This is a genomic window from Rhodococcus sp. KRD162 (genome assembly GCF_017168335.1).
GTDB lineage: Bacteria > Actinomycetota > Actinomycetes > Mycobacteriales > Mycobacteriaceae > Rhodococcoides.
Window position 1 is genome coordinate 64,458 of the sequence record NZ_JABFAU010000009.1, and the last position, 56,873, is coordinate 121,330.

Sequence of the window (56,873 nt, forward strand, 5' to 3'; positions counted from 1 at the left end):
CAACACTCGTACGATGATTCTTCACTGGGGCCTCCCACATCTGTGGCTCTACCGGCCAGGACCCACTCCTGTCGGCAACCCACGCTTACATGCGGAGGGGCCCCAGCCAAGACCTCCATACCGTCTATGATTCGACTCGATTCAATACTTTTGACCGTTTCATTACTTGCGCTAGCGTAATCGGCAACTTTGCCGCTAGGGTAGGTAAAACCGGCCGGTCTGCAACCGAGGCGGATTGCTGCAGACCTGTTGGTAGAGAACGCATTCGGTGCATTCTGCATTGATTCCGTTCGCGCTCGAATATGTCGACCAATGACAAGTCAGGAACAACGCCGGAGTTCCCAAAGCGTCGACGCGTGTTTACACGGCCTTCGGAAGCACTGTGCCGCAGGGTGTTATCGGCTCCAAAGCCCGCCTCTTCCGGGAGGGTGCGTTGTGCTCGGCGACGGACTACCAGTTCAACCTGTTCAACACGAGTTCTCAGACCGCTACGTCCACTCGAGACTGCGGACCCGGCTTCTACAACAGTCATGGATTCGTGGCGGTGTGGCCGTCCGGTGGAAACATGTCGGAGTACGTCACCTTCCCGTCCGACCCCCTCCAGTACCCTGCCCCCGCTGCCCTGGCTGCACCTCGCGCAGACGGCGACGCTGCGCGCGCACAAGGAACAAATCCGGACGGTGAGAGCTACGGAACCGGCGAGGCCGCGCAGGCAGATGCTGAACTCCCTGACCTGGTCAGCGCCATCGGTACCGATGGTGAGCTGGGGTACGTCAGGTCGGACGATTTGGTTGGTTCGGTAGTCGACGCTGCCGCGACGCCAGCTCCCCGGACGATTCCCCTGCTGTCACAGACCGGGGACCCCATCGGGTCGTTCCAGATCGGTTAGCATCTTGATCGTCGCCTCTGGCCTCGGCGCTTCGGCGGCCGAGGCCAGAGTTCGTTTCAGCCTAAAGGAGACGGTATGGCTCAATACTGGGGCGATTACCCGGTCGCGGATGACGAGGGTGAAATACCTGAAGGTCTGCCCACGGGTCGATACGTACCGCTCGTCGCCAACGGTCATGGGGCGTTGACTGCCTGGGCTGCGGGTCCGGGCCGATGCTTTCGGACGTCGTATCCAGCGGCGCTGCATCCGCCCGTGAAAGTGTCACGCGGTCACCAGGCAACCGGTGACCCGCAGGAAGTTTGGTTCGAGGCCTTCACTGAAGAAGATTTGCGTGCACAGAACGAGGACATCAATGCATACTTGGCCTCGGCAGGAGTTCGTCCACAACCGCGGGGTTACAAGTGGCACGTGCTGGTCCCCGACAACATCGTGAACGAAGATGCCCTCGAAGACGCGTTACGAGACAAGAACAATTATGTGGATCCCGTAGAAGTCTTCGAATCCATTGCACAGCTGTACGGAAATTTGTTCCGGTCCTGACCTTGCGAGCCGCCAATTTTCCTTGGCAGAGACAGAGGACGTGCGACCCCTCCTGTCGCCGTTTTGGTGTACCCGGTGGAAGTGTCTCGCCAAAGGAACCCGGGGCCGGACGTACACCGTGATGGGAGCTAATCGCTTAACCCGCAGGCGAACTGAGGTGCCGGTAGAGGGTGGCGCGGCCGATTCCGAGTACTGATGCGATTTCGGTTTTGGGTGTGCCGTCGTCGAGCATTCTGCGGATGTGACGAGCTTTGTCGGCGTCGATCTTGGCTGGTTGGCCACCGATGCGGCCGCGGGCTCGTGCGGCTGCGAGGCCGGCCATGGTGCGTTCTTTGACGAGGTCTCGTTCGAATTCGGCGAGGGAGCCGAAGATGTTGTAGGTCAGGCGTCCTCCGACTGTCGAGGTGTCGATGCCTTCGGTGATGCTGCGCAGTGTTGCACCTTTGGTTTCGATGAGGTTGACGGTTTCGATGAGGTGGCTCAGTGAGCGGCCGAGTCGATCGAGTCGCCATACTGCGACGACGTCGCCGGCGCGCACGCTCTCGAGGAGCAGCTGCAACTGAGGTCGGTCTTTGTCTGCTCCGGATGCGACCTCTTCCCAGATGCGGAAGCAGCCGGCGGCTGTCAGTGCGTCTCTCTGTAGATCCAGCGACTGATCGGTGGTCGAGACCCTCATGTATCCCAAAACGGCGCTCACGAGGATGACTGTCTCAGAAACGGCCGACAAGGCACAGGCGGCGCGTCAGAGCTTGAGACAGGTTTCTGAGACACATCACGATTGAGTCTCGATATCGATCCTGTCAGTTTCAGGAGTCGCGTTCACTGTGTCAGAAGTCGAATGCACTGAGCGCCAGCAATTGATGTGGGTTCGGCTCCTACTCCGGCTCGTCGGCGTTAGTGTTGCCTATGGGCATGTCGAAAGTGGTACCTGCGCTGCCGGTACGAGACATCGACACCGCTGTAGAGATATACGTCCGCGCGTTCGGCTTCACGACCCGGTACACCGACCCGACTTTCGCGAGACTTACCCGCGACGACGTCGAGATCCACTTGTGGGCCGCCGACGACGACAGCTGGAATACCCGTTCAGACCCTGCGGCATGGCCGGTATGCAGCGGAGCCGAGACGTTCCTTGCCGGCACAGCCAGCTGCCGCATCGCCGTGGACGAGATCAACGACCTTTACGCCGAGATGTCCCGCGCGGGAGTGCTCCATCCCGCAGACGCGGGTCGTCCCGTCTCGACGGACTGGGGAACGACGGAGTTCGCAGCTGTCGACACCGACGGCAATCTGATCACTTTCCATACCGATGAAAAAAGCCAACACGAGCCCACCACGGCAGGCAACGGCGCACCCTGACCGCACCCTCGAGCAGAAACTCGATGACCCGGACGTCCGTCGACGCGCTACGCGTGGTCATCGTCCTGAAATAAGCGCATGCTGGACTTGTCCACCCGCGCGCAGTCAGGCGACGGTCAGATAGATCAACGCGACATTGAGTGCGACGACGATTCCCGCGATGAGCCATGCCGCGTATGCCGTGATCCGGTGATTGACATCGCCGCCCATCAGGATGCGGTCCGAGGTGAACCGCACCAAGGGAATGAGCGCGAACGGAATACCGAAGGACAGGACGACTTGTGAGACGACCAGTGCCCGACTGGGGTCGACCCCCGCGGCCAGAATTGCCAGTGCGGGAACAAGTGTCACCAGTCGTCGCACCAGAATCGGAATGCGCTGACGTAGTAGGCCGTCCATGATCATCGCGCCGGCGTATGCCCCGACCGATGTCGATGCCAGGCCCGAGGCCAGCAGGCCCACCGCGAACAGCAGCGCTACCACCGGCCCCAGAGTGTCTCCTACTGCTGTGTGAGCTCCTTCGATGGAATCGACGCCCTCTCGGCCTCCCAGCGTCGAGGCCGCCAACAGCAGCATCGACATGTTCACTGCACCGGCCAGCAGCATCGCCAACCCGACATCGATCCGGGTGATCCGCAACAACCGCTGCCGGACAGGCCCTGCCTCGGGGTGTCCGTGCCGGTCACGTGCAAGGCCGGAGTGCAGATAGACCGCGTGCGGCATGATCGTCGCACCGAGCATAGCGGCGGCTATCAATACGCTTTCCGCGCCGTCGAACCGCGGAATCAACCCGGCGGCAGCGGCGGTGAACGATGGCGGTTCCACGACGACGCTGGCAAGAAATCCGACGGCGATGACACCGAGTAGACCGAGAATCACGAACTCGAACGGGCGCTGGCCCCGGCGATCCTGGACCAGCAACAAGATCATCGATACGGCTCCGGTGATGAGGCCGCCGATCAGGAGCGGCAGGTCGAAGAGCAAGTAAAGAGCGATCGCACCGCCGACGATCTCTGCGAGGTCGGTCGCCATGGCGACCACTTCTGCTTGCCCCCAATATGCCAGTCGCACACTCTTGCTCGACTTCTCGCGGACCACTTCGGGCAGTGTCATTCCGGTGACGATGCCGAGTTTGGCGGAGAGGAACTGCACGAGGCCGGCCATCACGTTCGCGGCGACGATCACCCAGACCAGCAGGTACCCGAACTGCGCGCCGGCGCTGACGTTGGAGGCGACATTGCCGGGGTCGACGTAGGCGATCGCGGCGACGAAAGCAGGACCGAGCAGAACGAGGCCAGACCGAAACCTCGAGGGCGGCCGAGACGATCGGCGCTGCAGCACAGACATGACCACACCCTCCGGCACCAACAATATGTCAGAACCCTGAAAATATAGTTCGGCCTCCCGAACAATGCAATGCGGCGTGGCGGTTCGGCGACATCACGATCAGATGGGCAGGATCACTGCACTGACGAATTCGTTGCGGATCCAGGCGATGAACAACCCCCACACCCCGGTCAGCAGTGCGATGCCGACGGCGATCATGATGACACCGCCCGCCACCTTGATCCTCTGAGAGTTCCTCCGAAGCCACCCCACACCGCGCATCGCCGAACTCGAACCGAACGCAAGAACGACGAACGGTAGGCCGAGTCCCAGGCAGTACGCGACGATGAGAGTGACCCCGCGGGCTGCGGTTGCACCTTCGGTGCCTGCCGCCACGGACAGCACGCCGGCAAGGGTCGGACCCAGGCACGGCGTCCAGCCGAGCGCGAACACCCCACCGAGCAGCGGCGCTCCTGCAAGGGACGAGATCTGCCGGGGTGCGAATCGGGTGTCGCGTTGCAGTGCGGGTATCAACCCGATGAACGCCGCACCCATGATGATCGTGATGACCCCGCCCACGCGTTGGAGTACTTGCTCGTTGATGCGCAAGGTGCCGATGACTCCGAAGACCGAGGCTGTGGCGAGGACGAAGACGATGGTGAACCCGGCGACGAACAACGACGCTGCACCGGCCACACGCCAGCGATTCACGAGACCCGTCGACGACGTACCGGCGGTCGCGGTGCTGGGTGTCCGGGCATCGGCTGACTGAGCCTCGCAGGCCGATTGGGTGCCGCGGGCTGATTGGGCGTCGCGGGCTGATTGGGCGTCGGCGCCGGCGATGCCTGCCAGGTAGGACAGGTATCCCGGCACCAGCGGCACCACGCACGGTGAGGCGAACGAGACCAACCCGGCGAGCATGCATGCCGCGATCGCCAGCAGTAGGGGCCCACTCGATGCCGCGTTCTGGAACGTCGACCCGATGTCTTGGGCGAGAAGAGTCGTCATTCCGCGGCTATCCGTTCGACGACGGGAAGCAGGTCTTCGGTGAGCAGGGCTCGCATGAAGACCGCGGCCACCCGGTGCTGGCGATCGAGTACCAGCGTCGAGGGAATGACGCTGGTCGGATAGTTCCCGCCGAGGGCGATCAGCGTCCGCATCGAGGGGTCGTAGATCGAAGGGTAAGTGACGTTGTTGTCGACCACGAAGTCCTGCGCTTTGTCCTTCTGCGGATCTCGGACATTGATACCGAGGAACTGCACACCGCGCTCACGGGTGGCCTCGTAGACCTCTTCGAGGTCGTCGGCTTCGCCGCGGCAGGGGCCACACCATTGACCCCAGAGATTGATCACGACGACCTTTCCGTCGTAGTCCGCCAGAGCGGTCGTCTTGCCCTCCTCCATCAGATCGGGGCCGGCGAGCTCGCCTATGGTTCCGCGTGTTTCGGGAGGGTCGTAGACGATGTCGGTTCGGCCACCGGGCGCGACGAAGTCGAAGCTCCCGCCGGACGGTGCAGCGTCGGCACCAGCGGAGCATCCGGAGATCAGTAGTACGACGGCAAGAATCGATCCGATTGCCGCGGTGGGCGTGCCGCCTTGTCGTCGAGTACCGACCCACACGGGTAGGAAACGTGTCATGAGGTGAAGTCCTTTATTGCAGTGCGGATCTGGTCTGTCGTCTCGAACACTGTCGGGTCGGTGATGCGCTCGATCGTTCCGTCCGGGCGGACGAGAAAACTCAGGGGAAGGACCGGCGGTGCCGAGAGCGCGTCCTGGACGCTGCCGCCGTCGATGTAGTTCGGATAGCGGATGCCCAGTTGCGTGAGCAGCGCGGCCGCGTCCGCGGGTCGGTCCTCGACGTTGATTCCGATGACTGGGATCGCGTCGGGTTCTGCGGCGTAGGCATCGACTACGGGCATCTCGGTGCGGCACGGGCCGCACCAGGATGCCCACAGGTTGATCAGCGTCACCTCGCTGCCGAGAACGTCGACGAGATCGACATCGTCGGCACTGCCGATGCAGCGCGCCATCACTCCCGCCAGCGGCCCACCTTCGTGTGGCACCGGCTGCGGACACAGCGGTAGCGCTGTTGCTCGTGCCGCGTCATCCGGCGGGCGGGACAGTGTGGGTTCGGGTCCGACCGGCGCGACATTGTTGGCGATGACGTCGGATGGGCCGCCCTCGACGCCACCGGAGCGGGGCCACAGTGCGACGATCGATGCAACGACAACGACGAGCATGACGATCGACCAGCCGCGCGTCATCGCCGTGACCTTCTTTCTCGAGAGATCGGCAGAGGGGCGAACGGTACGTCGCGGATCATAGGAGCGTGGACCAGTACGACCAGAAACGCTGCGCGATCAGGGCGATGAGGACGAGAAACCACACGGTCAGCGCAATCGAGTGATTGCGCATCAACACTCCCGCCCACTGCCGCCGGCCCGCACTCGGAGCCCCGCGGTCGAGGTTGCGCAGCGTGACGTACCAGAAGATCGGTACGGTGACCGCCCACACCGCCATGCAGTACGGGCACAGCGCGCCGATGTCGTAGAGGCTCTGCACGATCAGCCAGTGCACGAAGACCGCAGCAGCAGTGACACCGACCTGCAGTGCACTCCAGAACCACTGCGCGAACACGGCTCCGGCGAGCAGGGCGGCACCCACTGCCGCCACGACGGCGAAGCCCGCGATCCCGAGAAGGGAATTGGGAAATCCGAACGCAGACGCCTGCGGGGTGTCCATCACCGATCCGCAGTTGAGTACCGGATTGATACTGCAGGTCGGGGCGTAGGCGGGATCGAGCGCAAGGGCGAACTTCTCTACCGTGAGTACGAACGCGGCGGCCAGTCCGATCACGCCTCCTACCAGCAGCAGCCAGGGCAGGCTTCGGGCGAACGGTCCGCTGCGTCGGGTGAGAGCGGCTGCGCGGTCAGCCGAGTGCAGCGTCGAGGGCATCGGTGAGGTCTCCGTAGGTGGTGGGTTCGATCTTGGTGCCGTTGAGGAAGAACGTCGGGGTGCCCTGGACGCCGAGCGCGATCCCGTCGGCGACGTCGGCCTCGATGCGTTCGAGCGTCGCAGGGTCGGTGTAAGCGGCATCGAAGGCGCTCATGTCGAGTCCTTGCTCGACGGCGAAGCTCCGAAACAACTCGTCCTGCGGAACCTGCTGTTCGCCCCACTGCGCCTGCGTCTCGTACATGCGCTGATACATGTCCTCGAAGCCGCCCTGCTGTGCTGCGGCTTCGACAGCGCGTGCGGCGCGTTCGGCATTGAAGTGCGAGGCGATGGGAAAGTAGCGGGCCACGAAGCTCACCCGGTCGCCGTACTCCTCACGCAATTGTTCGATCGCTGGGTAGACAGACCGGCAGGCCTCGCACTCGAAGTCGAGGAACTCCACGAACGTGACCCGGCCGTCGGGCACCGAGTTCAACCGATGACTGTTCTCGCGCACCGCGATCGAGGCAGGGTCGGCGGCGGCCTGCTCGGCGGCGGCAGCATCCGGCGTGCCCGATCGGTCCACCACCAGAAATACAGCCAACGCGGCGGCGAACACGACCACCAGGGACAGGGAAATCTTCAACGCTCGGCTCATACAACTACCTTCTCGACTCGTTCGGACTGATCAACGGGCCCGATATGGGCGTTTCGACCCGTTGTGAGACTAACAATCGTACGAACGTCGACCGAAAGGTCTTCCCTGACGATCGCATGATTGTTAGATTGTGCCCATGGCCTTGGAACCTTTGGACTCGTGCGATCTGTTGTGTATGGACCTCCCTCACGCCGAGAGGGTGCGCGCAGCCTTGCCTGCTCTCGGCGATATCGAACCGGTCGCCGACGCTGCCCGAGCTTTCGGTGACCCCACCCGACTGACCATCGCGCTCGCGTTGAACGCCGGCGGGCAGATGTGCGGCTGCGATGTTGCGTGGATCGTGGGACAGAGCCAGAAGCTGGTCTCCCACCATCTCCGCAAACTCAAAGCCGCGGACGCCGTCACATCGAACAGAGAGGGAAAGTTGGTCATGTATTCGCTCACCGATCGCGGCGCCCGACTGCTCTCGATACTGACCGAGCCACTGGCCACCGCCTCGGCCACCGCTGATCTCACCGGGGTCGATCATGGCTGACGCGTGCTGCGGACCGACCCCCGCTGCGCCGACCACCGAACCGGCCGCCGACGGTACGGGCACGGCAGGTCCGGCTCCGACCGACGTACCCCAGAGGTTGTGGCAGGTCCGCGAGCTGCAACTCGCATCGGTAGCCGCGATCATCCTCGCCGCATCGTGGTTGCTCGGTCGAACGGGTGCCGATGCGGTCGCGACCGTCGGCGGTCTGATCGCTGCCGCGATCGCGGCCGTCACCTTCGTTCCCGCGACGGTGAGAAATCTGCGACACGGCCGCATCGGTGTCGGCACGCTGATGACGATCGCGCTCCTCGGTGCCATCGCATTGGGCCAGATCCCCGAGGCCGCGATGCTCGGCATCCTGTTTTCCGTCGCCGAGGGACTCGAGGAGTACGCGGTCACCAAGACCCGCCGCGGACTACGCGCACTTCTGTCCTTGGTGCCGCCGACAGTGTCGGTCCTGCGCGGTGGAACCGAGCAGGCCCTGCCCCCCGACGATGTCGTGATCGGGGACACCATGGTGCTGCGACCGGGCGAGCGAGCTGCCACGGACGGCACCATCGCACGCGGTTCGACGAATCTGGACGTGTCCGCGATCACCGGCGAGTCCGTGCCCATCGAAGCCGGTGTCGGCGACGAGGTGCATGCCGGTGCCATCAACGGCGGCGGAGCCATCGAGATCACCGTCACCGCGCCGGCATCGGAGAGTTCGCTTGCGCGCATCGTCCGCATCGTCGAACAGGCCCAGGACCGCAAAGGGGCCGGCCAGCGGCTCGCGGACCGGATCGCACGTCCCCTCGTGCCTTCGATCATGATTCTCGCCGCCCTCGTCGCCGGCGTCGGTGCGGTGCTCGGTGACCCCATGTTGTGGCTCGAACGCGCACTGGTGGTCCTGGTCGCGGCATCACCGTGCGCGTTGGCCATCTCGGTGCCGCTGTCGGTGGTGGCGGCGATCGGGGCTGCGAGCCGCAACGGGGCATTGATCAAAGGCGGTGCAGCAGTAGAAGAGCTGGGCCGCATCCGCGTCGTCGCCGTGGACAAGACCGGCACCCTCACCGCAGGACGACCGGAGGTCGTCGACGTCGTCACCGCTGCGGGAATCGGCCGCGACGCCGCGCTGGCCGTTGCTGCTGCGCTCGAAGCGCGCAGCGAGCATCCACTCGCCCGCGCCATCCTCGCTTCCGTATCGACCGTCGCGGCAGCCGATGATGTCACTGCCATCGCCGGACACGGCCTGACCGGCACCCTCGACGGAGCCGCGATCAGGCTCGGGAAACCGAGCTGGTTCGACACCCACCCCAGCTCCGAGGAGTTCCGCGCCGACGTCGCTCGTCTCCAAAGCAGCGGTGCCACAGTCGTTCTCGTCGAACGCGCCGGAGTCCTGATCGCTGCGATCGCCGTCCGCGACGAACTGCGGCCCGAGGCCGCCGAGGCTGTCCGCCAACTCACCGCGCTCGGTATCGACACTGCGATGCTCACCGGCGACAACGCACTCACTGCGCAGGCCCTGGCGACCCAGGCGGGTATCACCGCCGTCCACGCCGAACTACTGCCCGAGGACAAAGCGGCCCTGCTCGCCGACATCGCGGCCGGACGCAAGATTGCCATGGTCGGCGACGGCATCAACGACGCTCCCGCCTTGGCGACCGCAGATGTCGGTATCGCCATGGGCGCAATGGGAACCGACGTTGCCATCGAGACCGCCGATGTTGCCCTCATGGGGGAAGACCTCCGGCATCTACCGCAGGTGCTGGCCCACGCTCGGCATGCCCGCGGCATCATGGTCCAGAACATCGCCCTGTCGATCGCGATCATCGGCGTGCTCGTCCCACTGGCTGCCACCGGCGTCCTCGGTTTGGCGACTGTGGTGCTCGTCCACGAACTCGCCGAAGTCCTGGTGATCGCCAATGCGATTCGTGCCGCCCGCACCACACCGTTGGACGGGTTCGTCCCACCGCCTACGGCATCCGGTGCCCTCAATGTCACGATCGCACCCGCAGCGGCCTTCGAGGATGCCTGCTGCGCTCCGGCCCCGACGCCGAGGAACGCTGCGCCTCTCGCATCTGGGAACCTACTGGCCGCCACCACCGCACCGTCACCCTCGGCGATCGGAGCAGACGACGGCAGCAGCTCCGGGTGCTCGGATGGATGTACCTGCTGCACATCGACTCCCGCGCGAAGCGAACTCGGTCAGGGAAGGTAGAGACCTGCGGGCGGTGATCGGACTGCATGCAGGCTCTACGGGATCGACATGACCCCAGCAGCAGCGGCATCGACAACAGAGGTGCGCTGGCACCACCTCGAACGAACACACATCCTCTCGCAGCACTATCCGTGATTGCATGCTCTCAACCACGCCGCGATGGTGAAAGCTGCGGCGGTAGAACATGATCGGCGCGAATCCTGGGGTCAGGTGATCCGGATCGTGATCGCTGCTCCAGGATCGTGGTCGGGGCGATACCCGGCCGGTAACACCGGCCGGGTCGAGGCGGGACCGATGTCGCCGATGCCCATTCCGCAGGACCGTACGGACGCGCTGAGAGGCAGATAGCGGTCATCAGTTCAGGCCTGCGTAGGAGTGCAGGCCGGAGACGACCATGTTGATGATGAACAGATTGAACAGCATCGCCACGAATCCGGCGATGTTGATCCATGCTGCGCGGGTGTTGCGCCACCCGCTGGTGGCGCGGGCGTGCAGGTAGGAGGCGTAGACGATCCAGGTGATGAAGGAGACCGTTTCTTTCGGATCCCAGCCCCAGAACCGGCCCCACGCGGCTTCGGCCCAGATAGCGCCGAGGATGACGCCGACGCCGAAGAGCGGGAAGGCGAAGATCGTGGTCTTGTAGGCCACGATGTCCAGTGTCTGCGCGGAGGGCAGGCGGGCTGCGATCCGGCTCACGCGGCTGCCCGAGTCCTCGGGATGCTTCATGCGGATCAGGAACAGTATGCTCGCAACCCCGGAGATCAGGAACACCCCGCTGCCGAGCGAGACGATGGAGACGTGCACCGGCAGCCAGTACGACTGCAGTGCCGGTACCACCGGTGCTGCGTCGGCGTACAGCACGGTGCCGGCGACGAACAGCAGGATCAACGTCGGCACCAGAACGAACAACCACAGGGTGCGTAGCTGCGTCGAGCGCAGCACCACCAGTGCAGCGACTACACCTGCTGCGCAGGTGACCGAGACGAATTCGTACATGTTGCCCCACGGCGGCCTGCCGGTGGCGATCCCGCGAAGGATGATCGACCCGATATGCAGGGTCAGTGCCACCATCACCAGCCCGAGTCCGCTACGCCCGAAACGTTCGGATGGAACTCGCCGGGGTGCGTCGGGAATGCGTCCGGGCGTCGTCGACGTGGCAGCAATGATCCGAGCACGAAGTCGCTCCGTATTGTGCAGTTCCGCGCTACGGGTCGTTGCGAGCTGTGCGAGGAATGCGATCGCGGCGAGGAGATAGACCACGAAGGCGGTCTCGAAGCTGATGTCGCTCCACCGGGCGAGGGTGTCGTCGATCGGCATGGTGCTACACCGTTTCTCTGTCGTGGTTCTCGGACGGGCTCTGCGTGTGCGGCCAGATCTTCAACCGAAGGGTCTGGAATTCCGGTCCCCAGCCGGCGTGATCGGTGCGAGCCAGGCCACCCATGTCCACTGGCGAGAGACCGCGCTCGCCGGGGTGGACCCGGAACCAGACACGGCGACGTGTGATGACCAGGGACACCAGTAGTCCGGTCATCATCGTGACCGCGAACACGAGCACCCACCGCTGCGCGGGGTCGTATCCGACCTGGAGGTTCGCGAATTCCTTGGCACCGTCGAACCGGACGACGGTGCCGTCGGAGAGGGTCGTCGATTCTCCGGGCCGCAGGTTGACCCGGTCCTGCTTGACCAGCCGGCCCTGGTTGATCATCTCCTGGTCCAGGGAGAAGATCGACTGCGGGATGCCGGTGTCGAGACCGGTGTCGCCTTTGTAGATGTCCACTGCCACCGCGGGATCGACCAGTTCCGGGAAGCGGGAGGAGAGCAGGTTGCCGTTGAATTGCGCGGTGGGCGCGAAGAGTCCTTCGATGGCGATCTGCCCTCGGCGGCGCTCCTCGGCGGTGGCGTAGGTCCCCCCGGGTGGGTCGAATCGCAGCGCGCCGCTGCTGAGGAACGTGGTGGCGTCGTCGGGGCGGAACTGCAGCGCTTCGGTGCGGGTCTGGCCGTCGGGGAAGGTGACGGTGAACTCGGGGGCGTAGCCGTGTCCGGTGAGGTAGATGCGTTCGTCGCCGAGCCGGAGGGGTTCGTTGACTTTGAGTTGATAGTCGCGCCAGGTGTCGGCGGCGATGTCGTCGGCGCTCTGGTAGGAGATGTTCGAGGTGAACATCTCGGCCTGACCGTTCTCGAGGTAGTCGGCGGTGAAATCTCTGACCCGGATACAGAACGGCTCGAGTCCGGTGCCGTCGGTGCTGTTGCCGGCGCGAAAGGAGTCGTAGATCGCGGGCGAGGTGTTGCAGAAACCGGGCCCGTTGTCGGCGATGACGATGACCGAGCCTTCGTAGCCGAACAGTTTGCCGATCGCGATGGCCGCGAGCAGACCGATCAGCGAGAAGTGAAACAGCAGGTTCCCGGCCTCGCGGGTGTAGCCCTTCTCCGCCGAGAGAGTCAGTGCCCCATCGGGCTCGGGTCGAACGGCGGTACGCCACCCTTTCAAGTGCCGCGCGATGTCGGCGATCACCTTCTCGGGGTCACCGGCGAGGGTGCCCGAATGATGCAACGGTAGTCGAGTGAGGTTTCGCGGTACTCGAACAGGTTGTGCGCGAAGAGCTTTGCCGTGCTCGATCAACCGGGGAGTCAGACAGCCGATCAGCGACACGAACAACAGGACGTAGATCGCGGTGAACCAGGAACTCGCGAACACGTCGAACAATTCCAGCGTGTCCATCACCGGCCCGAGAACCGGACGCGCGGCAATGAAAGAATCGACGGCCTGGGTATTGAGATTGCGCTGCGGCAGCAAAGCGCCGGGGACAGCTGCGGCGGCGAGGAGGAACAGCAGCACCAACGCTGTCCGCATCGACGTCAGTTGTCGCCACCGGTTGCGCAGCATCGCCACTGTTCTGCGCACCAGTCCCGGCGAGTGCGCACGGGGGTGTTCGTCGATCGTCATCTCCGCACGCCCTTCACCGACCACCATCTAAATACTACGCGACATAGTAGTTTGCGGGGTTCGGTGTGATGGAGCGTGGTCGGCGCAGCAGCGAGAACGCCAGTGCTGCACCAGCGCCGGTGGCGGCAATCCATTCCGGAACGCTGCCGGTGATCGTCGCCGGGGTGAGGGTGGTGCTCAGTGACACCTCGGTGACGACAGCTGCGGGGGTGAACAGCTCCGTGCGCTCGACGACCTCCCCGCGTGCATCGATGACGGCGCTGACGCCGCTGGTGGCCGACACGACGACGCTGCGCCCGTGTTCGACCGCTCGTACCCGCGACATGGCGAGTTGTTGATAGGTCATGTTCGTCCGACCGAAAGTGGCGTTGTTGGTGGGCACTGCGATCAGCTGGGCACCGGCGCGCACGGAGTCGGTGAGCAACGAGTCGAAGGCGACCTCGTAGCAGGTGGCCACCGCGACGTGCACTCCGGCGAGGTCGAGGACGCCGTTGCCCTGGCCCGGGGTGAAGTTTCCTGCCTGGGCGGCATAGGGAGAGAGTGCGGTGACGATCGTGCGCATCGGCAGGTACTCCCCGAACGGCACCAGTTGCCGCTTGTCGTGCCTCTGCCCGGGCCCGGTGACGGGATCCCACACGATCGAGGTGTTGCTCGTGGTGCCGTCGTCTCGGCGGAGAACCGTGCCGACGAGTACGGGGACTCCGACGGCGCGGGCCGCGGCGTCGATACGTGCGGCGGCGTCGGGGTTGCGCAGGGGATCGATGTCGGAGGAGTTCTCCGGCCAGATGACCAGGTCGGGTGCGCGTACGCGGCCGGAGTCGATGTCGGCGGCGAGCTCGATGGTGCGCTGAACATGGTTGTCGAGAACCGCGCGTCGTTGGGCGTTGAAGTCGAGACCGAGACGCGGGACGTTGCCTTGCACCAAGGCGACGGTGACCGTGTCCTGCTGCGGCGGAGCGAACAGTGGAGCCACCACCGTGAGCGCCCCTACAGCAGTGGCCACACCGATGCACGACGCTGCTGCAGTTCTGCGGGTGATGCGACCGGAGGCAACGACGCCGGCCAGAGCGGACCCGATCAGCACCACGACGAACGACAACCCCGGCGCGCCGATCACCGCAGCCAGAGGCAGCAGCGGCCCGTCGGATTGACCGAATGCGATGCGGCCCCAAGGGAAGCCGCCGAACGGGACCCGAGATCGTGCCGCTTCCATCGCCACCCAGGCGCTCGCCACCCAGACCGGCGCCCACGGCAGTCGGGACATCCGATCCGCTACCGCACCGAACAGTGCCACGAAGAGTGCTTGAACGACGGACAGCGCCAGCCACGGCACCGATCCGACGTACTCCCCCACCCACGGCAGCAGAGGCACGAAGAACGCCGAGCCGGCGACGAAGCCGTAGCCGGCCCCCGCACGCGCCCCTCGCCCGCGCACAGCCAACAGCAGCATTGCAAGTGCTACCGGAGCGAGAAACCACAGATCGATGGGCGGGAATGTGGCATACAACATCAGCCCGGATGAGGCGGCGGCGAGGAGCCGGATCCACGCGCGGACTCCGTTGCTGCCGGTCACCCACCGCGCCCGGCTCGGGTCGTAGACGAGAGGTCGAGGCCCGGGCTCGATGCCGGGAGCCGATCTCATGACGGCACGCGCGTGCAGCCGGTACCGGAGGAGCCTCTGCCGTTCATCAACTACTATGGTGCATAGTATTTTATGTGATGGCAACTCTGCGGCGGTGACCGATCCCCTTCCGTCGACACCCAGCACCTGTCCGAGATACACACCCGAGAACGAGGATCCGTGAACCGCTCGCCCACCACGTCTCCCACGCGGCTGCGTGCTTACGCAGTGACTCTCGTGCTGACATTGGTCGCTACCGCGCTGACCGTCGACTACTGGGCGCAAGAAGCATTGGTCGGCTCTCCGATCCCACTACCGATCCTCGAATTGCGGCTCGCCTTCAACCGCGGAATGGCCTTCAGTCTGGGCAATTCGCTGCCCCTATGGGTGATCGTGTCGGTCACGGCGACGATCACCGCCGGGGTCGCGGCCTACGGATGGCACAGCGCTCGGCACGGGGAGCAGTGGACCACGGTGGCGCTGGCGTTGATCCTCGCCGGCGCGCTGTCCAACGTTCTGGACCGGCTTGTCGACGGTGCGGTCACGGACTACTTTCACACCGGTTGGTGGCCGACATTCAACCTCGCCGACATCTACATCACCTGCGGGGTGGTGCTGATGATCGGGGCGGCACTGGCACGCGAGAGGGCACAAGGGTTGCCCCTCTGCCCGCAGTGCCCGACAGCGCCGGATCGTGAACGTGCATGAGATATCTCGGCGTTCGAATCGAATGCCCTGCAGTGCACATACATTCGCGACAGGACAATCATGCTGATCCGCTCGAACAGTGAGGGTGATCGACACCGGAACTGCTCGAAACATAGTCGACTACAACCACCGACACGCGATCGTCGCCTCTCGCTCACCGAGGCGTACCGAGGGGAGCCTGCTGTATGAGCGAGGACATCCCGGCGCTACCGCGCCGTATTTTTCTCGCTACGAGCTGCGCTACAGCGTGCCTGACTGCCGCCGGATGCAGCGTCGGCGAAGCCCCGTCCGGTGAGGACACCGCTTCCGACGGTCCCGTCACCTTGTCGGTGAACGATGTTCCTGTCGGCGGTGGAATCGTGCTCGCCGACCGGCAGGTCGTCGTCACCCAACCGGAACCCGGTATCTTCCGGGCCTTCTCGGCTATCTGTTCTCACCGAGGGTGCACAGTGAACCGAGTTCGCAACGGCACGATCGAGTGCCCCTGCCACAACAGTGCGTTCTCGATCACCGACGGGGCGGTCATGCGCAGCCCCGCCACCGAGCCACTGCCGAACCGTGCCGTGACCAGAACCGTCGATACCCTCACCGTCGACTGATCCATCACCGGGCGCGAACATGCGAGGTGGACGGGTTCGGGGTGAACGGTCTCGACCGGGCCGATGTGCGGCACTCGAGGACCCACTCTGTGCCCCCACCCGACGGGTGCCGGTTCGGTACATCGCTGCCGTGTCGACGACAGCACAGCGTGCCGATCGCGCACCGGGTCGAGACCTGCCTACCAATTGACCTCTCGGCACCGGCCTTCGCCTTCCCGGGGTTCGACCTGCACAGTGGCGTGTTCGAGACCGAACTCGTTGCGGAGAACCTGCTGCGCTGCAGCGAGCACCCGCGGTGTCTCGGCCTCCGGGGCGACCGTCAGATGCGCCGACGCGACCTCCATCCCCGACGTCAGTGTCCATATGTGCAGATCGTGCACCTCTTCGACATCGTCGACATCGGTCAGGGCCCTTTCCACGGCGGCGACATCAATGCCCGCCGGAGCATGTTGCAGCAGAATTCGTACGGCGTGACGGCCCAGGTTGAACGCGCGTGGCAGGACGAACACGCCGATGGCGACCGCGATGACCGGGTCGGCGTACCGCCACCCGAACAGGACGGTGACCAGTCCGCTGACCAGTACGCCGATCGAGCCGAGCATGTCCGCCATCACCTCGAGATACGCACCCCGAACATTGAGGCTGTCCTTGGCGCCGCTGCGCAGCAGGACGAACGCGATGAGGTTCATCACGAGCCCGAGGGTGGCCACCGCCATCACCGGGACGCCGGGGACCTCGGGCGGATTCGTGATGCGTTGCGCGGCTTCGTAGAGAATCCAACCGGCCACACCGAACAGCAGAAGTGCATTGAACAATGCGGCGAACACCTCGGCTCGGTAGAGCCCGAACGTGCGGGCAGCCTTGGTCGATCGTCGCTGTGCGAGTGTGATCGCCACGATCGCCATCAGCACCCCGAACACGTCGGTGAACACGTGTGCGGAATCGGAGAGCAACGCCAGCGACGAGGTGGACAGGCCGACGACGACCTGCGTCACCAGGGTGACCGCCCCCAGACCGACAGCGATCCACAGTCGCCCGAGGTGCTTACCGGACGCGCTGGCCGGTGAACCCGGCTCTATCCCGTGGCCATGTCCGTGCCCCATCGTTGCTCCTTCGTCGTGTCAGATCCGCAGAACGACAACATATTGCGATATGCGCATACATGCAAGTGTTGAAGGATCATCCGGCGGTGGCTGCCCGGACTCGTACAACTATCATTCGTAGTAGTTCATTGTCGGCGCAGGTCGGACTGCCTCGCGCCCATGCCGGAAACACGATCCACCGGGAAGAGGCGCACACCATGGCCACCGAAGCGGCCCATTCGACCCGCGGCGCAGTGGATCGACGCTCCGGATCGCAGGTGATGGTGCTGTGCGCAGCGATTGCCGCGGTGGTCGCTGCACTGCTCGCAGCGATGTCGACGTCGCAAGCGCTCGTGCTGTTGGGTCTGCCCGATCCGGGCCCGATCACCACGTACGGGATCCCGGCACTGACCGCGATCGGCGAGGTGGCTGCCGTCGTGGCGGCGGGGTCGCTGCTCCTCGCGGCATTTCTCGTTCCGCCTCAGAGGTCGGGTGTGCTCGACATCGACGGGTACGTAGCCGTCCGCACCGCGGCGAAGGCCTCCGCAGTGTGGGCGGTGTGCGCGGCGGCGTTGGTGCCGCTGACACTCTCGGACGCCTCGGGTCAACCTGTCGGATCCGTTGCAGCGCAACCGGTGCAGTTCCTCGGTGCGATCGGCGATGTCGAGGCCTCCACTGCATGGGCCATCACCTCTGCGGTCGCGGCGATCACCGCCGCAGCATGCGCGGCGGTGTTGCGGCATCGATGGACCCCCGCCTTGTTCGCCCTGTCGATGCTCGCGTTGATCCCGCGCGCGGTCACCGGCCACTCCTCGACCGGCGGCAATCACGACATCGCGACGAACTCGTTGATCCTGCACATCCTCGCTGCCGCGCTGTGGGTGGGCGGACTCCTCGCACTTCTCGCTCATGCGCTGCGCGGAGGTGGGCACCTTGCCGTCGCGACCCGCCGCTACTCGACGCTCGCTCTGGTCGCGTTCGTGATCATGGCGGTCTCCGGAGTGGTCAACGCTGCCGTGCGAGTGCCCGTGACGTCGCTGTGGGATTCGACGTACGGCGCTCTGATACTGGCGAAGATCGCAGCTCTGGCGATCGTGGGGACCCTCGGGTGGATACAGCGACGACGAACGGTCCGCGCTCTGGCTCACGACCCCGCGAGGCGCAGATCCCTGATCACGTTGTCGATGATCGAGACCCTCGTTCTCGTCACCACCGTGGGCCTGGCGGTCGCACTGGGCCGCACTCCCCCGCCCCCGCCGCAGGACACCTCGCTGCCCCAGGCGCACGAAGAGGCCTTGGGCTACGTGTTGGACGGCCCGCCCACCGCTGCGCGGTTGGCGTTCGAGTGGCGTTTCGACCTGGTGTTCGGCTCCGCGGCGGTGATCGCGGCCGTCCTGTATCTGGTGGCCGTGCGGCGCCGTCGGCGGGCAGGCCTGTCATGGCGGCGGCGGTGGACAGCGAGCTGGTTGGCGGGTACTGCGGTGCTGCTCGTGGCGACCTCGTCCGGGGTCGGGTTCTACAGCCCGGCGATGTTCAGCGTGCACATGGCGGGACTGACCGCGGTCGCCGTCGCCGTGCCGTTGCTGTTGGTCCTCGGCCGACCGGCAACCTTGTTCGCCTCGGTCCTGCCGACCGCGTCGGCCGCCGAAGCACCGGGCTCGCGCGAATGGCTCCGGGCTGCATGGCAGAGCCGAGCAGCCCGGATCGCGATACACCCGTGGGTCAGCACCACGGTGTTCCTGAGCAGCTTCTACCTGCTCTACCCCGGCGGACTGTTCGACACCGTCGCCGACTCGCATGTGGCACACATGGTGATGAAGGGCTGGTTCCTGACCGTCGGGATGGTGATGTTCTGGGGCACGGTCGGCGAAGACCCGGTACCGAGACCGATCGCGGGACTGACGAAGTTGCTCGCGAGTATCACCGCATTGGCCGGGTTCGCATTCTTCCTCGTCGTGACGATCGATCTCGAGACCGCGCTCGGAGCGAGCTTCTACAGCGGACTGCGTCTGGACTGGAACGCAGACCTGCTGGCCGACCAGCGGCGCGGCGGCACTCTGGCGTGGGGCATCGGGGAGTTGCCGTTGCTCGCTGCCGCGGTTCTCGCCGCGGTCCGGTGGTCGGCGGCCGACGAGAGCGCGGCACGGCAACGAGACCGCCGAGTCGACGATCAAGGTGATACCGAACTCGAGGCGTACAACACCATGCTCGGTGGCCTGTCCTCTCGGCGCGATCACCCCTGATACCCGAAACGCCCAGCCCTGTTCCGGTGCGGATGTCGTAGCCCGGCGGGATGTCGTAGCCCGGCGGGATGTCGTAGCCCGGCGGGATGTCCTCCGAGGACCGTGACCAGCGGTACGGACGAATCCGGGTCGAGTGGGATGGAAAAACTATGCTCGATAGTAGTAACCTGTGGCCTGACCGTCACCATTTCGTTATCTCGAGCGAGGCCACGGCCTCATAGCCACCAAGGATTGTGATCTTGGCCCGACACCGCACACCCGATCCGATCGACGACGACTACGCAGCGCCGGCACCCGGCGTCGCGGTCTCGATGCCCGTCGGCAACAGGCCGACGGCGCTCATCGATCACCCCCGTCATCGACACGCCGGGTTCGCACCCTCGCGTTTCGTGACCGAGTCGCCCGCCGAGACCGTGTACTCCGACAATCGGTCGCAGGACGAGCACACGCCTTCGGCGCAGACGCCCGCACCGGATGTACCCGCTCACGCGGTCAGCGCCGCCTGGGACACCGCGGCCGCGGACACTGCCGCGTCGATGTGGGTGCACGTGGCCGGTCCGGACGAGACGACACACGGCGACGGTGGCCGCGATGTAGTGCAGGCCGTGTCGCGACGTGCTCGCCGCGGACTTCATCGCCGCCGGGTGCCGAAGCCGGGTGGCCGCGCCATCGCTGCGTCGGTCGCGGTCGGTGCCTTTCTGTCCGCGGCAGCGACGTCTCCGAACACCGGGTCGCAGGACAGTGTGGCGCTCAGCGCTGCGAGTATCGATAGCCCTCCCGCCGGCGTCCTGCCGCCGAGCCCGGTCGTCGCCTCACCCCCGCAGGTGTTGCAAATGCCCGATCTCGATGTCGGCCGGCTCGCGCAGCGCATGACCGAGCAACTCGCCGAGGGGGGAGTTCGGGCGGCGGAGCGCGCCGCACGCGATGCCGAGGCGCGGCGCCCGCTCTCGGTGGTGCCGGTGTCGGGCACATTGACCTCCAGTTCTGGGCCGCGTTGGGGGACAACGCATTACGGACTCGACATCGCCAATACGATCGGGACGCCGATCGTATCGGTGACCGACGGTGAGGTCATCGAAGCAGGGCCGGCGCAAGGGTTCGGCCTGTGGGTGCGTATTCGTCAGGACGACGGCACGATCGGGGTGTACGGCCACATAGACCAGGCGCTCGTCACCGCCGGTCAACGCGTGAAAGCCGGCGAGCTCATTGCTACGGTAGGCAACCGAGGCCAATCCACCGGACCCCACCTGCATTACGAAGTGTGGCAACCCGACGGTGCCAAGTCCGACCCGACGGCGTGGCTGTCGGCACGCGGAGTCGATATCACCTGACACGACGAGGAAAGAAGAACTGGCGATGAAAAGGCTCGGTGATCTCGAAGCGGAGGTGATGAACGTGCTCTGGCAATGTGATCGACCGCAGTCGGTCCACGACCTGCGTGAACGCATGGCCGACAGAAACCCCGCCTACACCACGATCCTGACCGTCGTGACCCATCTCCACGAGAAGGGGTGGGTCGAGCGGACCAAGCAGTCACGCGCCTATCTCTACTCGCCCGTGCAATCTCGGGCCGAGGCCACCTCGCAAGCGCTGCGCGAAATCCTCGACACCAGCACCGACTCGGCCGCCGTGCTGATGCATTTCGCGAAAACCGTCACCGACGACGAACTGGACGCCCTGCGGGGGAACCTGCCGGACGCGAACCGGTGATCGTCGCACTGGCATTACTCCTCGCCGCGACCCTGGTGGCCGTTGCCATGCCGCCGCTGCTGACCTCACTCACCCGCACCGTCGGCCCCTCTCTCGCCTTGACCGCTTGGATCGGCAGCATCGCCGGGGTGCTGTTTCTCGTGGGATCCGCGGTGGCGGTGTTGCTCTGGCCCGGCCATGCGCCGGCCGAGGGCATGGTCGAACTCGCCGTCCGCTGCCTGGGCTCGCTGCAACACGCGGCCCAGCCGTGGATCGGGGAAGCGGTCGCCGGGGCATCGGTCGTCCTCGCGGCGTCGGCATCGGCGCGCGTCCTGCGCTCGACTCGCCGTCAGCTTCGAGCGCGGTCCAAAGTCCGCGACTATCACCGCGATGTCATCGCCGTCGTGGCGCGCACGGACCCCGGACCCGAACCGATCATGTGGCTCGACCACCCACTCCCGCTGGCCTACAGCATCGACGGTCGCCCCGGCTACGTCGTGGCCACCGAAGGCCTGCTCGCCCATCTCGATCCCGAACAACAGCGAGCAGTGATCGCACACGAACGTGCCCACCTGCGCGGGCGCCATCACCGCATCGTCAACATCTGCGAGATCCTGGCCAAAGCGCTTCCTCGCGTTCCCCTCTTCGCCGCGGCACCCGCGGCGGTACGGGTCCTGGTCGAGGTCGCAGCCGACCGGTCCGCGGCCGCAGTCACCAGCGCCGACACTGTACGTTCGGCATTGTCGACGGTCTCGCAGGCGCATTCTGCGCGGCCACTGTGGGCACTGGGCCTGATCGGGGACTCGACCACCGAGCGGTTGCATCACCTCGACACGAGCGCGCAAACACCGAGCCGAACCCGAGCGGGCGCTTATGCTGCCGCCGCCGTGCTGCCCCTCGTCGTGCCGGCCGTGTTGGCCGTCGTCTCGCTCAGCGCGGTCTCCGCCGCAGCGTGCGCGGTCCTGCTGATCTGAACAACCCCAAATACTATGCTGCATAGTATTTGGGTTACACTGGCGGACGCGTCCTGTAATTCGCGTGCGACACGAAGGTGGTTCCATGACGGCGCTGACATCTCCTCCGGCTGCGCCGGCGGTTCGCCCCTATCCACCCCGCGGGGCCCGCAAGGGGTCGTTCCTGCACACGATGGTCACCACCACCGATCCGAAGGTCATCGGACTGATGTACTTGGTGACCTCGTTCGGGTTCTTTCTCGTCGGTGGCCTGATGGCGTTGATCATGCGCTCCGAGCTCGCGGTCCCGGGAATGCAGTTCCTCTCCAACGAGCAGTACAACCAGCTCTTCACCATGCACGGCACGATCATGCTGCTGCTCTACGCCACCCCGATCGTCTTCGGCTTCGGCAACTACATCCTGCCGCTGCAGATCGGCGCACCCGATGTCGCCTTCCCCCGGCTCAATGCCTTCTCCTACTGGCTGTACCTGTTCGGCGCACTGGTCACCACCGCAGGTTTCATCAGCCCCGGCGGTGCCGCAGACTTCGGCTGGACCGCGTACACCCCGTTGAGCAGCGCCGTCTACTCCCCCGGTATCGGATCCGACCTGTGGATCGTGGGCCTGCTCGTCGCCGGCCTGGGCACCATCCTGGGCGGGGTCAACATGGTCACCACCGTGGTGTGCCTGCGCGCACCGGGAATGACGATGTTCCGGCTACCGATCTTCACCTGGAACATCCTGGTGACCTCGATCTTGATCCTGCTGGCGTTCCCACTGCTGACCGCAGCACTGATGGGCCTGCTCGCCGACCGTAAACTCGGCACCCACATCTTCGATCCCGCCAACGGCGGAGCGTTGCTCTGGCAGCACCTGTTCTGGTTCTTCGGACACCCCGAGGTCTACATCATCGCGCTACCGTTCTTCGGAATCGTCTCGGAGATCTTCCCGGTCTTCTCCCGCAAACCCATCTTCGGGTACAAGGGGTTGATCTACGCCACCGTCGGCATCGCCGCCCTGTCCATCGCGGTGTGGGCGCACCACATGTACGCCACCGGTGCCGTGCTGCTGCCGTTCTTCTCGTTCATGACCTTCCTCATCGCCGTGCCGACCGGGGTGAAGATCTTCAACTGGATCGGCACCATGTGGCGCGGCCAGGTCACCCTCGAATCCCCCATGCTCTTCTCCATCGGATTCCTGATCACGTTCGTCTTCGGTGGACTGTCCGGAGTGCTCCTGGCGAGCCCGCCCATCGACTTCAACGTCACCGACACCTACTTCGTCGTCGCGCACTTCCACTACGTCGTGTTCGGAACGGTCGTGTTCGCGACCTACGCCGGCATCTACTTCTGGTTCCCCAAGATGACCGGCCGCATGCTCGACGAACGACTGGGCAAGTGGCACTTCTGGCTGACGTTCCTCGGCTTCCACGCCACCTTCCTCGTCCAGCACTGGCTCGGCGCCCAAGGAATGCCGCGCCGCTACGCCGACTACCTCCCGTCCGACGGATTCACCACCCTCAACCAGATCTCGACCGTGGGATCGTTCGTCCTCGGGGCCTCGACGCTGCCGTTCATCTGGAACGTGTTCAAGAGCTACCGCTACGGCGAAGTGGTCACCGTCGACGACCCCTGGGGCTTCGGTAACTCCCTCGAGTGGGCGACCAGTTGCCCACCCCCGCGGCACAATTTCATCGAGATGCCCCGGATCCGCTCCGAGCGGCCGGCGTTCGAGCTGCACTATCCGCACATGGTCGAACGCATCCGCGCCGAGCAGCACGTCGGTGGCCCGCACTCGGATTCGATCGCGCCCTCGGAAGTGATCACCGAAGCGATTGCCGGACCGGACGTATCGAAACGGCCGGACGTCGACAAGTAACACGGTCGACCGACCCCCGTAGGCTCACACCCCCTTACTACTAGTGCGCATAGTAGTAAGGAGAATCAGTACGACCAGAGGAGAACCGAACGTGAAACGATGGATGCTGGTCGCCGTGCTCATGTGCGGCACAGCACTGTTCTCCGCGGCCCCGGCATCGGCGCACAGTGAACTCGTCAGCTCCGACCCCCCGGCCGATGTGACGCTCGAGTTCGCACCGATCGGCGTCGGCCTCAAGTTCAATCAGGACATCAACGAATCGTTCGCGACCATCAGCGTGGTAGGTCCTGGCGATACTCAGTGGACGCAGGGTACGGCCACGGTCGAGGGCCCCGACGTATCGGTCCTGCTCGAGGACGGCCTACCCAACGGGCAGTACACCGTCGGCTACCGCGTCACCTCCGCGGACGGGCACCCGATCACCGGGTCGTACGGCTTTTCGGTCGACGTCGCGGAGACCGCCACCCGCCCGGACGCTGCTGCACAGCAATCGCAGGGCGGTGCGACCTCGCCGGCTCCCTCGACCACGCCGACGCAGGCCTACGATCCGAACAACCCGTCCGCCAGCGAGGACCGGCCACCGAAACAGAACACCATGATGCTGCTCTCCATCGTGGGCCTGACTGTCCTCGGTCTCGCTGCCATCGCCCTGACGTTGGTGATCCGAGGCAAGGACAAGCAATGACAGGGGCCCGATGAACATCGCCGCCGTAACTCCCCCGGAAGGCCCGCCGACCCTGGCAGCGTTGCTGAGCTTCGATCTTCCGCCGCTCCCGATCCTGCCGATCGCCGGCATCGTCATGGCCGGACTGTACTGCTGGGGGCTCTACCGGATCCGCGGCCGGGGTATCGCATGGTCACGGTGGCGGAGTGCGAGTTTTCTGCTCGGCTGCGCGGCGCTGGTCCTGGTGACCGGACTGCAGGTCGAACGCTACGGATACAGCCTGTTCAGCGTCTTCATGTTCCAGCATCTGACGTTGTCGATGACCATCCCACCGTTGTTGGTGGTGGGTTCGCCCGGACGACTTCTGTTGCGTGCCACCGCTCATCACGGAGCCGGGCGGTGGGTACTGATCGCGGCGCTGACGGGGTTGCGTAGCCGCGCCGGGCGCATCGCACTACATCCAGGTCTGACGATCCCGTTGTTCCTCTTCAGCTATTACGGGCTGTATCTGTCGTCGATCTTCGATGTTCTCGCCATCACAGTCATCGGGCACGTATCGATGGAGATCTTCTTCTTCGCCAGCGGGCTGCTGTTCATCATCCCTGTGCTCGCCGTCGGCCCCCTCCCCGTTCGGCAGAGCAATCTGGGCCGGTTGTTCGACCTGTTCGTCGAGATGCCGTTGCATGTGTTCTTCGGTGTCATCCTGATGATGTCGAGCACCCCCATGCTCGCCACGTTCGCCTCCCCTCCCCCGCAGTGGGGTGTCGATCCGGTATCCGATCAGAAGCTCGCCGGGGCGCTTGCGTGGTCCTACGGTGAGCCGGTGGCCCTGCTGGTGGTGCTCATCTTCTGCATTCGGTGGAACCGGGACGAAAAGGAGGAATCGGCTGCCGCGGACCGGCACGCCGAAGAAGACGGGTACAGCGAACTCAACGCCTACAACGACTTTCTGAAAAAGATCGGTAGCGAGACCAGTCAACGGACCTGAGCTGTCGCGGCCGTCCCGCGCTCGGGGACTGCCGCGAGCTCATCGCCTGATCGCGCTTACTGGCAAGGGCCTGATCGGGCGCATTCATCGCGCACGTGTGCCCACCCCGATTCTGGCTCCACGCTCACCGAGCCAGGCTTGCGGATCGACCTTCTGTCCCGCGGGAGAAGTCGCCTCGAAATGCAGATGCGGACCCGTCGAGTTACCGCGGTTCCCGACCTCTGCAATCCGATCGCCCTTACGGACGCGCTGACCCACCGTGACCGAATTTCCGTTGTTGTGCCCGTAGGTGGTGATCGATCCATCGTCGTGTCTGATCCGAACCCACAGCCCGAAGCCCTGTGCGGGCCCGGCGCTGATGACCGTTCCATCGGCCGCGGCGACGATCGGTGAGCCCAGTGAGTCGGCGATGTCGACACCGCCGTGTTGTGTCCCGCTTCGGGTGCCGAAATTCGAGGTGACCAGTCCGCTGCTGGGTGCGACAGCAGACGCAGTACCTCGGGAGGTGGCCGAGCCACCGGACGTGGAACCGCGCTGCTGTGCTGCATCAGGAACAGAATCTTCGGGCGCGGTCGTCTCGGATGCGGGAGGGGTGTCGGTGGTGCCGGGCACGGGCGAATCGCGGCCGGTGTTGCCCGTCACCGGATCCTGTTCCCCACCTCGGTCGCCGTCATGCGGGACTGCGGGGTCGAGGGCGTCGACCTGGAGCGATGCGGCGATACGAAGGGCCAGGAGTGGGTCGAGAGTCGCCAACGGGGCCAGGCAGGACAGGGACTGCGCCGGGGCATTCGAGACTCCACGGGCGATGGCGTCGACGATGCATCCTGCCGACGCGGACACCGGGCCGGCGGTGTCCGCGATGACGCCGCCGGCCTGGGCGGCGGCCCACGTCGAGGATGCGAAGGCTGCGAGGTCTGCCACCGCGATCGGATCGGTACCGATTGTCGCGGCCCGATCGGCCAGGCGGATCAACCGGCTGACGGCGTCGGCGGTCTGCTGACCTTCGACCTCGTCCCCGGACTCCACGGCCGGTTGACCCGGATTCGCTTCGGCTACCGGGGCGTGCAGGAACACCGCACCGAGTGCGGCACCGACGATCACGTATGTCCGCGCACCTCGGCATGCGCGACGTCGCCCGCCGCTCGGCGTCGTCTTTCCCGCGTTGTTCACGTGGTCACCCCACCCTTCTCGTTGAATGCCGGTCACGATCGCAGTGGATGCCGTGTCGGCCGTGGGTCAGTGTTGCGTGATCCCATCGACACCACAAGCCCCTTCTGTCACACTCTCGACTGCATTCGTCGCTGTTTCGCCTATCGATTCGGCGTCGAAAGTGAGTGCTTTGCACAGTAACTCGACGATTCGACGCCTTTTCATGCGTGCCGATGCCGGTCATGGGGGTCATCCCAATCGTTATTACTATGCAACATAGTATTTAGATATCGGCGTCAGCTCTCCGGCAACGGTGAGACCCCGTGTGCGCTCAGCAGGACATCGATCTGACCGACCTCGGCGGTTTGCGCGGAGGCGATCGAGCCCGCGAGCGCGGCGACAGCGGGAACTGTCGCGTTCGCTGCTCCCTGCTCTGCCATCGGGATTCCCCCACGATGGTGGCGGCGGAGCAGTTGTAGATACCGGCCGTCGAATTCTTCGGCGTTCATCCGGCGAAGTGCCGTCAGCTCGGCGGTACTGGCCATGCCGGGCATCGACGTCGCGTCCTGTCCGCTGTCGTTCGCGGACGCGCTCATGTCCATCGGGTGACCCCCTGTCGAGCTGGCCCCGGTCATCCACGTCATCGTCGGGCCGTCGGGCAGATATGGCCTGTCCCACAGTGTCAACCAGCCTTGCATCGTGCCGACTTGGCTCTGCTGCGAGGTCAACACGTCGAAGGCGAGGGTCCGGATGACCGGATCCGTCGAGCGTCCCAACGCCATCGCCGACATCTCGATCGCCTGGTTGTGATGGACCGACATGTCCTGCGCGAAACCCACATCCACCGAATTCGATGCCGGTACGGCCACTCGTGCGCTGTCCGGTGTGAGCAGTACGCCGATGAGGACGCCGGACAGGACGAGAGCTGTCACCGCCAAGCCGATGAGCAGTGCCCTGGGCCTGGATCTGGGTCCCGTTTCCGCGGCGTCATTCTGTGCACTGTCGTTCTGTGCATCGTCGATCTGGGCATCGTCGGCCTGGCCGTGCACGGTCATCGACTCCCCTCCCCCATCGGCGCTGGCGCACTGTCGAGGGCCGGGTCTTCCTCGAGGGGCACCGCGTCCGGTCCTGGCTCGCTGGCGTCGAACGGCGGCGGGTTGTCGGGATCGAACGCGCCGGGAATGGTCGAGCAACTGGCTCCGCTCTCGGGGTGGGTCGAGGGGTTCTGTCGCAGAGCAGCGACGAACTGAGTGATGCGCCGGTCGGAGGCATTGTCGAGCTCGAGTCGATGGCCCCACGACTGCAGCGTGATCGGTGCCGTCAGGCCCGGGTAGGGCGACATCATCGTGTAGGGCTCGCCCTCGACCCGCCCGGCGAGTGAACCGACCTCGTCGGAGGAGACCCGGTTCGGGTCGTACGTCACCCACACCGCCCCGTGTTCGAGCGAATGAACCGCGTTCTCGCTGCGTAGCGGGACGGGGTACACCACTCCGGTACACGTCGCCCAGGTCTGGTCGTGAGGGCCGCCGAACGGCGGACTCTGATCGTAGGCAACTCTCTGAGCTGGTTCGACGTGCCGCGCGGCCGGATACTCGACCTCGACGACGCCGTCGATGCCGCGGGAGGGGTCCGGGTCGTCGGCGGTCGGCGCGAACCGCTCGGCCTGATTGCGTTCGAGGACGCGGGGGGCCAGGTTGTATCCGATCGCACCGACGAGCACGACGATGACGACACCCGCGCCTATCACCGCCCAGGGAGCGCGCACGCCCCCGGGCACTCCGGCTGGGCGTGATCGCCGAGTCGAGCTCCGTCGGCCTCGGGCGGGGTTTCTGCTGCTGTTCATATTGCTCCTCCATCAAATACTATGCACCATAGTATTTGAATCAAGGTCCCAGGAAGCCCCTACGCACGACAGGACGGCCGATGCCGGTGTTCCGCGCACCCTCAACTGCTCGCGGGCAGCTTGCCCTTCATGTGCTGGCCTACAACGGTGCACGCCTGCTCTTCGTGTGTGTCGCCGCAGGAGTGCTTTTGGCCGTCGACGCACTGACGAGCCTTGACATTTCCTTCGTGTTGGTACTGCTTGGCGCACTTGCAGCAAGCCTGCCGCTGTCGGCACTGACCCTGAGGAAGCTCCGCCGAACCATCAATGCGGACATCGAAGCAGTCGATCGCACGCGCTCGATCAAGAAGCGAGGCCCCGCGGCGGGACGACCCGGCACCGACAAACCGTGACGTCGGCGCACGGACTTCGGCGTTGGCGTTGGCGTTGGCGTTGGCGGATCGTCCGTGTCGGTCACTGTTCGCCGACCCATTCGACGGACGCTTCGGCGTCCGGCTCGATGTCTAGTAGTTCCAGGGTGCGGTGCATCAGAGTCTCGATCCGATACTCGAGATCATCGACGAGGTCAGGCACATCGGCCAGAGCGGCGTGGGCACGGCGGCGGGCATCGACACCGATTAGCTAGTAGTCCGAGCCTGGTGCAGCTGACACCGGGTGCGGTGGTGTGCCGGTGACGTCAGTTTCCCGCTCGCCACGACCGCGTCGCCACGACAGGGGCGGGCGTGGATCGCGCCGGGGCAGTCGCCCGGAGCGGTGAGCAGCGATGACCGCCCCGACCGCTACCTGGGGCATCGGGTCGGCGGGAAACGGCACGACCCCACCGGTCGATCGGAACGGCGACGGGGCCTGGACGCACCGGCCACCTGCACATACCGGGAAAAGTCTCCCCCGGTACGTGCTCGGTGAGTAGTAGCGTCGAGGGGTAGCGATAGAACCGCAGGACAGTACGCCAGCGTTCCCACATCTCGGCGGGACGGAAGCCTTCCGACTCATCGGCTGATATCCGGACACTGTGCCGCCCACCGATCCACAGGGATGGAACTGACCACGCGCGGATGGGCCGCGAGTTCGTGCTACTTGAGCACGCAAATTACACCGCTGGGTGGGCTTGTCACCGAGGTCGGCAGACGAGGTGCAGGTGGGAGTTCGATTGCTTCCGAAGGGAATACGAACACCGAAGAACCGCCGAGTGAGCTGCACCTCATCGACTTGCGGCTCCGTACACGGCCGGGAGACTTGGTTGCATGACATCTTCTGTGGCACTCAGCCGCGAAACAGCCGTCGGCGCGGAGGCGCGACTGTCGTGGATACTGTCCGCGCTGGCCGGAATGGTGGGTGCTGTCGCATTTCTGCATTCGGCGGGGTATTTCGTGACGTTCATGACCGGCAACACCGAACGCGCCGTCATCGGGCATTTCGGCAGTCCGGAAGGTAAGCCCGTTGCACCCGGCGCATCGCCGTGGGCGGCGCTGGCTTTGATGGGTGCCTTTCTGGCGGGAGTGGTGATCGCGTCGATCTGCCGCCGCCGATACTGGTCCAATCACCCACACGGAGCAACAGTTGTCACGACCATCGCCCTCGCCGCGGCAGGGCTCATCGATATCGGGATATCCGGCTGGGCGTCCGACGACGTAAATTTCTATCCCATTCTGTTGGTTGCGTTCGCTCTCGGCGCGCTCAACACAGCATTCACGAAACGAGAAGAAACCTACATCCCCCTGAGCTACGTCACCGGCACCGTCGTCAAACTGGGCCAAGGGATCGAAAGACACCTACTGGGCGGCGGTACTTACCTCGACTGGCTTTGCTATGCAATGCTTCTCGGGTCCTTCGCAGCCGGAGGCGCAGCCGGGGCTCTGATCGGTGCCGCGATCACCGGACCTCAAGTACTCCTGGTTACCGCAGCCATCAGCCTGCTTGCAAGCATCTTCACCTTCACTCACACCGAGCGACGATCCCTATGGGGATAGGTCTATTCCCGGCCAGCGAAAACCTACGGGTCCGCGCTCCCGAGATCGTTCTGCTCCACCGGCGGACTCGACCAACAGAAACACTGTCGCAACGTGAATCAATCGGTTTGAGCGTGTGGAGAGGATGTTCGATACACACCATCTCTCGCTTGGCCCTGATCTCTTCGCCAAGGCGTCAGCGATGCCGGTAGTTGCTAGGTGGGTTGGGAGGTCGGTGCCGAAACCGTCAATAGTCGGCGACGCCGACGAGCGAGCTCGGTTTCGCAGCTACGTCGTGCACGGCCGCATCGGTCCCCGTGTGCGATCCGGATCGGAGCCATTGCCGACGACGGATACGGCAGATTCTGGGTCTCCCGCTGTGGACAACCGCGGGTGGTTCGCCCGCATCGCTACGCGTTGGCCATCGCGCTCGGTGGGTCGATCGACGAGTCGGTGAACGCATTGCACATGTCCGACAACCCGATCTGTGTACGAGTGACGCTGGACGAGGCGCAGCAACAGCCTCTTCACGTGGTCGACGGGAACCAATCGCAGAATCTGCGCGACATGGCCGCGAAAGGTCGCGGCGGTGGACGCCGCCGACCCGGGCTTTGGTACGGGCCGGATCGAGCCGCACGGGCGACGCGCGCCGGTTGCGTACGGCGGTACGCCATGGCCGAGACGACGTATCGGTGCAGGCAGCCTACTGAAGAGCGGTACACCCACGCTGTTCTCTCTAGCGTCGACGGATCGCAACCCACAGTCCGCAACGTCGGCAGATATAGGCAGCTCCCCCTGCCAGGGAGTGCAACTTCACGGTCGGGAAATCGCGACCACAGCAGGAACAGGCCGAGGTGCCGTCACTCTCACTGGACAGATTCATGAGCAAGCCCTTTCCGTCGAGAGTGACGGGAGAAGTTCGGCACTCCGTCTCCTTCCGCGTAATCGAATTCTACGACCTGTGCGCTGCCAACTTCAGCACGGATATACCGTGGGTGGATGGAGATCACCCTGCAGTATTTCGACGGTTGCCCGAACTGGACGGTCACTGCTGAACGGTTGCAGCTCCTCGCCGCGGAACACTCGGACGCCGTGCTCGTCTATCAACGCGTGGACACGGTGGACATGGCCGAACAGGTGCGTTTTCGTGGCTCTCCGACCGTTCTCGTCGACGGCGTCGACGTCATGGGCGACACATCCGCCGCAGTCGGTCTGGCCTGCCGTGTGTACATGACAGGTGACGGGCCGGCGGGTGCGCCGAGCATGGCTCAGCTCCGGGAAGCCATCCTCGGCTGACACCCGAATCGGGATACCCCAGGGGGTACTCATTGGTATCGTCGGTGACATACAGTCAGCTGATCGGCATGGTCGACGGGGCACAGCTCCGGAGGCCGGTTTGCTGAAAGCACTGACGGTGTTCGGCGTGCTGTTAATGCCTTCGGTGACACCGAACAATGAAGGTGATACAGCCGTGCTCGGGGGCCCGCATCCCTTTTTGAGTGCGGAGTCGCGGACGTCGCTGAATCCGGCGGTCGTCGATCCGACGAGATGTCCCGTGCGGGCGTTCTTCATCCCGCAGATGCGGGCCGTCCCGTCTCGACGGACCAGGGATCGACGCAGTTCGCAACCGTCGACACCGACGGCAACCTGATCGCCTTGCATAACGACGCCCCCGCACCCGAGGGACAGTTCTACCCGTCGCTCGACGGACGAGGGCGCACGATTGAAATTGGCTCGGCGCGGCGACTGCCGTCACCACTGACCGATCGACCCGCTCTTGGCAGGACCACTCAAGAGCCCATCGGACCACACATGATCACACCCGCAGCGGCGAGGGCACCGAACACGATCGGACTCGCGGTGATCGAGAGGACGATCAAGGACAGTTGGGTGCGGGCCCGCGCGTGCACGGGGGTGGACACAGCGACGGTGAGGCGATGAGCACGAGCGAGCACGTCGCCTCCGCTCGCGCCGAGGGCACCCGCGGGAGCGACGGACGAACCAGTGAGGGCGAGCAGACCACCGAGTAGCGCCCGCCGACCATGGGAGCGGGCAGCGCTGTCGTCCGCGCACATCTCGAGCAGCAGGGCGATCTCGGTCGCCCCGTCGCGGAACAACCGCATCCATGGAGCTGCCGCGGCGAGTCCGCGAACAGAGGCGAGCAGCAGGTGATGGCGACCGATTAGGTGAGCACGTTCGTGCGCCAAGACGGCGCCTAACTGATCCGGGACGAGTGCATCCAGGGCACCAGTAGTGATCACGATGGTCTTCGGACGGCCAGCAACGCAGTAGGCGAGCCGATCCGCGGTGTCGACGACCACCGCGTCGGTACCGGGCAGGCGTTGGCCGATCACCCTCGCCGTCCGGGCGTGGCGAAGCGTGTGCGTTCGCATCCGCAGCATGCCCCGCCCAGCCCTCCACACCACCAACGGAAGCGCCGCCGCAGCGACCGCGGAGACTGCTATCAGTGTTCCCTGAAGCAGTGCTGCGGCACGGCCGTCGATCGACCGGAGCACCTCGACGACGCACGCTGACACCCAGTGAGCGTCTCTGTTCCAATGCACCGCTTCGGTGACGAGCATGATCGCCGCGCCGGTCCAGGTCAGGATCACCACCGCCATTGCTGCACTCCAGGCAGCTATCCCGAGCTGCGGAGCGATGCCCCGGCGGGTCAGTCGCGCGAGCACAGGCGGACCGGCTACCGAGACCACGAGCCCGTAGAGCAGCAGGCACAGAGTCAGAGTCATCGCGACTGGCCGGGGTCGGTCAGTCTGCGCAACGCTCTTCGCACACGCTCCGACTCTTCGTCGCTCATCTGCTCGACGAAATGGGTGAGCACCAGGTCCGACTTGCCGCCCGCAGCGAACGCGTGACGCATCAGCCGGGCACTGTGCTCCTCGCGAGACAACGTCGGCCAGTAGTCGAACGCCTTGCCCCTACGGGTGCGCTCCAACCAGCCCTTACGGTGCAGGTTGTCCATCGTCGACATCACCGTGGTGTAGGCAATCACCCGCTGCTCGGCCAATTCGTCGAACAACTCCCGCACGGTGCTTCGCGCACCGCGGGCCCACAGGCGATCCATCACTACCGCCTCGAGTTCACCGAATCCGTTCACCCGCACCTATCGCCTCCTGCCCTGTCGTCTCCTGATCCTAGGGTCGTCGGTAACACGACATCTACTATCTATGTACGTACTCAGTATATGGTCGTGATGTCCCGTCTCCTCGGGACCAGAATTGAGGGAGATTCCGATGACCGAACTGATGACCAACCTGCAGACGTGGTGGGATTGCCAGATCATGATGGCCACCGGCATGTGTGGGGACATGTGCGCCGCAATGATGTGTTGCTGACCGGCTGACGACCTGCGATAGGATACTTCCCCCGACTTCCCGAAAGTCGGGGGAAGCTTGCCGGGCGAGCCTCTCGCGCGGCGTCGTACAGAACGAATCGACAGGGCGAGCGCAGTCTTTGACGATTGCGTACGGACGAAGACCAGGCTTGCCGAAGCCCTGCTGATCTGATCTCGTAACTCTCCTCGGCGACGGGGTGCCGGCGACGACGCTGCGCTTCCACGAAAGCGAGGGGCTGCTGCCGGCGGACCGAGCCCCGAACGGGTACCGCGTCTACGACAAACGAGCACAGCAACGGTTGGCGTTCATCACCGCCGCGAAAAGCTCGAAACTGACGCTGCCACAGATCAAGACGATGCTGCGCGCATGGGAGAACGACTCCTGCGCCGCTGTGAAGACCGGGCTGCGGCCAACACTGCGCGAGCACATCACCCGGGAGGAGGAGTCGATCGCGCAGCTCACCGAGCTGCATGCCGCAATGACCGGTGCGTTCGATCGTCTCGACGACACTCCCGACGCGTCGGCGCGCCGTTCGACCCGCAATGCAGCTGGTTGACCTCGGCCTCCTCGCCGTCTCGGACGGATTCGGCGAGTAGGGAATCGAAAGCGCCTTCGTAGCAGGTGCCACCGCGATCGGGAAGTCGGCGATCTCGACCGCGCCGTACGGAGCAACTGCGGTTTGTCGCGTGCGTCCGCAGGTCCGGTGACCGGGTCCCACACCACGGAGGTGTTCTTCGTCGTGCCGTCGTCCTGTCTCAGTACGGCACGACGAGGATCGGACTCGTGCCGACGAGACCGGGGCCGAGCATTCACGCATAGCGATCATACCGGGCTTAGATGCTATCATCGTTGCATGACGATCAATAAGGATGGCCGCCTGCCCGGCGGTTCCACGTCGACTTTCGATGCGGCAGTGTCGTTGTTCCACAGCCTTTCCGATGCGACACGGTTGGCTATCGTTCGCCGTCTCGCCAGCAGGGAGGTGCGTGTAGCGGACCTGGTGAGCGAGCTGGGGCTGGCACAGTCGACGGTATCGGCGCACATGGCGTGCCTGCGGGACTGCGGATTGGTCGTCGGTCGCCCCCAGGGCCGGCAGGTGTTCTACTCCCTCGTCCGGCCGGAACTGTTGGACCTGCTCGCTTCGGCCGAGACCCTCCTCGCCGTCACGGGGAACGCGGTGGCACTCTGCCCGGTTTACGGCACCGCGCCCGCCGGGTCGGCGGTGACCGGATGAGCGACGCATGCGGCTGCGGCCACGACGAACCCCGCCTGGACGGCGACGAGGAGCACGAACCCGACAAGCTGTGGCAGATCACCGAGATCCGAGCTGCCGCGGTGGCCGGTGCACTGCTGGCGGCAGGGCTGATCATTGACTGGATCGGCGGCCCTGATCGGCTGACCCTGGTGCTCGAATCACTCGCGTTGATCGTCGCCGGCTACACCTTCGTCCCGTCGACCCTTCGGCGGCTCGCGCGCGGCAAGATCGGTGTCGGCACCCTGATGACCATCGCGGCGGTCGGTGCCGTGATCCTTGGTGAGGTCGGCGAGGCCGCGATGCTCGCGTTCTTGTTCGCGATCAGCGAGGGCCTCGAGGAGTACGCGGTCGCCCGCACACGGCGAGGTCTACGGGCACTGTTGTCCCTGGTTCCCGACACCGCCACAGTCCGACGAGACGGCCTCGAGCAGGCGGTGTCGCCGACCGAGTTGATGCTCGGGGAGATGATGATCGTCAAGCCCGGCGAGCGCATCGCCACCGACGGCACCATCCGCCGCGGCACCACCGCGCTCGACACCTCGGCGATCACCGGCGAATCGGTGCCCGTCGAGGCCGGGCCCGGCGACGACGTGTATGCCGGGGCGATCAACGGAACCGGCGTTCTCGAGGTGGAGGTCTCCGCACGTGCCGAGGACAACTCGCTGGCCAAGATCGTCCGGATCGTCGAGGCCGAGCAGTCCCGCAAGGGTGAGGCTCAGCGGTTGGCCGACACGATCGCCAGGCCCCTGGTGCCGGCAATCATGGTCGCCGCCGCCCTCATCGCCGCCGTGGGCAGCCTGCTCGGCGAACCACGGGTATGGATCGAACGCGCACTGGTCGTCCTCGTCGCCGCCTCACCGTGCGCACTGGCCATCGCCGTCCCGGTCACCGTCGTCGCGGCGATCGGCGCCGCCAGCAAACTCGGCGTCCTGGTCAAGGGAGGCTCAGCTCTTGAGGCGCTGGGCCGCATCCGCGTGATCGCGCTCGACAAGACCGGCACCCTGACCCGCAACAAGCCGGTCGTCATCGACGTCGCCACCGCGGACGGTGCGACCCGCGAACAGGTCCTCGCCGTGGCCGCAGCGCTGGAAGTGCGCAGCGAGCACCCCCTGGCCGCGGCGATCCTCGCCGCCGTCGACGACCACACACCCGCCGACGACGTCGTCGCAGTCACCGGAGCCGGCCTCACCGGCCGCCTCTGCGGCGACGACGTCCGCCTCGGCCGACCAGGGTGGATCGACCCCGGCCCGCTGGCCGCGGACGTGGAACGGATGCAGCACGCCGGAGCCACCGCCGTCCTCGTCGAACAGGACGGCCGCACCCTCGGCGCGATAGCGGTCCGCGACGAACTGCGACCCGAAGCCGCGGAAGTCGTCGCCGGTCTCCGCCGCGACGGGTACCACGTCGCGATGCTCACCGGGGACAACGAACGCACCGCCCGCGCACTGGCCGCCGACGTCGGCATCGAGGAGGTCCACGCGGATCTGCGACCGGAGGACAAAGCACGCATCATCGGCGACCTGAAGGGCCGCCGGTCGACCGCGATGGTCGGCGACGGCGTCAACGACGCCCCCGCACTGGCCACCGCCGACCTCGGTATCGCCATGGGCGCCATGGGCACCGACGTGGCCATCGAGACCGCCGACGTCGCCCTGATGGGTGAGGACCTGCGGCACCTGCCGCACGCCCTGGCCCACGCGCGCCGATCCCGACGCATCATGCTGCAGAACGTCGGGCTGTCGCTGGCGATCATCACCGTGCTGATGCCGCTCGCCCTGTTCGGAATCCTCGGCCTGGCCGCGGTGGTGCTGGTGCACGAACTCGCCGAGATCGTGGTCATCGCCAACGGAGTCCGCGCCGGCCGCACCCACCCCCTGTCCGCCGCAGCGGTGCCCGCACCTGCCCCGGCAGCAGCCGAGGCCTGGACATGAGCCCAGACCCCACTTCGGGCCCGATGCCGGGTGTCTCGACCGGGGGACGCTCGGCGACTCGATCCCGGTGGACCCTGGCGATCGTCGTCGCCGTCCTCGTCGCGGCGGCACTCGCGGCCGACCCCGTCGCCCGCCGCGCACTCTCCGACGGCCGCGTCATCGAACTGGGGTTGCTGCAACTCAGGCTTGCCTACAACAGCGGTGTCGCCTTCAGCGTCGGGAACGGGCTGCCGCCAGGGGTCATCATCGCGGTCACCGCCATCATCACTCTCGCCATCGCCGTGTACGCGTGGCGCACCGTCCCCGTCGGCTCACTGACCGGGACGGTGGGGCTGTCGGCGGTCGTCGCCGGAGCGGCCGCCAACGTCATCGACCGCGCTGCCGACGGCCGCGTGACGGACTACTTCCACACCGGATGGTGGCCCACCTTCAACCTCGCCGACACCTACCTCACATGCGGCGTAGTCCTGGTCGTCCTCGCGTCGCTCCGGGAGGGCCGAACCCGCGTCGATCCCACGGGCACGGAGCAACGATCCGTATGACTGCTCCCCGACCTCGAATCCGATCGACCTCCATGACGGTCGCGTGCGGCACCGGGGGCGTCCGGTTACATCCTCACCGACGCCCGGTGCGGCAGTGATCACCACCATCGCCGCGGCAGTGGCGATGTTCGCCGGCACCAACATCGACGACATCGTCGTGCTGACGGTGCTGTTCGTCGCCTCCGCCAGCCAGGGTAGGCCGCGGGCGTGGCAGATCGTCACCGGCCAGTACCTCGGCCTGATCACCCTCGTCGCGACCAGCGTCGTCGCCGCTCTGGGACTGGTGATCGTGCCGCAAGAATGGGTCGGGCTACTCGGTGTGCTGCCCCTGTCGCTGGGGCTCTGGACGCTGATCCGCTGGCTGCGCAGCGACGACGAGGACGAACCCCCGGTCGCTGCCACCGGAATGGCAGGCGTTGCTGCCATCACCATCGCCAACGGTGCCGACAACATCGCCGTCTACACCCCGGTCTTTCGGACGCTCGGTCCACCACAGACCGCAGTCACCATCGCCGTGTTCCTGATCTGCGTCGGGATCTGGTGCTACGCCGGCAGGCTGCTGGGCACTCGCAGGAAGGTCGTCGACACTCTCGAACGGGTCGAGCACTGGCTCGTCCCAGCGGTGTTCATCGGCTTGGGTCTCTTCATCCTCCTCGAATCCGGAGTTCTCGCCCGGCTGATCGCCGCCGCGTCATGACCGACACCCGCTCGCGCGCAGCCTGCGGAACCGCTACGGCCCGACTCAGATCGGTTCCCGCCACCGCCCGGTGGCGTCACCTCCATGCCATCGATCGAAGCGTGAGGGTGAGCAAAGGGCGGCGCATCGATACTCGGTCGATCCGTCGGCGATCATCAGATCGACCACGGTGCGACAATCGGACCGGACTTGCCGAATCGACCGCCGAGTAGGCGTCGCTGACCCCGATCATCTGTGTCCGAGCGGTGTGTGGACAGACGAGCCACGCTCGTCCGCGCGGGCGCGGAGTCGTATTCGTCGCCGGAAGGTTAGGTTCGGCAGCCCTTATAGACTCGCTCGGTGCCCAGAGACTTCAACCGCCCGAAACGCCCCAGTGTGCGCTTAGCGCACGATTTGGGCAGATTCGGTGACGCACCGGGTCTGATATCGGTGAACGAGACGATCACCTACCGCGACCTGGACGAGCGCATCGACCGGCAGGCGGCCAGACTTGGACGTGGCCGTCGTCTGGTACTGATCGCCGGCACCAACAAGGTCGAGGTCGTCGTCACCTACCTCGCGGCGCTGCGTGCAGGACACCCCGTACTGCTGGCCTCGGACGACAATCCCGACCATCTCGACGGGCTCATCGACACATATCGGCCCGATGTGGTGGTGCGCACCCTCGACGGCAACACAGTCGTCGAAGAACTCGATCGACAATCCAGACATGAGCTGCACCCTGATCTCGCGTTGCTGCTGAGCACCTCGGGTTCGACCGGATCACCCAAACTCGTCCGTCTCTCGCACGACAACGTGCAGGCCAACGCCGAGTCGATTGCCGAATACCTGGGCATCCGCCCCACCGACCGTGCCGTGACCACGCTACCCATGCACTACTGCTATGGGCTTTCGGTCGTCCACAGCCACCTCCTGCGCGGTGCCGCCTTGATTCTGACCAACTCTTCGGTCACAGATACTCGACTGTGGGACCTTGCGCGCACCCACCGCGCCTCCACCTTCGCGGGTGTGCCGTACACCTTCGATCTGCTCGACCGTATCGGGTTCGAACAGCTGAATCTTCACGACCTGCGGTACGTCACGCAGGCCGGCGGAAAGCTGTCGCCCGATCGCGTCCGCACGTATGCCGAGCTGGGCCGACGCCAGGGATGGGACTTGTTCGTCATGTACGGGCAAACGGAGGCGACCGCCCGAATGGCGTATCTGCCACCGGATCTTGCCGCCGCTCATCCGCATTCCATCGGACGGCCGATTCCCGACGGGTCCTTTCGGCTCGATCCGGTCGCGGATGCCCCGGACGGGACGGGTGAGCTCGTCTATTCGGGGCCGAACGTCATGCTCGGCTACGCACACGACCCCGGCGACTTGCGCCTGGGTGACACGCTCGCCGGCGAGCTGCGAACAGGCGACCTGGCCCGGCGAACGGCCGATGGACTGTACGAAGTGGTCGGCCGACGCAGCCGTTTCGCGAAAGTGTTCGGTCTACGTATCGATCTGCACCGCGTCGAGTCCGCGCTCGCACACCTGGGATTGACCGTGTGCTGCACCGACGGCACGGACGAACTCGTCGTCGTCGCGGAGAACGCTGACGTCGCCGACGTGCGACGCTTGACAGCACAGTTCAGCGGCCTTCCCGCAACAGCAGTTCGGGTGTGTGTCGTCGATGAGCTGCCGCGCACCTCCACCGGCAAACCCGATGCGCGAGCGGTCGCGGAATTCGCAGGCAAGCCCGGCCCTGTTCAGCCCACCTCGACGACGACAAAGCCCGAGACCACCGATGTCAAAGCGATGTATGCCGAGGTCCTGCATCACGCAAGGGTCGACGACGACAGCACGTTCGTGAGCTTGGGCGGTGACTCTTTGTCGTATGTGCGGATGTCCATTCGGCTGGAGGAGCTGCTCGGTCACCTCCCGGCGGACTGGCACAACACCCGAGTCGTGGACTTCGTTCAGGCACCGCACCTGCGCCGCGGCTGGCGACGGGTGGAGACCAACGTTGTGCTGCGCGCCCTTGCGATCGTGCTGATCACCGGCTCGCACATACACCTGTTTTCGGTGCTCGGCGGGGCGCACGTGCTTCTCGGAATCGCCGGCTACAACTTCGCCCGCTTCCACCTCGGCGCGGTCGATCGCACCGCCCGCGCACGCAATGCTGTGCGCAGCGTCGCTCGGATCGCCATCCCCAGCATGGTGTGGATCGGGGCCATCATCGCTCTGACCGGGGACTACCGCATCACCAGTGCATTGCTGCTCAACGGAATCTTCGGCCCGGACGGTTGGTCTGTCGAATGGCGATACTGGTTCGTCGAGGCGATTGTGTACATCGTCCTCGTAGCCGCCGCTGTGCTCTATGTTCCGGCGGTCGCACGTCTCGAACGCAGTCACCCGTTCTGGTTTCCTATGGGGTTGGTGGCATTGGGCCTGGTTACCCGTTACGGATTGATCGAGATCGACGACAGCCGCAATCGCATTCTGACCGCGGCGGTTGTCTTCTGGTTGTTCGCCCTCGGCTGGGCCGCCGCCCGGGCGCAGACCGTGTGGCATCGAGTGGGGGTCACCGCGGCAATCGTGCTATCGATTCCCGGGTTCTTCTTCGGCGACATCCAGCGAGAAGTCATCGTGATTGTCGGACTTTGCCTGCTGGTGTGGCTCACATCCGTCCCATGTCCCGCAGTTGTGGGCCGGGTTGCGGGGGTGTTGGCAAGCGCGTCACTCTACATCTACCTGACCCATTTTCAGGTCTATCTACCGCTGCGCGACGACCATCCCTGGACAGCATTCGCCCTGTCGATCGTCGTGGGGGTTGTCTACTGGCAGGCCGCGACCTTCGTGCTCGCCCGTCTACCGTGGAGCGGGACAGGGCCGGGCATTAGGTTTGCCAATCCTCTAAGTACCATGGCGGCGGGGACGACCGGAGGTGGTCCGGTAAATGCGAAGGACGGACGATGAGCAAGCGGATCGAACTGATGGCGGGCCTCGCACTGGCGACCGCGGCACTGTTGACGGTGTCGGGGTGTTCGAGCGCTGAGTCCGACCCGGGCGGGGACAACCGGATCACCGTCTACAACGCCCAACACGAGTCGCTGACGAAAGAATGGGCCGACGCGTTCACCTCGGAGACCGGCATCGAGGTCGACCTGCGCCAAGGGAGCGATACCGAACTCGGCAACCAACTCGTAGCGGAGGGTGACCGATCGCCAGCGGATGTGTTCCTCACGGAGAACTCTCCGGCGATGACGCTCGTCGAGAACGCGGGTCTGTTCACCGACGTCGACCAGGCCGTGCTGGCCCAGGTTCCGAGCCAATACCGCCCGTCGAACGGCAAGTGGACGGGTATCGCCGCCCGCTCGACCGTGTTCGCCTACAACACGGACATGCTGACCCCCGATCAGCTCCCGGCCTCACTCCTGGACCTGCAGGACCCCGCCTGGAAGGACCGCTGGGCAGCATCGCCGTCGGGAGCCGATTTCCAAGCCATCGTCAGTGCGCTGCTCGAGTTGAAAGGCGAGGACGCTACACGCACCTGGTTGGAGGGGATGAAGAACAACGTCCGCGCCTACAACGGTAACGGCACGGTGATGAAAGCCGTCAACGCCGGAGAAATCCCGGGCGGCGTGATCTACCACTACTACTGGTTCGGCGATCAGGCCAAGACCGGAGAGAACAGCAGTAACGTCGCCCTGCACTACTTCAAGAACGAAGACCCCGGCGCATTTGTCAGCGTCTCCGGCGGCGGCGTCCTGCAGTCCAGCGCGAAACAGGATGCAGCGCAGCAGTTCCTGGCGTTCGTCACCGGACCGAAGGGTCAGGAAGTTCTGCGGGACGGGATGTCGTTCGAGTACTCGGTGGGCAGCGAAGTGGCGGCCAACGCGGATCTGGTCCCCTTGACCGAACTGCAGGCCCCGCAGGTGGACCCGGCGAAGCTCAACAGCCCGAAGGTCACCGAGCTCATGACCGAAGCCGGTTTGCTCTGATTCCAACGACGAACGGTCGAGAACAACGGGGGCCGGCCCACACGCTGCGGTGCCCAGCAGGCCGGTCGCGTATGCCCTTGCCTCTGGCTGTCACCGCAGTGATTGTCGTGGCGATCTCGCTCATCCCGCTCGGGTACGTGATCGTGGAGAGCGTGGACACCGGCTGGGCCACCGCGTCGGCGCTGCTGTTCCGATCGCGGGTCCGCGAATTGTTGGCCAACACCGTGATGTTGGTAGTGATCACGGTGCCCATCTGTGTCGCAATCGGCGTCGCGGCTGCTTGGTTGGTCGAGCGCACACGAGTATTCGGAGCGAAGGTGTGGGCGGTATTGCTTGCCGCGCCGCTGGCTGTCCCGGCGTTCGTGAACGGCTACTCGTGGGTGACGGCGATCCCTTCCCTCGGCGGGCTGCGCGGCGGCGTTCTGATCGCAACGCTCTCGTATTTTCCTCTCGTCTACATTCCCGTGGCCGCGACGCTACGCAGGCTCGACCCCGCGGTCGAGGAATCGGCGCGAGGACTCGGAATCGGACCGTGGGCAGTGTTCTTTCGCGTCGTGGTGCCGCAGCTGCGGCTGGCAATCGCCGGCGGCGCGCTTCTGGTCGCGTTGCACCTACTCGCCGAATACGGTGCCTTCGTCTTCATCCGCTTCGACACATTCACTACAGCGATTTTCGAGCAGTATCAATCGACGTTCAACGGAGCGGCGGCGACCATGCTCGCCGGGGTGCTGGTATTGCTGTGCCTCACATTGTTGGTGATCGAAGCGGTTGTGCGTGGCAGTGCCAGGTATGCCCGCATCGGCTCGGGTGCAGCCCGCCCGGCCGTGCCTGCAGAACTCGGTTGGCAGTATTCGCCGATCGCGCTCGTCTTCCTGGGGATGTTGATCGCACTGTCTCTCGGAGTCCCGATCGCCAGTGTTCTGCGGTGGCTTGTCGTCGGCGGCAGCGCGGTGTGGGAGTGGGACGAAATCTCGTCCGCGCTGCTGCAGACGCTCGGGTTCGGAATTGCCGGTGCGGTCATGACGTGTGCACTCGCGTTCCCGGTCGCGTGGATCTCGATTCGCCACCGCGGACGGTTCAGCCGTGTCCTCGAGGGCGGTACCTACATCTCGAGTTCGTTGCCCGGCATCGTGGTTGCGTTGGCGTTCGTCACCGTCGCCATTCGGTACGCAAATCCGCTGTATCAAACAGTTGTCGTCGTGATCGCGGCCTACGCATTGCTCTTCCTGCCACGCGCATTGGTCAACCTGCGGGCGGGGCTCGCGCAGGCGCCCGTCGGGTTGGACGAGGCGGCTCGGTCGCTGGGTCTGTCACCGCTGTCGAGTTTCTTTCGGGTGACTCTCAGATTGGCTGCGCCGGCCACCGCAGCGGGCGGTGCGTTGGTGTTCTTGGGGATCGTGAACGAGTTGACCGCGACATTGCTGCTGGCACCGACCGGAACCCGCACTCTGTCGATGCAGTTCTGGTCGCTGAGCAGCGAGATCGACTACTCGGGGGCTGCTCCGTACGCGTTGATCATGATCGTGCTGTCTCTGCCCATGACCTACGTTCTCTTCTCCCAGTCGAAAAAGGCGGCAGGACTATGACATACGCGGTGGAGGTGGATGGGCTGGACAAGTCGTTCGGTCCTGTGACGGTGCTACGTCGTGTTGAGTTCGCTGTCGATGCCGGGTCGACCACAGCCATCGTCGGACCGTCCGGTTGCGGTAAGACGACGCTGCTGCGTCTGATCGCGGGTTTCGACAAACCCGACGCAGGCACTGTCGCACTGACCGGGAAGGTCGTCGCGGGATCCGGCTGGACGCCTGCGCACCGAAGGTCGGTGGGGTACGTCGCCCAGGACGGGGCACTGTTCCCACACGCCACGGTCGGCGCGAACATCGGGTTCGGCCTGCCACGCCGTGCCCGCACCGTCTCGAAGATCACCGAACTGCTCGAGATGGTGTCGCTGGATTCGTCCTACGCCTCACGTCGACCCGACCAGCTCTCCGGCGGCCAGCAGCAACGGGTCGCGCTCGCGCGGGCGCTGGCGCGTGAACCTGAATTGATGCTGCTCGACGAACCGTTCTCGGCACTCGATGCCGGCTTGCGGGCGAACACTCGACGGATCGTCGCCGACGTCCTCGCCAAGGCTGGGATCACCACCATCCTCGTCACCCACGATCAACCCGAGGCCCTGTCGTTCGCCGACCGGGTTGCGGTGATGAGCTCGGGCAGGCTCGCACAGATCGGTACACCTCGTGAAATCTATTCCCGCCCTGTGGACGTCACCACCGCGGAATTCATCGGTGACGCCGTGATCTTGACGGCCCACATCGAGAACGGCCGTGCCCGCTGCGCCCTCGGCGACGTCGCCGTCGCCCCTTCCCCGAACGCCATCGAAGGTGCAGCCCGAATCATGTTGCGGCCGGAGCAAATCGAGGTGACCACCGACGGCGCGGGTGCATCGGGGGCCGTCGTCGACGTGGAGTACTTCGGGTCGGAGATGCTGCTCGGGATCCGCCTCGACACCGCGGACACCGCTATGGCCCAGCGGGTCACCGTGCGCCGCTTCGGCGCCACGGCTCTGACGCCCGGCGACAGGGTCGCCATCCGCGTCATCGGCGACGCCGTAGTGTACGACCTGTGAGAGAGCTACTCAGTGTGAGGCAGCCTCTCGCGTCCTGCTCGATCATGCGATCGATGCCGAACAATGTGCGTAGTTAGTGGGCAGACTTGCACCATCCAGACTGAGGCAACGCCCCGGAGGCAATCACGTCTCGACCCCAAGCATGGAACGGGCCGGCCGGCATCGACTGTCACCGCCGTCTACGATCCGCACGCGGGTTGATGTCTTGAAGGTGGTGGGCGGCTTCGTCGTCATCCAAACTGGGGGCATCGATTGCGTTGCTTGCAAATCTGGTGGCCCGCACTAAGTCTTCTTTCTTTCGAGGACGGACTCCCCCTGAGCGGCGGAAGAACCCACTGATTCCGATTTCCCACGCACACCACCACCATCGCGAGCGGTAATCGGTCCTGGAACACAGAGGCAAGCAGGAGACGTTCACCCGCGCACAATCAGACGACGGTTAGATGGATCAGTGCAATGCTGAGTGCGACGACGATTCCCGCGATGAACCGGGCTGCATATCGAGTGATCCGGTAATTTGACATCGCTGCCCATCAACATGCGGTCAGAGGTGAACCGCACCAACGGAATCAGCGCGATCGGAATACCGAAGGACAACACGACCTGCGAGACGACGAGAGCGCGACTGGGGTCAACCCCAGCGGCGAGGATCGCCAGTGCCGGAACCAGCCGCCGCACACGATCGGGATGCGCTTGCGTGGACGGTGCACGCCTGCTTTTCGTGTGTGTCGCTGCAGGAGCGATCGTGACCATCGACGCACTGACCAGTCTCGACATCCCCTTCGTGTTGGTACTTCTCACCGCGCTTGCCGCTGTCGGCACTGACCCTCAGGAAACGTCGCCGAACCATCAACGCAGACATCGATGCAGTGGATCGGAAGCGCACCGCGAGACGAGGTCCAGCGACACGACCACCCCGTACCAAGAGACCGTGAAGCCCGCGTGCGAACTTTCGACACAGACCCGGTCGTCGTTCGGTGCAATGTTCGCTGACTCACTCACAACAGGGGTCGCTCCTGCGGGGTGACACCTGGGATCGTCGCGCGCTGAAGACTATTGCTCGCACTCCGGCATTTCCGCATCTAAGAACTCGAGAAGTTCCCTGAGCAGTCGGTCTGCGCGGTTTTCGACATCGGCAAGAACCGAATCGACGTCGTCGAGGAGCGCGTGGGAGTGCCTTCGTGCGAGTGTGCCGCGTTCGTAGTAACCAGGGTCGAGCGAGACCGCCGATGCAGGCTCGAGCGTAAAGACACGCTTTGGGTTCGTCTCTCGGACGGGGGGCGGTATGTGCGTGGGAGCGCGTCCCCCGAGGTGTGCTCGAACGATATCGGCTATTCCCCGGGAGGTGAGAGGGGTTGCGACCAGCGGGGTATGGCCCCACCGGTCGATCGTGGTCAACAACGGCCGTTCGCTGCCTGGGTCGAGATGAGTAACGGAGTCGGCGAGTTCGGTTCCGTCGACGTGCTCGATGGCGTCGGCGAGCATGCGTGTGCTGGGGTGCCGCTCGCCGTGGGCCAGGACCTCGTACCAGCGCCTGTACACCTTTCTCGGTGATGCGCCCGCCCTCACGAGCTCCAACGAAGTGACGGCATGTACACCGGTGCCCGTTTCGATTGTGAGGGCATCGAATTCGGGTTCGACGGCGACATCTCTTATTCGCAGTGCCGCGATCTCGGTGTATGGCAGCCCGGCCGCGGCAAGAGTGAGGACCAGTGCATCTCGGCGAGCGAACAACGCCGCCGGCCACCCTGTTCCGGGGAGGCGCGTGACGATGCCGCCGATCCGAGTTGCGGTGTCGCGCAAACGCGCTGCACGCAGCGCGTCCAGAGCCGCTCGCACGCTCTGACCGCGACCCGGCGGGGGCAGGGCGCGGTCTCGATGAACAGCGTCGATGACGGCGATGCGACGACGTTGCGTTGCCGGCGCGGCAGGGTTGGCTCGGAGGAACCGAACGAACAACTCCGGTGAGACCGGCAACGCCGACTGATCATGAGCGGTGCACCAGTCCGCGAACAGCGACCACGTGTGTCGACCCCGTTCCGGGACAGTGTCGTTCGATACTGGAGTTGTTCGGACAAGGTCGGTGTTGTCGCCGCTCGTCGAGGTGTCGGTGCCGTGCATGAGGGTCACAAGCCGAGATCGTTCACGGCGTTGCCGACCAGAGGCGCGTTCTCGCGGGCATAGATTTCGACCATTCCCGGGCTTCTGTGTCCGGTCTGTCGCATGATCGCGTGTGCGTCGGCACCGTTACGGAACGCTTGAGTGACGAATCCGGCACGCAGTGAATGTCCGCCCAGCTGGGCGAGAAGGTCTGCGTCGTAGCCGGCGCGGCCGGCGCGGCGGCGGATCGCGGCGTGCACTGCCGCACCCGACAGTGCGGTCTGGGATAGGTTGCCGTTCTTGCGGATCGACCGGAACAGCGCCGACCGCGTGTCAGCGGTGGGCAGGGTGCTGTGGCAGAGATGGGAGTCGAACTTCGCTGCGCGGGAAAGCAAACGAATGATCGCGGTTCTGCCACCGGTATCGAATGCAGCAACGATCTGCAGCCAGCGAACCCACGCGCAGACCGGGCATGATTCGTGCCGGTCGGTGAACGGCAGCGCCTTCACCGTTCCGGTTCCGTCCTGGTCGGTCTTCGAGTGCCGCAGGCGGACATGCGCACCGTCGAGGCGATCGCGGCGCACATCACGACATTCGAGGTCCACGAGTTCGCTGCGCCGAAATGCCCCGGAGTACCCCATCAGCAGTAGTGCGGTGTCGCGGCGTTCGAGCACTTCACTGGCCCAGCCGGTGACACCGGCACGTGCTACGTCAACGATGGCAGTGATATCGGACGTCAGGAGTGGGGCGCGGGGATTGCGGGGGCGCTCCCCCGCGGCGGCGTAGTCTCGGCGGATACCGGCGAGGGTGGCGCGCACCATCTCGTGGCCACACGGGGTGTCGTGGCCGAGCCCGCGGTGACGGTCGGTGATCGCAGCGACCCATTTGCCGAAGGTCGACGGTGCATACGCCCGGACTCCGTCGACGGTCAGCGAGTCCGCCGCGTCAACGAGATACGCAGCCACGGTCGCAGGGTGCGCCGGCAACGAGATGTGCCCGGCGGCAGTGCACCAGGTCTCGAATCGCCGCCACGCCGAATCGTAGGCGCGGCGGGTTGCGGCAGACCGCGCCGACGCCATCGACCGTTCGATACGCGCAGCCACCTCGGCCGACAGGTCCGGAAACACCACCGCACCACTCACCAGGGCAACTGAATCTGCGTCCAGGACCTCACCGAGCTGCCGTTCTGCCATGGCAAGAACTGTAGTGCGCACCTCCGACAGGCTTTTTGATTTCAAAACACGCTCACCTGGTGTTTCGCCGGGGATGGTGCGGGAAAATGGGCGTACGACGGCCTGCAGTACCACTTCTCGGTGCTCTGAGCGTCGGTTGAGGAGCAGAAGTTTGCTCCGTACACGGCCGCACCGGTCTGTTCGAATTGCTCGACAGTTGAGTATCCCTGGGACGGGTCGCAAGCGTAGCCGTCGAGGACTTGTCCGGCCACGAGATCAGGTCGTTCCACTGAGCAGTAGCTCTTTGGACGGGAAACCCGTCGAATCTCCTTCACTTTGACACCTACACCGGCAGCTCGTGGCGGGGTCGCAGCCCTACGAGGACCTAGTCGGGGCGTGACACCCGAATAGTTCTCGAGTACGCGGCTCGGAATTATCGGGAACTTCCGGGACCGCTGGCCCGACTACTGCACGAGTAGGACCGGCTGAGCGCCCAGTGCAGCCCGAGGAGAAGGAACCGAAACACGCAGATGTCCACCAGTGAAATCGATCGACCGCCTGCGCCCGGTGACACCCCGCCTTCGGTGACGAAGATCCCGTTGTGGCCACAGATCAGGCCGTTCGTGCTGCGGTTGCACTTTTATGCCGGCATCCTGGTCGGACCGTTTCTGCTGATCGCGGCCGTGACCGGCCTGCTGTACACCATCAGCCCGCAGTTGTCGGACTACGTTCATCGCCACGAACTGACAGTCGATCAGGTCGGCGATCAGCAGCTGCCGCTCAGTGAGCAGGTCGCCGCGGCCCGGGCCGCCCACCCAGAAGGCTCGATCACCGAGGTCCGGCCCCCCATCGACGCCGAGAGCACCCACCCGTGTCGTGCTGGCGGTCGACGACGTTCCCGAGGGGTACGGGCGGACCGTGTTCGTCGACCCTTACACCGCGCAGGTCCGCGGAGAACTGACCACGTTCGGTGAGTGGCTCCCGGTGCGCGCGTGGATCGACGAACTGCACCGCAACCTCCACCTCGGCGATCTGGGCCGTAACTACAGTGAGTTGGCCGCCAGTTGGCTGTGGGTGGTCGCACTCGGCGGGCTCGTGTTGTGGACGCCCGGGTCCGCCAACGCTCGTCCAGTGCCTCCGAAGCCGCCAGAGCTGCTCTGGTGCCGGAGCCGAGGAAGAGGGGCCGCGCCCGCGCGTTGTCGTGGCACGGCACGGTCGGGGTGTGGATCATCGCCGCTCTCCTGCTTCTCTCGGTCACCGGTTTGACGTGGTCACGGTATGCCGGAGAGACCATCGGGGACGTACGTACGGCGCTGTCGTGAACGACACCGTCGGTCGAGACTCATCCTGCCGGAACGGGCGAGAATGCAGGCGGTGATCACCACGGGGGAGACGGTGCGCCGGTCACCGACACCGTGATCGGTGAAGGCGCGGAATCGACGGTGTCGAGGCCGCCGCCCAGGGCGCGGGCCTGCAGGCACCGATGAAGCTCGTTCCTCCCGCCGAAGAGGGACAGGCATGGAAAGTGCAAGAGGCCAAACGTGATTGGCCCACACGCTACGATTCGGTAGCCGTCGATGCCGCGTCGGGCCAGGTGATCGACAAGGTCGAGTTCGCGAACTGGCCGCTCATGGCCAAGATGACCAACTGGACCATCGACGCCCACATGGGCATCCTGTTCGGACTCGTCAACCAGATCCTGTTGGCGCTCACCGCTATCGGTCTGATCGCCGTCATCCTTCGCGGCTACCGGATGTGGTGGCTGCGGTGCCCGACCCGGGCACGAGGAATCAGGTTCGGACCACCTGCCAAACGCGGGGCGCTGCGCCGGATGCCGCCGTGGGCCGCGGTAACCGCGGTAGTGATCGCAGTGATCCTGGGCTGGTACATGCCGTTGTTCGGAATAACACTGGCAGTGTTCGTCGCCGTCGACGTCGCTCTGGGACTACGTCACCACCGTCGATCGCGCGGAACCACACTCGAATCCGCGTCGCTGCCGTCGCGGGAAGAACGAGCCGACGCGGATCGAGCACCGGGTATCGATGCACACAATCGGCAGGACGCGTCGTGATCGCTGATAGTTCGCTGCGGTGGATCACCACAGCACTGTTCGTGTTCGCGGCCGGATACTGCGTGTACCGCATCATCCGCGCCGCGCAGTGGAACGTACGGATCGACCACGGGTTCCACCTCGTGATGTGCGCGGCCATGATTGCGATGGCGTGGCCGTGGGGGCTCGGCGTCCCGCTGTTACCGCAGGGAGTGTTCTTTGCCGCGGCGACGGTGTGGTTCGCGATCTCCGCAGCACGCACGGCACCGGGCACGACCGGTGTCGACGAGCACCCCCACGGACCTGCGATGGGCAGCTATCACGTGTTCATGATGGCTGCGATGGTGTGGATGGTCGCGGTGATGGCCGGGTGGCTTCCCGGCACCGCCGCGCACGATCACACCGCCGACGCCGCCGACGGTGACATGTCCGGAATGGGCGCGCACGCACACACCCCCGACATGGACATGAGCAGTCCTGACCATACGGCCGCGATGAGCGGACCGGGATGGATCTCCGCGGTATCACTCACGCTCACAGTCGTCTTCGCTGTCGCAGCGATCGTGTGGCTCTACCGTCTGTTCGTCGCCGAACAGAGCACTGCTCTCGCACCTGTACATCCTTCGCCTGGATCGCAGGCAGGTAATATCGCCGTCGATGCGCTACCGGCGTCGCGGCCGCAGAGTGTCGCTGCGGCGTGCGAGGTGGCGATGGCAGCCGGAATGGCGATCATGATGGGCGTCGTGTAACACCGATGATCGACCGACGCCACTGCAGTACAGCGACATCGAACGAGGCTATGTGACAACCGATTCACCGCACCATATTTCGCGCACACGCCAGTCGCTGTGTGTGCGTTACGTCCTTGCGATCGCGCTCGTATGCGCGGCCGCGTTGGTCGTTGTCGTCACCGTCCGCTCGGGGGACACCCGACACGCAGCCAGCGGTGACTCGTTCCCTGGCACCTTCACATCGCTTCTGTACGTCCTGCTCCGTTTCACCGTCTCACTCGCCGCCGCGATCACGATGGGCTCATTGGTATACGGGATAGTCTGTACCCGTTTCTGCCGTGTGGGCCGGGTCGGTCCCGACGGATACGCGACCCTGCTCACTGCTGGCCGATCGAGCCTGAGAACCGTCTGACGCTCCCTCGCTCGAGCAGTTCGCGACCTTCTGGCGGTTTGACTTCGTCACCGGCGGCGCGGCAGTCGTCCTGATCGCGCTGTACGGGTGGGCAGTTCTGCGGTTGCGACGGCGCGGAGATCAGTGGCCCCTCGGGCGTACCATCGCCTGGATGACCGGGTGCCTGGCGTTGCTGGTGGCGACGAGTTCAGGTCTCGCTGCATACGGTTCGGCGATGTTCAGCGTCAATATGGGTGCGCACATGACGCTCAACATGTTCGTTCCGGTCCTGCTCGTGCTCGGCGGGCCGGTCACGCTCGCGTTGCGGGCGCTGCCCCCAGCTCGGGAGGACAGGATGCCGGGACCGCGGGAATGGATCGTGTGGGTGGTCCATTCACCACTGATGCGAGTGCTGTCGAACCCCGCCGTCGCGGTCGGGTTGTTCGTCCTCTCCATCTATGCAGTGTATTTCAGCCCGCTGTTCGACGAGCTGGTCCGCTACCACTGGGGACACGAGGTGATGAATATCCACTTCATCGTCACCGGGTACCTCTACTACTGGGTCATCATCGGCATCGACCCCGGACTGCACCGGGTTCAGGCCGCACGAAGGAACGCAGCTGGGATCCACGAGCAACTCGTAACGTTCGATCACCAGGATCAGTGATGCGCGCAGCCCTATGCTTCCTGCAATGCGCATTCCCCCATTCCGCCCCGAAAGATGCTGGTCTATACCGTTGTGTAGGAGATGTCGGTCATGCCGTTCACGGGATGGCACGTACCGCGGCGTCGAGAGCACCGGGTGTGCTCAGGGCGATCGGTTCGCCGTTGAGCAGGACTGTGGGAGTGGCGTTGATGGTCTTGAGCACCGACTGGGTGGAGTCGGCCACCCAGTCGGTGTAGTGGCCGCCGGTGATGCAGTCGCCGGCGGTGTCGGGAACTCCCGCTGCGACAGCGATATCGGTCAGTTGCTCGTCGCTCAGCCCCGAACCGCCTTCGGCGGGCTGCTGCCCGTATACGGCGGCGGATCAGGAGTGTCGCCCGGGGTCCTGCTCGGTCTGGGGTCTGCTCACCGTCGGTGGCGCAGCGAGCCGACAGGGCGAGCACAGGACCAAACCGGGGGCGGACTGCACGACCGCCTCCGATTCGGGCGTGTTCGATCAGACTGTTTCGAGGTTGCGTGCGGACCAGGCGGCGTAGCTGCCCTCGAGTTCGACAACTCGGTAGCCGGCGCGACGCAGGGCGCTGGCTGCGACCGCGTTACGGACGCCGCTCTGGCAGTAGGTCACGATCGGACCGCCCGTGGGCAGTCCGTCGAGGTTCCACAGCAATCGCCCACCGCTGAGCTGTTCGGAGCCAGGTATGTGGCCGTCGGCGTGTTCGGTTTTGTTGCGCACGTCCAGCACCATTGCCGAGTCGAACGAATCCAGCTCGTCCGCACCGATCGTCTCGGGTGTCGTCATGGGAAATCCTCGTAGACTTGTGACGTACCCGGTCACCGTATCGATGCCGACCCGCAGCAGGTGATCACGTAGCTCGTCGGCGACGGCGCGGTCCTCGGCAAGCACCACCAGTGGAGTGTCCTCTCGTTCGGGGTCGTAGACCCAGGCACCGAACGAGGCTGCCTTGCCGATACCGGGGATGTTGAGCGCTCCGGGGACAGCGCCGGCGTGCACCTCATATTGGCCGCGGGTGTCGAGGAGGACGACCTCGTCGGAGTCGAGGGCGCGTGCCAATTCGGTGGAGTCGTACTCGTGCAGTGGAGAGAGTGGCCCGAGAACGACCGGGCCCTGCTTGTTCTGACGCTTCATCCGGCCGAAGTAGGCGTGTGCATCCGGTTGGCCGTCGAGCATCTCATCGACGAAGCCCTGCTCGTCGTCGCGCTCGACATACCCGGCCCACCAAGCGAAACGACGTTCGTAGCCGACGCTGGTCGACGGCAACGCGCCGAGAGCTTTTCCGCAGGCACTGCCCGAACCGTGACCCGGAAAGACCTGGATATGATCTGGCTGCGTGACGAACGACCGCTTCAGACTGCGGAAGATCTGTTTGGCACCCTCGAAACGGGTGTCGACACCGTCGGCAGCTTCGTCGAGTAGGTCCGGGCGGCCGAGATCACCGGCAAAGACGAAGTCGCCCGTCAACATGTATCCCGGAGCATCGGCGAAGGCACCGTCGGTCACCAGGAACGAGAGGTGCTCCGGGGTATGACCGGGCGTGTGAACGGCTTGCACGGTGATGTTGCCCAGAGCCAGCGTGTCGCCATCGTGGAGGCGTTCGGCCTCGAAGCCGTACTGCCAATCGTCGCCGCCCTCTCCTGAGACGTAGGTGACCGCCCCGGTGGCCTTGGCCAGCTCGCGAGTGCCGGACAGGTAGTCGGCATGGATATGGGTCTCGGTCACGGCGGTGATGGTCATGCCATGCCGATCGGCCAGATCCAGATACACACCGATGTCGCGGCGGGCGTCGACCACCACTGCCTCTCCTTTGGCCTGGCAGCCGATGAAGTATCCGGCTTGGGCGAGGTCTTCGTCGTAGATGCGTTCGAGAAGCATCGAAATCTCCTTGTCGATCGTGGCGGCGTTCGTATGGGTGTCAAGAATCCACGGTACCCCGTGGGGTATTTTTGCAGGTTCTGTGCGTCGAGGCGCACGGTTCCGATTCCTGCGGGGTGGAGGTGAAGTGGGCGGCATTCCACTGGGCGACCAGGGGCATCGCAACCGACTGATCCAGCGAGGCGCAACGACTCACAGCGCCACCGCAGCGGTTGCCGACCATCACGTCCTCCTCAGCCGTCCGGCACTCGCCGACTCGGGGCGGACGAGGGAATTTCATTCCTCCCGAGTGTGACGTTTGTCAGAATTGGCGACTAGCCTCATCCATAATGTACGTACATCCGTACGATCAATCAAGGAGAGGGTGGCGTATACCTCGGCACGTGTCCTTGCACCACCTGCTCGAACGCCGGAATGACCTTCCAACACGACTGCTGTCGATGCAGTGCACCTGGCCTCAATGACCACCAATGTCGTGACCACACGGCTCGCGCCCACACCGACGTCAGACCGGATGCGCACCCGCCGCTCGGGGACGCTCACGCTCTGGACTTCCCCGATACATCCTTCGACACCATGGTGTGCACGTTCTCGCTCTGCGCCATCCCAGCCCCGGACATCGCGCTCTCGGAAATGTCGCGAGTGCTGCGTCCAGGTGGAACAATGCTCCCCGCCGATCACGTCGCCTCGTCGATCCGGCCGGTTCGATGGATCCAACGCGCCCTGAAACTGGTGAGCATCCCGATCGGTGGCGTGCACTTTCTGCGACGGTCCTCGCTCGCGATCACCGGTGACGAGAGCTTCTCCATCGAGGACATCGACCGGTTCACTCTCGGTCTCGTCGAGCGTCTTCACGCCCGAAAGGTGTCCTGAACGGGCAGGTACGATGGGCGCGGCACGCGCGGCCGACCATATTCCGGTACTTCTGCCTCGACGAACGCGAGAAGCCGCTTCAGCAGTGCATCCGCACGGTCGTCGAGCGTTGAATCGACGCCACCGAGTAGCTCGTGCGCGTCCCGGCGTGCCTGGGTCCCGTATTCGTAGTATCCGGGGTCGAGTACCGAAGCCGAGGCGGGCTACGGGACGAGCTGTGCGCTCGGTTGCCGTGCCTGCACCGAGTGGAGTCGGTGCACAGGTACTCGCCCGTCCAGGTGGGCTCGAACGATGTCGGCGACCGCACGGGACGTGAGTGGGGTCGCAATCAACGGGGTGTGGCCCAACCGGTCGATCGCAGTCGACAGCGGCTGCCGATCGGCCGGATCGACGTACCGGTCGAATCCGCCGAGTCCGGTACCGCCCACGGCATCGAGAGCATTCGGGTACTCGGATACCGCGTGCGATGGCCCAGCACCTCCAACAAGCGCTGATACACCATCCGCGGCGAGATACCCCGCCCCCGTCAGTGCCGGGGGAAGTGACAGTGTGGACGCCGCGGCCTGTGTCGATACGAAGGGCGTCGATCCTTGGATCGGCGGTGACATTGCAGTGCCGCAGGGCCGCGATCTGGGTGTACGGCAGACCGGTCGAGGCGAAGATCAGGACGCGGGCGTCTCGCCGCGCGAACAGTTCTGACGGCCAACCGGATTCGGGGAGGCGGGCGATGATGCCGCCGATCACGGCTGCCAGCTCGTGCAGGCGCGCCGTACGCGCCACGTCCAGCGCAGCCCGAACGATCTCCGCGCGCCCCGGAGGGGGTAACAGCTGCCGGGAATGGGTGCCGTCGATCACCGCGATCCGGCGGCGTTGGGTCGTCGACGTAGCGAGGTGCACGTGGAGGACGCCGCGACGACCTGCAGCCAACGTACCCACGCGCAGACCGGGCAGGATTCGTGACGGCCGGTGAACGGTAGGGCTTTGAAGGCCCCGACGCCGTCCTGATCGGTCTTCGACGCCCGAATCCGTACGTGCGCACCGTCGAGGCGGTCGCGGCGGACACCGCCGCATTCGAGCGCCACGAGTTCGCTACGACGAAATGCGCCGGTATAGCCCATCAGAAGCAGCGCGGTGTCGCGCCGTTTGAGGACCTCCGACGCCCACCCGGTCACACTGAGACGTGCATGATCGACGATGGTGGTGATGTCGGAGGTCAGCAGCGGTGCGCGTGGATTGCGTGGCCGCTCGCCCGCCGACGCGTAATCCCGCCGAATACTGGCGAGGGTGGCGCGGACCATCTCGTGCCCGCCCGGGTTGTCGTGTCTGGTAGCGCGGTGGCGGTCGGCGATCGCTGCGACCCATTTGCCGAACGTCGCGGCCGCGTACGCCCGAGTCCCGTCGACGGTGAGTGTGTCCGCCGCGGCCACGAGATAGGCGGCCACCGTCGCGGGATGCGCCGGTAACGAGATATACCCGGTGGCGGCGCACCAGGTTTCGAAGCGTCTCCACGCCGAGGCGTAGGCGCGGCGGGTGCCGGTCGAGCGCGATGACGCCATCGACTGCTCGATCCGAGCGGCGACGTCGGGTGGGAGATCCGGAAACACCGCTGCGGTACCGCCCGGCAAGACAGCCGGAACAATGTTCGAGTCGTCTGCGAGCTGGCGTTCGGTCATGGGCAGGACTGTAGCGGGCACCTCCTACACATTTATCGAACAGAAACTACGCTCACCTGGCGTTTCCTCAAGGACGGTGCGGGAAGGAAAATTCTCGTCGGTCACCGCACACATAACGTCGGTGACTATGACCCCGGCGCGAAAACGGACTTCTCGGCTGACGCCGCGTATGCATCGTCGCGGACAACCCCGCTCCATC

51 protein-coding genes and 4 pseudogenes are annotated in these 56,873 nt (G+C 65.1%); 32 read left to right on the top strand and 23 right to left on the bottom strand.

Annotated features, from left to right (window positions below; genetic code table 11):
* Positions 1-382 precede the first annotated feature (382 nt).
* Both J1M87_RS13805 and J1M87_RS13810 read left to right on the top strand, forming a co-directional pair.
* Positions 383-889 (top strand): hypothetical protein, encoded by a 507-nt coding sequence (locus tag J1M87_RS13805; RefSeq protein WP_032373336.1) that lies wholly within the window; start codon positions 383-385, stop codon positions 887-889.
* 75 nt (positions 890-964) lie between these two features.
* Positions 965-1,429, top strand: a complete 465-nt coding sequence (locus tag J1M87_RS13810; RefSeq protein WP_032373337.1) for a DUF5956 family protein — start codon at positions 965-967, stop codon at positions 1,427-1,429.
* A 136-nt stretch (positions 1,430-1,565) separates the two neighbouring features.
* On the opposite strand, the gene J1M87_RS13815 is transcribed toward J1M87_RS13810, so the two are convergent.
* Positions 1,566-2,126, bottom strand: a complete 561-nt coding sequence (locus tag J1M87_RS13815; protein WP_094642704.1) for a recombinase family protein — start codon at positions 2,124-2,126, stop codon at positions 1,566-1,568.
* Positions 2,127-2,341: 215 nt separating this feature from the next.
* Between J1M87_RS13815 and J1M87_RS13820 the strand changes: the two genes are divergently transcribed.
* Positions 2,342-2,788 (top strand): VOC family protein, encoded by a 447-nt coding sequence (locus J1M87_RS13820; RefSeq protein ID WP_197077431.1) that lies wholly within the window; start codon positions 2,342-2,344, stop codon positions 2,786-2,788.
* Between the two features lie 105 nt (positions 2,789-2,893).
* On the opposite strand, the gene J1M87_RS13825 is transcribed toward J1M87_RS13820, so the two are convergent.
* The 6 genes from J1M87_RS13825 to J1M87_RS13850 all read right to left on the bottom strand — a co-directional run bounded on the left by J1M87_RS13825 (position 2,894) and on the right by J1M87_RS13850 (position 7,702).
* Entirely contained in the window at positions 2,894-4,135 is a 1,242-nt protein-coding gene (locus J1M87_RS13825) for an Nramp family divalent metal transporter (RefSeq protein WP_008720147.1), read from the bottom strand.
* A 99-nt stretch (positions 4,136-4,234) separates the two neighbouring features.
* Positions 4,235-5,122, bottom strand: a complete 888-nt coding sequence (locus J1M87_RS13830; protein WP_032373339.1) for a cytochrome c biogenesis CcdA family protein — start codon at positions 5,120-5,122, stop codon at positions 4,235-4,237.
* Complete coding sequence (locus J1M87_RS13835; RefSeq protein ID WP_080733221.1) at positions 5,119-5,751, bottom strand: TlpA disulfide reductase family protein; 633 nt, start codon at positions 5,749-5,751, stop codon at positions 5,119-5,121. The genes J1M87_RS13830 and J1M87_RS13835 overlap by 4 nt, the downstream gene beginning before the upstream one ends.
* Positions 5,748-6,377, bottom strand: a complete 630-nt coding sequence (locus J1M87_RS13840; protein WP_008720130.1) for a TlpA disulfide reductase family protein — start codon at positions 6,375-6,377, stop codon at positions 5,748-5,750. Before J1M87_RS13840 ends, J1M87_RS13835 begins: the two co-directional genes overlap by 4 nt.
* A 55-nt stretch (positions 6,378-6,432) precedes the next feature.
* On the bottom strand, positions 6,433-7,068 hold the full coding sequence (locus J1M87_RS13845; RefSeq protein ID WP_008720128.1) for a vitamin K epoxide reductase family protein: 636 nt from the start codon (positions 7,066-7,068) through the stop codon (positions 6,433-6,435).
* Complete coding sequence (locus J1M87_RS13850) at positions 7,043-7,702, bottom strand: thioredoxin (RefSeq protein WP_008720127.1); 660 nt, start codon at positions 7,700-7,702, stop codon at positions 7,043-7,045. The genes J1M87_RS13845 and J1M87_RS13850 overlap by 26 nt, the downstream gene beginning before the upstream one ends.
* Before the next feature lie 136 nt (positions 7,703-7,838).
* On the opposite strand from J1M87_RS13850, the gene J1M87_RS13855 reads away from it, so the two are divergent.
* The 3 genes and pseudogenes from J1M87_RS13855 to J1M87_RS13865 all read left to right on the top strand — a co-directional run bounded on the left by J1M87_RS13855 (position 7,839) and on the right by J1M87_RS13865 (position 10,785).
* A complete protein-coding gene (locus J1M87_RS13855) occupies positions 7,839-8,237 on the top strand; it encodes a metalloregulator ArsR/SmtB family transcription factor (protein ID WP_032373340.1) in 399 nt (132 codons plus the stop codon).
* Entirely contained in the window at positions 8,230-10,437 is a 2,208-nt protein-coding gene (locus J1M87_RS13860; protein ID WP_032373341.1) for a cation-translocating P-type ATPase, read from the top strand. Before J1M87_RS13855 ends, J1M87_RS13860 begins: the two co-directional genes overlap by 8 nt.
* 48 nt (positions 10,438-10,485) lie before the next feature.
* Positions 10,486-10,785: pseudogene (locus tag J1M87_RS13865) on the top strand (DUF3703 domain-containing protein).
* Between the two features lie 6 nt (positions 10,786-10,791).
* Here the strand turns inward: J1M87_RS13865 and ccsB are convergent.
* The 3 genes from ccsB to lnt are packed head-to-tail and all read right to left on the bottom strand — an operon-like array spanning position 10,792 to position 14,891.
* A complete protein-coding gene (ccsB, locus tag J1M87_RS13870; protein ID WP_032373342.1) occupies positions 10,792-11,754 on the bottom strand; it encodes a c-type cytochrome biogenesis protein CcsB in 963 nt (320 codons plus the stop codon).
* Between the two features lie 4 nt (positions 11,755-11,758).
* A complete protein-coding gene (locus J1M87_RS13875; RefSeq protein ID WP_045841170.1) occupies positions 11,759-13,381 on the bottom strand; it encodes a cytochrome c biogenesis protein ResB in 1,623 nt (540 codons plus the stop codon).
* A gap of 34 nt (positions 13,382-13,415) precedes the next feature.
* Positions 13,416-14,891: an apolipoprotein N-acyltransferase gene (gene lnt, locus J1M87_RS13880; RefSeq protein ID WP_231578201.1), complete on the bottom strand. Its 1,476-nt coding sequence runs from the start codon at positions 14,889-14,891 to the stop codon at positions 13,416-13,418.
* A gap of 291 nt (positions 14,892-15,182) precedes the next feature.
* Between lnt and lspA the strand changes: the two genes are divergently transcribed.
* Complete coding sequence (gene lspA, locus J1M87_RS13885) at positions 15,183-15,710, top strand: signal peptidase II (RefSeq protein ID WP_052061206.1); 528 nt, start codon at positions 15,183-15,185, stop codon at positions 15,708-15,710.
* A 185-nt stretch (positions 15,711-15,895) separates the two neighbouring features.
* Positions 15,896-16,309 (top strand): Rieske (2Fe-2S) protein, encoded by a 414-nt coding sequence (locus J1M87_RS13890; protein WP_008720941.1) that lies wholly within the window; start codon positions 15,896-15,898, stop codon positions 16,307-16,309.
* A gap of 179 nt (positions 16,310-16,488) precedes the next feature.
* Here the strand turns inward: J1M87_RS13890 and J1M87_RS13895 are convergent, their stop codons facing one another.
* The gene (locus tag J1M87_RS13895) at positions 16,489-17,412 is read right to left on the bottom strand and encodes a cation diffusion facilitator family transporter (protein WP_008720942.1); all 924 of its coding nucleotides are present in this window, start codon (positions 17,410-17,412) and stop codon (positions 16,489-16,491) included.
* Positions 17,413-17,609: 197 nt separating this feature from the next.
* Between J1M87_RS13895 and J1M87_RS13900 the strand changes: the two genes are divergently transcribed.
* The 7 genes from J1M87_RS13900 (at position 17,610) to J1M87_RS13930 (ending at position 25,807) form a co-directional block, all read left to right on the top strand.
* Positions 17,610-19,634 (top strand): cytochrome c oxidase assembly protein, encoded by a 2,025-nt coding sequence (locus tag J1M87_RS13900; protein WP_032373357.1) that lies wholly within the window; start codon positions 17,610-17,612, stop codon positions 19,632-19,634.
* Between the two features lie 536 nt (positions 19,635-20,170).
* The gene (locus J1M87_RS13905) at positions 20,171-20,965 is read left to right on the top strand and encodes a M23 family metallopeptidase (RefSeq protein WP_080733228.1); all 795 of its coding nucleotides are present in this window, start codon (positions 20,171-20,173) and stop codon (positions 20,963-20,965) included.
* A 25-nt stretch (positions 20,966-20,990) separates the two neighbouring features.
* Positions 20,991-21,344 carry a BlaI/MecI/CopY family transcriptional regulator gene (locus J1M87_RS13910; RefSeq protein ID WP_027494220.1) on the top strand — a complete coding sequence of 118 codons (354 nt, stop codon included), beginning with the start codon at positions 20,991-20,993 and terminating at the stop codon, positions 21,342-21,344.
* Entirely contained in the window at positions 21,341-22,297 is a 957-nt protein-coding gene (locus J1M87_RS13915; RefSeq protein ID WP_008720986.1) for a M56 family metallopeptidase, read from the top strand. The genes J1M87_RS13910 and J1M87_RS13915 overlap by 4 nt, the downstream gene beginning before the upstream one ends.
* A gap of 85 nt (positions 22,298-22,382) precedes the next feature.
* The gene (gene ctaD / locus J1M87_RS13920; RefSeq protein ID WP_072692203.1) at positions 22,383-24,155 is read left to right on the top strand and encodes a cytochrome c oxidase subunit I; all 1,773 of its coding nucleotides are present in this window, start codon (positions 22,383-22,385) and stop codon (positions 24,153-24,155) included.
* A 91-nt stretch (positions 24,156-24,246) separates the two neighbouring features.
* Positions 24,247-24,840, top strand: a complete 594-nt coding sequence (locus J1M87_RS13925) for a copper resistance CopC family protein (protein ID WP_008720475.1) — start codon at positions 24,247-24,249, stop codon at positions 24,838-24,840.
* Between the two features lie 10 nt (positions 24,841-24,850).
* Entirely contained in the window at positions 24,851-25,807 is a 957-nt protein-coding gene (locus J1M87_RS13930) for a cytochrome c oxidase assembly protein (protein WP_008720478.1), read from the top strand.
* Between the two features lie 84 nt (positions 25,808-25,891).
* Here J1M87_RS13930 and J1M87_RS13935 read toward each other — a convergent pair whose 3' ends face one another.
* The 3 genes from J1M87_RS13935 to J1M87_RS13945 all read right to left on the bottom strand — a co-directional run bounded on the left by J1M87_RS13935 (position 25,892) and on the right by J1M87_RS13945 (position 28,799).
* Positions 25,892-27,013 carry a M23 family metallopeptidase gene (locus tag J1M87_RS13935; protein WP_230558228.1) on the bottom strand — a complete coding sequence of 374 codons (1,122 nt, stop codon included), beginning with the start codon at positions 27,011-27,013 and terminating at the stop codon, positions 25,892-25,894.
* A gap of 239 nt (positions 27,014-27,252) precedes the next feature.
* Positions 27,253-28,011: a DUF305 domain-containing protein gene (locus J1M87_RS13940; protein ID WP_008720482.1), complete on the bottom strand. Its 759-nt coding sequence runs from the start codon at positions 28,009-28,011 to the stop codon at positions 27,253-27,255.
* Complete coding sequence (locus J1M87_RS13945) at positions 28,008-28,799, bottom strand: DUF3105 domain-containing protein (RefSeq protein WP_032373348.1); 792 nt, start codon at positions 28,797-28,799, stop codon at positions 28,008-28,010. The genes J1M87_RS13940 and J1M87_RS13945 overlap by 4 nt, the downstream gene beginning before the upstream one ends.
* 80 nt (positions 28,800-28,879) lie before the next feature.
* On the opposite strand from J1M87_RS13945, the gene J1M87_RS13950 reads away from it, so the two are divergent.
* The 3 genes from J1M87_RS13950 (at position 28,880) to J1M87_RS13960 (ending at position 32,044) form a co-directional block, all read left to right on the top strand.
* Positions 28,880-29,191, top strand: coding sequence for a DUF4229 domain-containing protein (locus tag J1M87_RS13950; protein WP_008720486.1), 312 nt, complete (start codon positions 28,880-28,882; stop codon positions 29,189-29,191).
* 852 nt (positions 29,192-30,043) lie between these two features.
* The gene (locus J1M87_RS13955) at positions 30,044-30,769 is read left to right on the top strand and encodes a YoaK family protein (protein ID WP_008720488.1); all 726 of its coding nucleotides are present in this window, start codon (positions 30,044-30,046) and stop codon (positions 30,767-30,769) included.
* 978 nt (positions 30,770-31,747) lie between these two features.
* Positions 31,748-32,044 (top strand): hypothetical protein, encoded by a 297-nt coding sequence (locus J1M87_RS13960; RefSeq protein WP_008720468.1) that lies wholly within the window; start codon positions 31,748-31,750, stop codon positions 32,042-32,044.
* 494 nt (positions 32,045-32,538) lie between these two features.
* Here the strand turns inward: J1M87_RS13960 and J1M87_RS13965 are convergent, their stop codons facing one another.
* Together J1M87_RS13965 and J1M87_RS13970 are read right to left on the bottom strand one after the other, a co-directional pair.
* Positions 32,539-33,495: a M56 family metallopeptidase gene (locus J1M87_RS13965; RefSeq protein WP_008720467.1), complete on the bottom strand. Its 957-nt coding sequence runs from the start codon at positions 33,493-33,495 to the stop codon at positions 32,539-32,541.
* Positions 33,492-33,869, bottom strand: coding sequence for a BlaI/MecI/CopY family transcriptional regulator (locus tag J1M87_RS13970; protein WP_008720466.1), 378 nt, complete (start codon positions 33,867-33,869; stop codon positions 33,492-33,494). The genes J1M87_RS13965 and J1M87_RS13970 overlap by 4 nt, the downstream gene beginning before the upstream one ends.
* A gap of 428 nt (positions 33,870-34,297) precedes the next feature.
* Here J1M87_RS13970 and J1M87_RS13975 point away from each other — a divergent pair, with 428 nt between their 5' ends.
* The 9 genes from J1M87_RS13975 (at position 34,298) to J1M87_RS14015 (ending at position 45,129) form a co-directional block, all read left to right on the top strand.
* Positions 34,298-34,657 (top strand): MerR family transcriptional regulator, encoded by a 360-nt coding sequence (locus J1M87_RS13975; protein WP_008720465.1) that lies wholly within the window; start codon positions 34,298-34,300, stop codon positions 34,655-34,657.
* Between the two features lie 297 nt (positions 34,658-34,954).
* Positions 34,955-35,335, top strand: coding sequence for a helix-turn-helix transcriptional regulator (locus J1M87_RS13980; protein WP_008720464.1), 381 nt, complete (start codon positions 34,955-34,957; stop codon positions 35,333-35,335).
* Positions 35,332-37,287, top strand: a complete 1,956-nt coding sequence (locus J1M87_RS13985; protein ID WP_008720463.1) for a cation-translocating P-type ATPase — start codon at positions 35,332-35,334, stop codon at positions 37,285-37,287. The genes J1M87_RS13980 and J1M87_RS13985 overlap by 4 nt, the downstream gene beginning before the upstream one ends.
* On the top strand, positions 37,284-37,829 hold the full coding sequence (locus tag J1M87_RS13990; RefSeq protein WP_008720462.1) for a signal peptidase II: 546 nt from the start codon (positions 37,284-37,286) through the stop codon (positions 37,827-37,829). Before J1M87_RS13985 ends, J1M87_RS13990 begins: the two co-directional genes overlap by 4 nt.
* A 94-nt stretch (positions 37,830-37,923) precedes the next feature.
* Positions 37,924-38,526 carry a cadmium resistance transporter gene (locus J1M87_RS13995; protein ID WP_008720461.1) on the top strand — a complete coding sequence of 201 codons (603 nt, stop codon included), beginning with the start codon at positions 37,924-37,926 and terminating at the stop codon, positions 38,524-38,526.
* 339 nt (positions 38,527-38,865) lie between these two features.
* Positions 38,866-41,475, top strand: a complete 2,610-nt coding sequence (locus J1M87_RS14000; protein ID WP_237606109.1) for an AMP-binding protein — start codon at positions 38,866-38,868, stop codon at positions 41,473-41,475.
* Complete coding sequence (locus tag J1M87_RS14005; RefSeq protein WP_008720459.1) at positions 41,472-42,500, top strand: iron ABC transporter substrate-binding protein; 1,029 nt, start codon at positions 41,472-41,474, stop codon at positions 42,498-42,500. Before J1M87_RS14000 ends, J1M87_RS14005 begins: the two co-directional genes overlap by 4 nt.
* Before the next feature lie 71 nt (positions 42,501-42,571).
* Positions 42,572-44,086 carry an iron ABC transporter permease gene (locus J1M87_RS14010; RefSeq protein ID WP_080733225.1) on the top strand — a complete coding sequence of 505 codons (1,515 nt, stop codon included), beginning with the start codon at positions 42,572-42,574 and terminating at the stop codon, positions 44,084-44,086.
* Positions 44,083-45,129, top strand: coding sequence for an ABC transporter ATP-binding protein (locus J1M87_RS14015; RefSeq protein WP_008720455.1), 1,047 nt, complete (start codon positions 44,083-44,085; stop codon positions 45,127-45,129). The genes J1M87_RS14010 and J1M87_RS14015 overlap by 4 nt, the downstream gene beginning before the upstream one ends.
* Positions 45,130-45,557: 428 nt before the next feature.
* Here the strand turns inward: J1M87_RS14015 and J1M87_RS14020 are convergent.
* From J1M87_RS14020 to J1M87_RS14030, 3 genes and pseudogenes are all read right to left on the bottom strand, one after another.
* Positions 45,558-45,906, bottom strand: a pseudogene (locus J1M87_RS14020) (divalent metal cation transporter).
* Positions 45,907-46,182: 276 nt separating this feature from the next.
* Positions 46,183-47,250 carry a hypothetical protein gene (locus tag J1M87_RS14025; RefSeq protein WP_032373364.1) on the bottom strand — a complete coding sequence of 356 codons (1,068 nt, stop codon included), beginning with the start codon at positions 47,248-47,250 and terminating at the stop codon, positions 46,183-46,185.
* A gap of 5 nt (positions 47,251-47,255) precedes the next feature.
* Positions 47,256-48,422 carry a site-specific integrase gene (locus J1M87_RS14030; RefSeq protein WP_008720452.1) on the bottom strand — a complete coding sequence of 389 codons (1,167 nt, stop codon included), beginning with the start codon at positions 48,420-48,422 and terminating at the stop codon, positions 47,256-47,258.
* Positions 48,423-48,931: 509 nt separating this feature from the next.
* Between J1M87_RS14030 and J1M87_RS29445 the strand changes: the two are divergent.
* The 4 genes and pseudogenes from J1M87_RS29445 to J1M87_RS14050 form a co-directional block, all read left to right on the top strand.
* Positions 48,932-50,364: pseudogene (locus J1M87_RS29445) on the top strand (PepSY-associated TM helix domain-containing protein); the annotation flags it as partial.
* A gap of 104 nt (positions 50,365-50,468) precedes the next feature.
* Positions 50,469-51,200, top strand: a complete 732-nt coding sequence (locus tag J1M87_RS14040) for a DUF5134 domain-containing protein (RefSeq protein ID WP_008720441.1) — start codon at positions 50,469-50,471, stop codon at positions 51,198-51,200.
* 52 nt (positions 51,201-51,252) lie between these two features.
* Positions 51,253-51,594: a hypothetical protein gene (locus J1M87_RS14045; RefSeq protein WP_008720440.1), complete on the top strand. Its 342-nt coding sequence runs from the start codon at positions 51,253-51,255 to the stop codon at positions 51,592-51,594.
* A gap of 19 nt (positions 51,595-51,613) precedes the next feature.
* A pseudogene (locus J1M87_RS14050) lies at positions 51,614-52,171 on the top strand (cytochrome c oxidase assembly protein); the annotation flags it as partial.
* 166 nt (positions 52,172-52,337) lie between these two features.
* Here J1M87_RS14050 and J1M87_RS29040 read toward each other — a convergent pair.
* Positions 52,338-52,463 carry a hypothetical protein gene (locus J1M87_RS29040; protein ID WP_268987753.1) on the bottom strand — a complete coding sequence of 42 codons (126 nt, stop codon included), beginning with the start codon at positions 52,461-52,463 and terminating at the stop codon, positions 52,338-52,340.
* Between the two features lie 270 nt (positions 52,464-52,733).
* Entirely contained in the window at positions 52,734-54,128 is a 1,395-nt protein-coding gene (locus J1M87_RS14055; RefSeq protein WP_045841737.1) for a rhodanese-like domain-containing protein, read from the bottom strand.
* 414 nt (positions 54,129-54,542) lie between these two features.
* Here J1M87_RS14055 and J1M87_RS14060 point away from each other — a divergent pair, with 414 nt between their 5' ends.
* Positions 54,543-55,001 (top strand): class I SAM-dependent methyltransferase, encoded by a 459-nt coding sequence (locus J1M87_RS14060; protein WP_080733148.1) that lies wholly within the window; start codon positions 54,543-54,545, stop codon positions 54,999-55,001.
* 203 nt (positions 55,002-55,204) lie between these two features.
* On the opposite strand, the gene J1M87_RS14065 is transcribed toward J1M87_RS14060, so the two are convergent.
* Complete coding sequence (locus J1M87_RS14065) at positions 55,205-55,609, bottom strand: hypothetical protein (protein ID WP_206490018.1); 405 nt, start codon at positions 55,607-55,609, stop codon at positions 55,205-55,207.
* Between the two features lie 243 nt (positions 55,610-55,852).
* Positions 55,853-56,674 carry a hypothetical protein gene (locus J1M87_RS14070; protein ID WP_307786631.1) on the bottom strand — a complete coding sequence of 274 codons (822 nt, stop codon included), beginning with the start codon at positions 56,672-56,674 and terminating at the stop codon, positions 55,853-55,855.
* Between the last annotated feature and the right edge of the window lie 199 nt (positions 56,675-56,873).

Excerpts from the sequence above, each read along its gene's own strand:
- J1M87_RS13830 (WP_032373339.1), bottom strand. The coding sequence starts at position 5,122 with ATGACGACTCTTCTCGCCCAAGACATCGGGTCGACGTTCCAGAACGCG.
- J1M87_RS13810 (WP_032373337.1), top strand. The coding sequence starts at position 965 with ATGGCTCAATACTGGGGCGATTACCCGGTCGCGGATGACGAGGGTGAA.
- J1M87_RS13960 (WP_008720468.1), top strand. The coding sequence starts at position 31,748 with ATGGAGATCACCCTGCAGTATTTCGACGGTTGCCCGAACTGGACGGTC.
- J1M87_RS14055 (WP_045841737.1), bottom strand. The coding sequence starts at position 54,128 with ATGCTTCTCGAACGCATCTACGACGAAGACCTCGCCCAAGCCGGATAC.
- ctaD (WP_072692203.1), top strand. The coding sequence starts at position 22,383 with ATGACGGCGCTGACATCTCCTCCGGCTGCGCCGGCGGTTCGCCCCTAT.
- J1M87_RS13980 (WP_008720464.1), top strand. The coding sequence starts at position 34,955 with ATGACGATCAATAAGGATGGCCGCCTGCCCGGCGGTTCCACGTCGACT.
- J1M87_RS13945 (WP_032373348.1), bottom strand. The coding sequence starts at position 28,799 with ATGAACAGCAGCAGAAACCCCGCCCGAGGCCGACGGAGCTCGACTCGG.
- J1M87_RS14015 (WP_008720455.1), top strand. The coding sequence starts at position 44,083 with ATGACATACGCGGTGGAGGTGGATGGGCTGGACAAGTCGTTCGGTCCT.
- ccsB (WP_032373342.1), bottom strand. The coding sequence starts at position 11,754 with ATGCCGATCGACGACACCCTCGCCCGGTGGAGCGACATCAGCTTCGAG.
- J1M87_RS14005 (WP_008720459.1), top strand. The coding sequence starts at position 41,472 with ATGAGCAAGCGGATCGAACTGATGGCGGGCCTCGCACTGGCGACCGCG.
- J1M87_RS13985 (WP_008720463.1), top strand. The coding sequence starts at position 35,332 with ATGAGCGACGCATGCGGCTGCGGCCACGACGAACCCCGCCTGGACGGC.
- J1M87_RS13910 (WP_027494220.1), top strand. The coding sequence starts at position 20,991 with ATGAAAAGGCTCGGTGATCTCGAAGCGGAGGTGATGAACGTGCTCTGG.
- J1M87_RS13955 (WP_008720488.1), top strand. The coding sequence starts at position 30,044 with ATGACATCTTCTGTGGCACTCAGCCGCGAAACAGCCGTCGGCGCGGAG.
- J1M87_RS13900 (WP_032373357.1), top strand. The coding sequence starts at position 17,610 with ATGGCCACCGAAGCGGCCCATTCGACCCGCGGCGCAGTGGATCGACGC.
- J1M87_RS14065 (WP_206490018.1), bottom strand. The coding sequence starts at position 55,609 with ATGTCACCGCCGATCCAAGGATCGACGCCCTTCGTATCGACACAGGCC.
- lnt (WP_231578201.1), bottom strand. The coding sequence starts at position 14,891 with ATGTTGTATGCCACATTCCCGCCCATCGATCTGTGGTTTCTCGCTCCG.
- J1M87_RS13990 (WP_008720462.1), top strand. The coding sequence starts at position 37,284 with ATGAGCCCAGACCCCACTTCGGGCCCGATGCCGGGTGTCTCGACCGGG.
- J1M87_RS13875 (WP_045841170.1), bottom strand. The coding sequence starts at position 13,381 with ATGACGATCGACGAACACCCCCGTGCGCACTCGCCGGGACTGGTGCGC.
- J1M87_RS13825 (WP_008720147.1), bottom strand. The coding sequence starts at position 4,135 with ATGTCTGTGCTGCAGCGCCGATCGTCTCGGCCGCCCTCGAGGTTTCGG.
- J1M87_RS13835 (WP_080733221.1), bottom strand. The coding sequence starts at position 5,751 with ATGACACGTTTCCTACCCGTGTGGGTCGGTACTCGACGACAAGGCGGC.
- J1M87_RS14060 (WP_080733148.1), top strand. The coding sequence starts at position 54,543 with ATGACCTTCCAACACGACTGCTGTCGATGCAGTGCACCTGGCCTCAAT.
- J1M87_RS14025 (WP_032373364.1), bottom strand. The coding sequence starts at position 47,250 with ATGCACGGCACCGACACCTCGACGAGCGGCGACAACACCGACCTTGTC.
- J1M87_RS13845 (WP_008720128.1), bottom strand. The coding sequence starts at position 7,068 with ATGCCCTCGACGCTGCACTCGGCTGACCGCGCAGCCGCTCTCACCCGA.
- J1M87_RS13820 (WP_197077431.1), top strand. The coding sequence starts at position 2,342 with ATGTCGAAAGTGGTACCTGCGCTGCCGGTACGAGACATCGACACCGCT.
- J1M87_RS13860 (WP_032373341.1), top strand. The coding sequence starts at position 8,230 with ATGGCTGACGCGTGCTGCGGACCGACCCCCGCTGCGCCGACCACCGAA.
- J1M87_RS13950 (WP_008720486.1), top strand. The coding sequence starts at position 28,880 with ATGCCGGTGTTCCGCGCACCCTCAACTGCTCGCGGGCAGCTTGCCCTT.
- J1M87_RS14070 (WP_307786631.1), bottom strand. The coding sequence starts at position 56,674 with ATGACCGAACGCCAGCTCGCAGACGACTCGAACATTGTTCCGGCTGTC.
- J1M87_RS13895 (WP_008720942.1), bottom strand. The coding sequence starts at position 17,412 with ATGGGGCACGGACATGGCCACGGGATAGAGCCGGGTTCACCGGCCAGC.
- J1M87_RS14010 (WP_080733225.1), top strand. The coding sequence starts at position 42,572 with ATGCCCTTGCCTCTGGCTGTCACCGCAGTGATTGTCGTGGCGATCTCG.
- J1M87_RS13840 (WP_008720130.1), bottom strand. The coding sequence starts at position 6,377 with ATGACGCGCGGCTGGTCGATCGTCATGCTCGTCGTTGTCGTTGCATCG.
- J1M87_RS14030 (WP_008720452.1), bottom strand. The coding sequence starts at position 48,422 with ATGGCAGAACGGCAGCTCGGTGAGGTCCTGGACGCAGATTCAGTTGCC.
- J1M87_RS13855 (WP_032373340.1), top strand. The coding sequence starts at position 7,839 with ATGGCCTTGGAACCTTTGGACTCGTGCGATCTGTTGTGTATGGACCTC.
- J1M87_RS13930 (WP_008720478.1), top strand. The coding sequence starts at position 24,851 with ATGAACATCGCCGCCGTAACTCCCCCGGAAGGCCCGCCGACCCTGGCA.
- J1M87_RS13965 (WP_008720467.1), bottom strand. The coding sequence starts at position 33,495 with ATGACTCTGACTCTGTGCCTGCTGCTCTACGGGCTCGTGGTCTCGGTA.
- J1M87_RS13905 (WP_080733228.1), top strand. The coding sequence starts at position 20,171 with ATGTGGGTGCACGTGGCCGGTCCGGACGAGACGACACACGGCGACGGT.
- J1M87_RS13890 (WP_008720941.1), top strand. The coding sequence starts at position 15,896 with ATGAGCGAGGACATCCCGGCGCTACCGCGCCGTATTTTTCTCGCTACG.
- J1M87_RS13850 (WP_008720127.1), bottom strand. The coding sequence starts at position 7,702 with ATGAGCCGAGCGTTGAAGATTTCCCTGTCCCTGGTGGTCGTGTTCGCC.
- J1M87_RS13940 (WP_008720482.1), bottom strand. The coding sequence starts at position 28,011 with ATGACCGTGCACGGCCAGGCCGACGATGCCCAGATCGACGATGCACAG.